Source organism: Microbacterium sp. Root53 (genome assembly GCF_001426925.1).
Classification (GTDB): Bacteria; Actinomycetota; Actinomycetes; order Actinomycetales; family Microbacteriaceae; genus Microbacterium.
Genome location: NZ_LMFR01000002.1, coordinates 57,672 through 103,799, shown reverse-complemented (window position 1 = coordinate 103,799; position 46,128 = coordinate 57,672). Strand labels below are relative to the sequence as shown.

Sequence of the window (46,128 nt, the reverse complement as noted above, 5' to 3'; positions counted from 1 at the left end):
GGAACTCGCGCGGATAGGGCTTGGGCATGATGACATCCTCCCAGCGGCACCCTCAGGCACCACAGATCAGGTGTCACCTATTCGTTCAGCAGACCCGAGGTTTCCTGCGAGGTCGCAGGTGACGTGGTGGGTTCCTCCGGTGGTCATGCCGGGGATGCGGAGGGTGCCGCCGGTCAGGTAGAAGATCGATGTGCCGGCGGTGAAGGTGATCGCGGTTCCTGTTGCGGATTCGATCTGTGCGCCGCCGAGGTTGACCCTTGGGGTGGCGTAGCTGCTGTCGAGGGTGACGCCGCCGACGTCGATGCGTCCGCCGTTTTGGACGGTGACGTTTCCTTCGATGGCGGTGTTGCCGTCGATGGTGGTGGGGCCTCCGAGGTGGGTGGTTCCCGTCACGTCGAGGTTCCCGGCGATGTTGGTGGGTCCGTTGAGGTTCACCGTGCCTGTGCTGGTGAGCGGGCCGGTGATCTCGACGGTTCCGGTGATCTGTGAAGTTCCTTCGACGGAGAGCGTGCCGACGATGGTGACGTTCCCACCGGCGTCGACGAGCAGTTGGCCGCCGATGATGCGCAGGCGCCCGTATGTGATTGATGCGCGCTCGAGCGGGTTGGTATGAAACATTCGCTCAAGCTTTCGCATTCGCTCGCGGAGGTCGGCAAGGGGGTCAAGAGGCATTGGTGCGCTCCTTCAGTGGTTCGGTGATGTCGTGTGCTCGGGGCCGGCGTCCGGTCTGCTCGAGCTGCTGGTAGTAGGCGGCGAGTTCGGCCGCGAACCTGTTCGGGTCGTTCCACGCATCCGAAAGCGCACGGAAGTTCTCCGGCATTGGTGCGGTGAGTTTCATGAATTCCCCTTCTTGAATCCGCGTTGCTTTCCCGCCCAAAACCCGGCGGTCACATGACGCGCGTAGTCGTCGCAAAGAGACACGATCGGGCAGGAGCCGCAGATGGCTCGTAGACGCGTTTTCTCGTCCTCCGTGAACGTGTCCTGGATGAACGCGTTATCGCCCGCACACGGGGCGCGTGTGGCTTGCAGGGCGGTGTCCAGCGCCTTCCACGCCTCCGCCTCCACGGCGCGCATCGTGAGGCTCATGCGTTCCCCGCTTCCGCGTAGTACGTGCCGACCTTCTGCAAGCGGGGGACGACGACGCAGTGGGGCTCGTGGAGCTCTTGACGGGCGAGAGCCCCGGTGGGTGTCGGGACGAGACGCACCCAAGGACGGCAGGTCGGGCACGACGCGGGCAGGACGTAGGCCGGTTCAGTCATCGGTACATCCATTCGTCGTTCTTGGCGATCTTCGGCTTCTCTCGGTGCGTGCAGTGGCGGCAGGTGCCGTCCGTGAGCCGAGCGTGGACGCCCAGGAAGCAGTCGAGCGTGGCGTTCGGGCCGTACTCGGCTCGGTAACGCTCGAGGTTGCGAGCGACAGCGGATCGCTTGAGCTTCCCGTCCTGGAACAGGGATGTGTCTGCCGCCTCTGCCGCTTTGCGATCGGCGCCGCAAGCTCGGCAGGGCTCGTTGTGATCCCAATGGGAATGCTTCTTGCAAGTACGGGGAGGGGTCGCGCTCGCGCGCTCCTCCTCTCCTTCCTCCTTAATTGCTTCCTCACTACTCCTTAGAGCGACGCTGAGCGTCACCTGTTCCGGACGCTCAGCGTCAGGTGTTCCGTTAGAAAACGTCACCTGTTCGGGACGCTCAGCGTCACCGGTATCACTCGACGCCTGACGCTCAGCGTCACCCGTTCCCGGTAGAACCTTCGCCGCAGTGAGGGCGGCTCCGTTCCCGTCCAAAAGCCGATAGCGCGCCGTCCGACCAGGAGCGCCCTTCACATCAACCGCGAGGAATCGCCCCTCGGTCAGCTTGCGCAGCGCGCGCATTACGGCACGATGTCCGCTCTCGTTCCTCGGCACGGCGAGCGCGAGCGCTAGTGAGTCCTGACCGCCGTAGAACACCGGCTGAGCGGCGCTGTCGAGCGCGGTAACGGCCATGTATGTGTATAGGCGCATCGGCGCGTGTTCCCGCATCCCGCGGGCGTCAGCGGCGACGAAGGCCGCTTTCACCAAGCCGGCGCCCATCACGGCAACACCGGCCACGTGAGTACCCCATGGCGAGTTGCCGATTCGGCAGGATGGATAGTGATCGAGCCGCCAGCCAGATCATTTTCCGGAGCCGTCCCGTTGCCCGCGGGGCGGTTTCTGTTTGCGGCGCTCAAGAGGCAACACCGCCGATCGCGGGGCGGAGGATCGTGACGATGCGATCCACCTGAGCGGGAGTCAGCGGGGGAGCACCCGCCACGACGGCGGAGATGTACTCCTCGAGCTTCGCGGCGGCGAAGTCGCGATCGATTGCGTCAACGTCGGGCTTGCCCCAACGGACGGCAGCCGCTTTGCGGCCTTGAAGCGAACGAGTTGAACCCTGGGCGGGCATGCGGGAACCTTTCGGTTCCGGCGCCCTGCTAAACCCGGATGCCTACGTAGGCGGGCAACTTCTGTCGTGCTCAATAATGCAGGATTCGGCACTCAGTTGGCAACCGACACGCCGAGAATCGTAGGTTTGTTCTGCTTTCCCGGACTCGCGCCCTCGCACGCCGCGAGTACGGTCCGCGCCGTGACCGTGCCGCGGAAGTGCTTGCAGTTCATCGACATACCTGCTTCGTCGCCCCATTCCGCGAGTTCTTCGATGTCGAATACGTGCGACGGCCACCAGCGGTCACCATCGAGAGTGTTCTTGGCGCGTGCTTCGGGGACAGACTGCGCCGCGTTTAGACCGGGGGAGTATTTGTAGTCGCGGACGGCGCACAGCGTGGAGCCCCCGACTCGGAACACCGTCGCAATCTGGCATCCGCGCTTGCACATGAAGCGGTGAAGCGTGACTTTCGACAGCAGTCCTGTACTCTCGAGGGTCTGGTGGGCGCGCTGTCGCGCCTCCGCGCGGTGCTGACTCGTGCGCAGCAAGTCTGCAAACCAGTCGTTGAGATCCACCGTCGATCATGCCCTTCTTTGATGCTGGGGTGGGGGCGGCACTCGTGAGCACCGCCCCCCCTGATTGGTTGGCTGTCAGGCCGCGTCTGCCTCCGGTCGCCGGTTGAGGATGTCGCCAGCTTCGGCGGCGGCTTCGCGGAGTGCGTTCGCCAGGTCGCGCGCTTCGTGCCGGAACAGGTGCAACGTGTGCCCCGGCATGTCGACTCGGACCATGACGCGGTGATCTCCCGTGTACTCCTCATCGACCTGCACGAGGATCGTCCCGCCCGCGAAACGGGCATCCACGGCGGTCACGGCCACATCTCCGGGATCGTGCGGAACGGGTCGAGGTCGAGCGCCTCGCACAGCGCGATGATCTCCTGCACGGCCAGGTCATCCGCGTTGACCAGGAGATCCTGCAACCGGCGCACGTCCGGGAGGGTGGACTGCCCGTCGTCGTTCGGGACGGTGGGGCCGGCCTTCTCGGCGAGGGTCGCGAGGTCCCATCCGCGATCGGCGGCGAGGCCGACGATCTTCTCCACGAAAACCCGGTTCGCTTCGCGGACGTTGAGCGATTCGGCGGCGCGGATCAGACGCCCAAGCTCTTCGCGCAGGATCTTCGCATCCCGCACCGGCATCGACAGGTCGACGTCGATCAGGGACACTTTCCACTTCTGGTCGCGCTCGTCGTAGTCGACCGCGTGCCAGGGCGTCTCCCGGATCGCGCTCGGCAGCAGGTACCGCGGCCAGCCCTCACCGTCCTCGTCCGTCGCGTAGTACGTGAACCCGCCCAGGGCCGCGTCGTCCGCAGGGTCGATCTCGACGCCGCTGGTAGACTGAACAATGGTCATTTTGGTTACTCTCCTTGATGATCTGCCCCGGCGAGCCGCTAACTCGTACGGGGCGCTTTTTCTTGCCCTCGGTCGAGGGAAGTCTCTTTACTTATGCCACGCGAATTCGATCGTCGACGCGATCTGCTCCCACCACGCGGCCAGCTTCTCCGGGTTCCGGTCAGACGGTCGACGGCCGCGCGGCTGCCGATGCACTCGCACCTCACACAGCGCATTGATGACAGCTCCCTTCGCGCGGGGGTCCTCGAGTGCCAGCCACGCCGCCCCGGGATCAGCGGAGCCGAGCAGCCCGCCCAACGCTGACGAAGACCCGATCTGCGCAAGCTTGGCCTCAACCTCGCGCAACTTCGCTGTCGCCCGATCCGTCGCCACCTTCACCTGTCGAGCACTCAGAAGCCCGTCTGCGAGGTCGTTCGCGAACCCATCGATGCGGGACCGCAGTCCGTTCGCTTCGTCCCGCAGAGCACGCACCTGAGCCCTGTCAACGTCGCTCGTCAACGCTGACGCAATCGCCGGGTCTGACAGGCGCCGGCTGATCACCCGCTCCACGATGTCGTCAATGTACTCAGCACGTCGGGACACATGGAACCCCTGCGGGCAGACGTAGATCCGGTACTGCTTGGGCTTCTCCGCACCCGCCGCCTTGTACGTGCTGTAACCCGTCCTGAGAGGTGTTCCGCACACACCACAGACGTAGCACCCAGCGCCGACATACAACCGCGCGTTTCCCCGCGCTCCGAACTCGCGCCGCGCAGGGTCAGTCAGGATCGCACCGACCGCGCGAAACAGATCCTCCGAAACAATCGGCTCCCAATCGCCCGGGCCGATGTACTCCCGAACACGCTTGCCGTCGCGCGTCCGCAATATCCACCGCTCAGCGATGTACCGCGGATTCAGAAGCACGTCACGCACCCCGACACGCGTCCACAACTTCCCACGCGTGTTCCGAACATCGTTCTCACCGAGCCACCGGGTCAAAGTGTGCAGACCCTCGCCCGCCGCGAACCGGGTGAAGAGGGTGCGCACAATCTCGGCTTCGTCCTCGCGGATCGTGCCGTCCAGGTTGTATCCGAACGCCCGACCCGTATGCGGGGAGCGCCCCAACTCGGCCCGTTGCTGGTTCGCAGCTCGCTGACGTGCTCCCTTGCGCTCCACCTCACCTCTAGCGACAGACGCCAGGATGCGCCCGACCAGTCGGCCCGAATCGGTTGTCAGGTCCACGTCTCCCGATACCGTCGCGATCTTCACCCCCGTGCGCTCGCTCAGCACGATCAGATCCTCAAGCTCCGACAGCTTGCGGGTCAGTCGATCGATATGCCAGGCCACGATCACATCGATCGTGCCGGCCTCCGCAGCGGCCACCATGGCGGCGAACTTCGGGCGTCGGCCGGTCGTGGCGCTGGTGTCGTTCTCCACCCAGATCCGCGCCGGATCGACTTCCCACCCACGGGACTTCGCCAGGTCCACACACGCCGCCCGCTGCCGCTCCACACCGAGTCCCTGCCCGGTGGAATCCTTGCTGATGCGCGCGTAGATCGCTGCGCGGATCGGGGCGTTCGTGGTGCTCATGCCGCTAACAGTAGTAGTTCACGACGGATCACGCAGTACGTGCTGCGCAGCCTTGTCTGACGCACCGCATCGAACGGCCCCCGGGAGCTCCCGGGGGCCGTTCGGCGTTCCCAGGAATCCCAGGGGACCGGCGTAGGCTCGGAGCATGAGTCTTCTCGACCGGATCCGCGGCCCGCGCGACCTGGACGGCCTCACCGAGGCGGAGCTGACGGACCTCGCCGCCGAGATCCGGGAGTTCCTCGTCGAGAACGTGGCGCGGACGGGCGGCCACCTGGGGCCGAATCTCGGCGTGGTGGAGCTGACGATCGCGCTGCACCGCGTGTTCGACTCGCCGGACGACCCGATCATCTTCGACACGGGACACCAGTCGTACGTGCACAAGCTCCTCACGGGCCGACAGGACTTCTCGGCCCTGCGAGCGCGCGGCGGGCTCGCCGGCTACCCGCAGCGCTCCGAGAGCGACCACGACGTGGTCGAGTCGTCGCACGCGTCCAGCTCGCTGAGCTGGGCCGACGGCATCTCCCGCGCGTTCCAGCGCACCGGCCGCAACGACCGCCACGTGGTCGCGGTGGTGGGCGACGGCGCCCTCACGGGCGGCATGACGTGGGAGGCGCTCAACAACATCACCGACGACAACGACCGCAACCTGGTGATCGTCGTGAACGACAACGGCCGCTCCTACGCGCCCACGATCGGCGGCATGGCGCGCCACCTCAACCGGGTGCGGACCGCCGAGACGTACCGCGACCTGTCGCTGCGCTCGTCGCGCATCGCCGGCCGCTTCGGCGCGGTCGGGCGCGCGCTGTACCGCGGCGTCCGCGGAGGGACGCACGGCTTCCTGTCGCGCTTCACAAACAACACGTCGCTGTACTCGAACCTGGACGTGAAGTACCTCGGTCCGGTGGACGGGCACGACCTGGGCGCCCTGATCGAGACGCTCGAGCTGGCGAAGTCGTACGGCGCTCCGGTGATCGTGCACGCCATCACGGAGAAGGGCCGCGGCTACCAGCCGGCGCTCGACGACGAGGCCGACCAGTTCCACGCCGTGGGGCGCATCGACCCGGTCACGGGCGGGCCGCTCGGCTCCTCGATCGCGGGATGGACCGACGCGTTCGCCGAGGAGCTGGTCGCGATCGGCGAGCAGCGTCCCGACGTCATCGCGATGACGGCCGCCATGCTCCGGCCGACGGGCCTCGCGCCGTTCGCCGAGCGGTTCCCCGACCGCGTGTACGACGTCGGCATCGCCGAGCAGCACGCGGTCGCGTCCGCCGCGGGTCTCGCCTACGGCGGGCTGCACCCGGTCGTCGCCCTGTACTCGACCTTCGTGAACCGCGCATTCGACCAGGTGCTGATGGATGTCGCCCTGCATCGCGCGGGCGTGACGTTCGTGCTCGACCGCGCGGGCGTGACGGGCCCGGACGGCCCGAGCCACCACGGCATGTGGGACCTCGCCCTGCTGCACATCGTGCCCCGCATCCGGATCGCGGCTCCGCGCGACGAGGCCCGCCTGCGCGAGGAGCTCCGCGAGGCCGTCGACGTGCGCGACGCGCCCACGGTCATCCGGTTCCCGAAGGGGGCGGTGGCCGAGGACATCCCCGCGCTCGAGCGTCTGGCGGACGGCGTGGACGTGCTGGCCCGGGGCGACTCCTCGGACGTGCTGATCGTGGGCATCGGCCCGTTCGCGCGCCTGGGCCTGGACGTCGCGGAGCGGCTGCGCGCGCAGGGCATCGGGGCGACGGTCGTCGACCCGCGCTGGGTCGTCCCCGTGCCCGGATCGATCGTCGACCTGGCCGCGCGCCACCGGCTCGTCATCACGCTCGAGGACGGCATCCGCGTGGGCGGCATCGGCACCCGTGTCCGCCAGGTGCTGCGTGAGGCCGGCGTCGACACCGCGGTGGACGAGCTGGGCCTCCCGGACGAGTTCCTTGACCACGCGACGCGCGAGCAGATCCTGGAGGACGCGGGCCTCACGCCCGCCAAGATCGCGCAGGACGTCGTCGCCCAGGTGCTCGGCACGCGCGTGCCGATGGCCCGCCGCGACGAGGGCCGCGGCCTGCCCGCGATCACGGGCGAGTTCGACCTGCACGCGCCCGGCCGCTAGGCACATCGGCCCGCGCGACGGCGCGAGTGTTACGCCGTGTTGGGAAGTGTTACCCCGGGTTTAGCGAGAGCGGCGGGGTCGCGCGCGAATCCATAGTGTCGGGCGCATGCAGACCATACTCGTCCTCGCATTCGTCGGACTCGCCGCCCAGCTCGTCGACGGGTCGCTCGGGATGGCCTACGGCGTGACGTCAACGAGCCTGCTGCTCGCGGCGGGGGTCGCCCCCGCGGCGGCCAGCGCCTCCGTGCACCTCGCCGAGATCGGCACGACGCTCGCCTCGGGCCTGTCGCACTGGCGCTTCGGCAACGTCGACTGGCGCGTGGTCCTCAAGATCGGCATCCCCGGCGCGATCGGCGCGTTCGCCGGCGCGACGTTCCTGTCGGCGCTGTCGGCCGACGTCGCGGCTCCCTACGCGAGCGCGCTGCTTCTCGGCCTGGGCCTGTACATCCTCGTCCGCTTCACGGTGCGCGGCCTGCCCCAGCGCCGGACGGACCGCCGCCTGCCCCTGGCGTTCCTCGCCCCGCTCGGCCTGTTCGGAGGCTTCCTCGACGCGTCGGGCGGCGGCGGGTGGGGGCCCGTCGGGACGCCGGCGCTGCTGTCGAGCGGGCGCCTGGAGCCCCGCAAGGTGATCGGCACGATCGACGCCAGCGAGTTCCTCGTGGCGGTGGCCGCGTCGGTCGGCTTCCTCATCGGCCTGGGCGGCGCCGGCATCGACTTCACGTGGTTCCTCGCGCTGCTGCTCGGCGGCGTCGCGGCTGCGCCGATCGCGGCCTGGCTCGTGCGGCATCTCCCTGCCCGCATCCTCGGCTCCGCCGTGGGCGGCGTGATCGTCCTCACCAACCTGCGCACGATCCTCACCTCGCTTGAGGCGGACGGCGCGACGTTCGCGCTGTGGATCGCCGTCGCGGGCGTCCTGTGGGCCGCCGCGGTCGCGTGGTCGGTGCGCGCGCACCTGGCCGCCCGCGCCGCGGCACGCGCCGAGGCGGGGGCCGTCGCGGAGGAGATCGACGACCTCGACGACCGGGTGCTGGTCGCGGACTGACCATCCGCGCCGACCGCGCACTGAGAAGGGGCGGGACCGGATGATCCGGTCCCGCCCCTCGTCCTGCCGGCAGGTGGTTCAGGCGTGCGCGTCGCCCTGCGGGGGCAGGGCCGCGACGATCGGGTGGTCCTTGGGGATCACGCCGACCTTGGCGGCGCCGCCGGGCGAGCCGATCTCGTCGANGGTTCAGGCGTGCGCGTCGCCCTGCGGGGGCAGGGCCGCGACGATCGGGTGGTCCTTGGGGATCACGCCGACCTTGGCGGCGCCGCCGGGCGAGCCGATCTCGTCGAAGAACTCCACGTTGGCCTTGTAGTAGTCCTGCCACTCGTCGGGCAGGTCGTCCTCGTAGTAGATCGCCTCGACGGGGCACACCGGCTCGCACGCACCGCAGTCGACGCACTCGTCCGGGTGGATGTAGAGGCTGCGCTCACCCTCGTAGATGCAGTCGACCGGGCACTCGTCGATGCACGCGCGGTCCTTGACGTCCACGCACGGGAGCGCGATGACGTACGTCACGAGACGGCGAGCGCGCCGGCGCGCGCGATCTCGACCTGATCCTCGCGCGGGACCAGCTTGACGCGCTGACGGGCGTGCCGGTGCGTCTCGCCGAGGTGCCGCTCGTGCGCGTCCAGCGCGCGCCAGCCGTCCCACGTGGTGAACTCCACCTCGCGCTCCTCGAGCAGCGCCACCAGGTCGCCCTCGGCGGGAGCCGGCAGGAGCCCGGCGCGCGCGTCGTCGACGAGGTGGCCGACGGTCTCCATGGCGTCCGACTTGGTGTGGCCGATCAGGCCGACGGGGCCGCGCTTGATCCAGCCCGTCGCGTACAGTCCCGGGCTCTCGAGCACGCGGCCGGCCTCGTTCGGGATCACGCCGCGGGCCTCGTCGAACGGCGCGCCCTCCACGCGGGTGCCGTAGTAGCCGACCGCGCGGTACACCGCCTGCAGCGGGTAGTCGACGAACTCGCCCGTGCCGACCACGGCGCCGTCCACGCTGCGCGTGCGCTCGAAGCGCACACCCTCGACCCGCTCGTCGCCGAGCACCTCGACCGGCGCGTGCCAGAAGTGCAGGTGCAGTCGGCGCGACGCCCCCGTGGGCTCCTTGCCGCGCCAGGACTGCAGGGTGCGCAGCATGACCTTCAGCTGGTTCGTCGGCGCGGCGGCGGGGTCGACGCCCTCGAAGTCCGCATCGTCCAGCACGATGTCGACGTCGGGGACCTCGCCGAGCTCGCGCAGCTCGATCGGCGTGAACTTGATGTCGGCCGGGCCGCGGCGTCCGAACACGTGCACGTCGGTCACGGCCGACGCCTCGAGGCCCTCGAGGACGTTGTCGGGGATCTCGGTCGTGACGAGGTCGCGCGCGTGCTTGGCGAGCATGCGCGCGACGTCGAGCGCGACGTTGCCGTTGCCGATCACGGCGACCTGCTGGGCGTCCAGCGGCCACGTGCGCGGCACATCCGGGTGCCCGTCGAACCAGGCGACGAAGTCGGCCGCGCCGTGCGAGCCGCGCTTGTCGATGCCGGGGATGTCGAGCGCCGCGTCGCGGATCGCGCCGGTCGCCAGGATGACGGCGTGGTAGCGCGCCTTGAGATCGTCGATCGTCACGTCGCGGCCCACCTCGACGTTGCCGAGGAAGCGGATCCGTCCGGAGTCGAGCATCTCGTGCAGCGAGTCGACGATGCCCTTGATGCGGGGGTGGTCGGGCGCGACGCCGTAGCGGATCAGTCCGTACGGCGCGGGCAGCGACTCGATGAGGTCGATCGTCACGCTGCCGCCGGCCGCCTCGACGGCGTCGGCGAGCAGGTTGCCGGCGTAGATGCCGGCCGGGCCCGCGCCGACGATCGCGACGCGCAGGTTCTCGAGGCTCATGTCAGGACCTTTCGATCGGGGAGGAGGTGCCGCACGTCGGCGGACAGGTCCTCGGGGGAGTAGGGGCTGAGGGTCACGACGTCGCCGACCACGACCACGGCGGGGTTGCGCACCTGGCGCAGGGCGGCCTGGGAGGCGATGGTCGCGAGGGTGCCGAACGTGACGCGCTGGCCGGGGCCGTAGCCGTCCTCGACGATCGCGACCGGGCAGTCGGCGCCGCGCTCACCGGATGCGATTACGTGCGCCGAGTGCGCGAGCGTGCCGACGCCCATCAGCAGGACGACCGTGTGGTCGCGGCCGCCGCCCACGACCTGCGTGAGCTGGTCGTGGCCCGTGACCACGGTGAACGCGGTCGCGAGGCCGCGGTGCGTCAGCGGGATGCTCGCGATGGCCGGCACGGCCACCGCGCTCGTCACGCCGGGCACCACCTCGACCACGAGACCCGCGGCGCGGCAGTGCAGCAGCTCCTCGCCGCCGCGGCCGAACACGAACGGATCGCCGCCCTTCAGGCGCACGACGTCGCGCCCGTCGCGGGCGAGATCGACCAGGAGCTGCGAGATCCTCTCCTGCGGCACGGGATGCAGGCCCGGGGTCTTGCCGACGTCGATCACCTCGGCGTCGATCCGGATGCCCTGCTCGCGCAGCTGATCGAGAACGGCGCGCGCGCCGAGGCGGTCGGCGACGATCACGTCCGCGGACTGCAGCGCCGCGAGGCCCCGCAGCGTGAGGAGGCCCGCGTCTCCCGGACCGGCGCCGACCAGGGTGACGCGACCCTCGCGCGCCTCATCCATCGACGGTGCCGGCCGCGATCGTGTGGCCGTCGGCCGGCCGGATCACGAGGAAGGAGCCCGACTCGCGCGACACGCGGTACGGCTCGACGGGGAGCGCCTCGGCGAGGCGGATGCGCGCCCGCCCGATCTCGTTGACGTGGAGCCGGTCCGCGGGGACGTGGGCGAGCGTGTCGAGGTCGCGGCGCTCGGTGATCTCGGCGACGATCCCGGGCACGGTGCTCGTGCCGTGCTTGACGAGCACCCGATCGCCCGTGGCGAGCGGCCGCTCGTCGAGCAGGAACAGCTGCGCCGAGATCTCCTTGGACGGCTCGGGCGCGGTGCCCTCCGCCACGATCGTGCTGCCGCGGGCGACGTCGACGTCGTCGGCGAGGCGGATGGCGACCGACTGCGGCGCGGCGGCCTCGGCGAGCGGGACACCGCCGAGCTCGACGGCGGCGACGGTGGTCGCGATCCCCGAGGGGAGCACCTGGACGCGGTCGCCCACCCGGATACGGCCCGACGCGATGCGACCGGCGGCCGCACGGTAATCGCGCAGCCGGTCGACGGCTCCGGGATCCGCGGCGACGAGCTCGGGCGACAGGGCGCCCTGCGGGCGCAGCACGATCTGGACGGGGAGGCGCAGCGGCTCCTCGTCGCGGTCGAGCTCGTCCGCGGAGGGCAGCGTCTCGAGCAGCTCCACGAGCGCGGGCCCGTCGTACCAGGGCGTGCGGCCCGAGCGATCCACGACGTTGTCGCCCTCGAGCGCCGAGACCGGCAGGACGTGGACGTCGGACAGGCCGAGCTCTCCCGCGACGGCGCGCACCTGCGCCTCGACCGGGCGGTACGCGGCCTCGGCGTAGTCGAGCAGGTCGATCTTGTTGACCGCCACGATCACGTGCGGCACGCGCAGCAGCGCGGTGACCGCGAGGTGCCGGCGCGTCTGCTCGAGCACGCCCTTGCGTCCGTCGATCAGCACGACGACCGCGTCCGCGGTCGTGGCGCCCGTGACCATGTTGCGCGTGTACTGCACATGGCCGGGGCAGTCCGCGAGCACGAAGCTGCGCTGCGCGGTGGCGAAGTAGCGGTACGCCACGTCGATCGTGATGCCCTGCTCGCGCTCGGCCCTCAGGCCGTCGGTGAGCAGCGCGAAGTCGATGCCGTCGGCGTGCGCGAAGCCGCGCCGGCGCGAGACGTGCGCGATCTGGTCCAGCTGGTCCGACAGGATCGCCTTGGAGTCGTGCAGCAGGCGCCCGACCAGGGTCGACTTGCCGTCGTCGACGGAGCCGGCGGTCGCGAAGCGGAACAGCGTCGCGGGGGCGAGAGTGGTCATCAGAAATACCCGTCCTTCTTGCGGTCCTCCATGGCGGCCTCGCTGATGCGGTCGTCCGCGCGCGTCGCGCCGCGCTCCGTGAGCGTGGACAGCGCCACCTCGGCGACGATGTCGGCGACGCCGGCGGCCGTGGACTCCACCGCGCCCGTGCAGCTCATGTCGCCGACCGTGCGGTAGCGCACGAGACGGGTCTCCACCTGCTCGCCCGCGCAGGGCGGCGACGCGGGGCCCTCGGCCATCCACATGCCGTCGCGGCGGAACACGCGGCGCTCGTGCGCGAAGTACAGCGGAGGCAGCGCGATGCCCTCGCGCTCGATGTACCGCCAGATGTCGAGCTCCGTCCAGTTCGACACCGGGAACACGCGGACGTGCTCGCCGGGGGCGTGCCGGCCGTTGTAGAGGCTCCAGAGCTCGGGGCGCTGGTTGCGCGGGTCCCACTGGCCGAACTCATTGCGCAGCGAGATGATGCGCTCCTTGGCGCGTGCCTTGTCCTCGTCGCGGCGTGCGCCGCCGAAGACCGCGTCGTGGCGGCCGGCGGCGATCGCGTCGAGCAGCGGCAGGGTCTGCAGCGTGTTGCGCGTGCCGTCGGGGCGCTCGGCGAGCCGGCCGTCGTCGATCCAGTCCTGCACGCGCGCGACCTCGAGCGTGAGGCCCAGCCGTGCCACGGTCTCGTCGCGGAAGCGGATCACCTCGGGGAAGTTGTGCCCGGTGTCGACGTGGAGGACGGGGAACGGCACGCGCCCGGGCAGGAAGGCCTTGGCGGCGAGGTGCAGCACGACGACCGAGTCCTTGCCCCCGGAGAACAGCAGCACCGGGTTCTCGAACTCCGCGACCACCTCGCGGATGATGTGGATCGCCTCGGACTCGAGGAGGTCGAGCGAGCTGAGGCGCGTGCGCTCGAGCGTCGCGGCGGGGGTGAGGGGCTGGAGCGTCATACGTGGAGTCCGCATTCTGTCTTGTCGAGGCCCGACCAGCGGCCGGCGCGGGGGTCCTCGCCCGGCGCGACCGGGCGCGTGCAGGGGCGGCATCCGATCGACGGGTAGCCGTGGGCGAGCAGCAGGTTCATGGGCACGTCGTGCGCGGCCGCGTACGCGGACAGGTCGTCCGCGCTCCAGGCCGCGACCGGGTTCACCTTGACCAGCCCGTTCTTCGCGTCCCACGTCACGAGCGGCGTGCGGGCGCGGGTCGGCGCCTCTTCGCGGCGCACGCCCGTGAACCAGATCTCGTAGCCGGCGAGGGCCGCGTTCAGCGGGGCGACCTTGCGCAGCGCGCAGCACGCCGCGGCGTCGCGCGCGAACAGATCCTTGCCGTGCGCCGCGTCCTGCTCGGCGACGCTCTGCTCCGGCAGCACGTCGACGACGCGCACGGGCAGCCGCCGCGCGACCTCGTCGCGCGTGGCGAGCGTCTCCACGAAGTGGTAGCCCGTGTCGAGGAACAGCACGTCCACGTCCGGGATGCGCTCGGCCACGAGGTGCGGCAGGGCGGCGTCCGCCATCGAGCAGGCGACCGCGACGGTCTCGGGCGCGAACGTGCGGGCGACCCAGTCGACGACCTGCTCGGGCGTCGCCTCGGCCGCCGTGAGACTGCCGAGCTCGGCCGCTCCGGCGGCGGCGATCGCCTCGAGCTCGGCGGCCGTGCGCCGGCGCGCGATGCGCGGGGCGAGGGTGACGCTCATCGCAGGGCCTCCTCGTCGGCGCGGTGCGCCCACTGCGCGAACGACTCGCCCACCTCGCGGTCCTGCGCGTAGCGCTTGGCGACGCGCTCGACGTAGTCCGCGATGCCGTCCGCGGCGACCTTGAGGCCTCGCACCGTGCGCCCGAGGCCCGGCTCCTCGCGATCGTACGAGGCGAGGCCGCCGCCCAGGTGCACCTGGTAGCCGGGCACCTGCTTGCCCTCGTCGTCGGTGATCAGCTGGCCCTTGAGGCCGATGTCGGCGGTCTGGATGCGGGCGCAGGAGTTGGGGCAGCCGTTCACGTGCACGCTCAGCGGGGCGTCGAGCTCGACGCCGGCGAGGCGCTCCTCGAGGTCCAGGACGGCGCGCCGAGCGTTCGCCTTGGTCTCGACGATCGCGAGCTTGCAGAACTCGATCCCGGTGCACGCGATCGTGCCGCGACGGATGAGGCTCGGGCGCGCGCTCAGGCCGATCGCGTCGAGCCCGCGGACGAGCGACTCGACGCGGTCCTCGGGCACGTCGAGCACGACGATCTTCTGATGCGGCGTGGTGCGCAGCCGGGTCGACCCGTGCTCCTCGATGAGGTCCGCCAGCCGCGCGAGCTCCGGTCCCGACACGCGGCCGACGATCGGGGTGGCGCCCACGTAGAAGAGGCCGTCCTTCTGCCGGTGGATGCCGACGTGGTCGCCGGGCGCGGTGGGGCGCGGCGCGGCGGGACCGTCGGCGAGGGCGTATCCGAGGTACTCGGTCTCGAGCACCTCGCGGAACCGCGCGGCGCCCCAGTCCGCCAGCAGGAACTTCAGTCGCGCCTTGTTGCGCAGCCGGCGGTACCCGTAGTCGCGGAAGATGCGGGCGACGCCGTGCCAGACGTCGGCGACCTGCTCGGGCGCGACCCAGGCGCCCAGCCGCTCCGCGAGCCGCGGCACCGCGGAGAGCCCGCCGCCGACCCAGACGTCGTAGCCGACGCCGAGCTCCGGGTGCCGCACCGCGACGAACGCGACGTCGTTGATCTCGTGCACGATGTCCTGGCTGGGGTGCCCCGTGACGGCGCTCTTGAACTTGCGCGGCAGATTCGCCAGCTCGGGATCGCCGATGTAGCGGCTCGTGATCTCGTCGATCTGCGGCGTGGGGTCGATCAGCTCGTCCGCGGCGATCCCCGCCACGGGGGAGCCGAGCACGACGCGGGGAACGTCGCCGCACGCCTCCGTCGTGTGCAGCCCGACGGCCTCGAGCCGCCGCCAGATCTCCGGCACGTCCTCGACCCGCACCCAGTGCAGCTGCACGTTCTGACGGTCGGTGAGGTCCGCGGTGCCGCGCGCGAAGTCGTTCGAGATGCCGGCGATCACCCGCAGCTGCTCCGTGGTCAGCTGACCGCCGTCGATCCGCACCCGCAGCATGAAGTACTCGTCCTCGAGCTCGTGCGGCTCGAGCGTGGCGGTGCGGCCTCCGTCGATCCCGGGCTTGCGCTGGGTGTACAGCCCCCACCACCGGAAGCGGCCGTGCAGATCGGTCGGATCGATCGACGCGAACCCGTCGCGCGCGTAGACGCGCTCGATGCGCTCGCGGACGTTGAGACCGCCGTCCGCCTGTTTGAACTCCTCGTTGGCGTTCAGCGGGGCGGTGCCGTCGATCCGCCACTGCCCGTTCGGCTTGCTGGACGGTCGCGGCGCCCGGATCCGCGCGCCGCGCACGGGGACGGGCGACGCCTCGGTGTCGCTCGATGTCATCGGACGCTCCTCCTGGTCGGGTTCGCGCCACAGCCTAGGAAGAACGTGTCCGCGCGCGAGCGCAGGAGACGCGCTGTTACGGACCGAGTCGCGATGTTACGACGCGCCGCGTGTCGCGTCGCGGCGCGCATGACATGCGGTCGGCGGGTCCGTATCATGACGAGGCGCCGGACCCGTGGGATCCGGCGCCTCGTCGGTCATCAGCGGTTCGCCGCGCCGCGCAGCGGCGGCGTGTGGAACGTCGCGCCGTTTGCGCGCTCGGACGCGCCCGAGCGGTCCAGGTAGGCCGAGGCGCCGCCGTCGATGAACGGCCAGCCGGCGCCGAGGATCAGGCAGAGGTCGATGTCCTCGACCTCGGGGACGACGCCCTCGTCGAGCATGAGCCGGATCTCGCTCGCGAGGCCGTCCTCGACGCGTCCCAGGATCTCCGCCTCGGCGGCGGGGCTCTTCCCGGTCACGAGCGTCTTCTGCGCCTGCTTGGTCCAGCCCGTCACGCGGCCGTTCCTGTCCTTCTCCACGACCTGGTCGAGCTCGGCGAGGCGATGGAGGTTCTCGGACGCGAAGAACCGGTCGGGGAAGTGGCGCACCATGGTGTCCTGGACGTGCGCCGCGACCTTCCAGCCGACCAGGTCGATCAGCTGGAACGGGGTCATCGGAAGCCCGAGCGGCGCGAACGCCTTCTCGACCGTGAGCAGCGGCGTGCCCTCGTCGACCGCGCGCGCGGCCTCGCCCATGACCTTCGCCAGCAGCCGGTTGACCACGAAGCCGGGTGCGTCGGCCGTGAGGACGGCGTTCTTGCGGAGGTTCTTCGCCACCACGAACGCGGTGGACAGCGCCACGTCGCTGGACTGCGGCGTCTTCACGATCTCGATCAGGGGCATGACCGCGACCGGGTTGAAGAAGTGGAAGCCCACGAGCCGCTCGGGGTTCGCGAGGACCGAGCCGATCTCCTCGACCGACAGCGACGACGTGTTGGTCGCCAGGATCGCCTCGGGGGAGACGATCGCCTCGATCTCGCGGAACACCTGCTGCTTGACGCCGGTCTCCTCGAACACCGCCTCGATCACGAAGTCGCAGTCGGCGTACTCGGCCTTGTCGATCGTGCCGCGCACGAGCGCGCGCAGCCGGTTCCCGGTGTCGGCGTCGATGCGCCCCTTGGCCTCGAGCGCGGCGATCTCGTCGCGGATGTACGCGAGGCCCTTGTCGACCCGAGCCTGGTCGATGTCCGTGATGAGCACGGGCACCTGCAGGCGCCGAGCGAAGAGCAGGGCGAACTGGCCGGCCATGAGGCCGGCGCCGATCACGCCGACCTTGGTGACCTTGCGCGCCAGCTCCTTGTCGGGTGCGCCGACCGGGCGCTTCGCCCGCTTCTGCACGAGATCGAACGCGTACATCGACGCCACGAACTGGTCGCCCGAGATCAGCTCGGCGAGAGCCTCGTCCTCGCGCTCGAAGCCCTCCTCGATCGAGCCGGAGCGCGCCTTGTCCATGAGCTCGAGCGCCAGGTACGGCGCGCGCGGCACCGTCCCGATCCGGCTCTCGAGCATGCCGCGGGCGACCTTGATCGCGATCGGCCACTTGGTGAGCCGCTCGATCCTGCCCGGAGCGTTCTTCCGCTCGACCTCGATCTCACCCGAGAGCACGCCGTCGGCCCAGCGCAGCGAGTCCTCCAGGTACGCGGCGGGCCCGAAGACCGCGTCGAACATCCCCAGCTCATAGGCCTGCTGGGGCTTGAGGGTCCGGTTCTGCTTGAGCGGGTTGGAGATGATCACCTCGAGCGCGTTCTCGATGCCGATCAGGTTCGGCAGCAGCGTGACGCCGCCCCATCCGGGCACCAGGCCGAGGAAGACCTCGGGCAGCGCGATCGCCGCCGCCGACGAGTCGACCGTGCGGTACGTCGAGTTCAGGGCGATCTCGACCGCGCCGCCGAGCGCGAGGCCGTTCACGAACGAGAACGACGGCACGCCCAGCTTCGACAGCCGGCCGAGGACGTGGTGCCCGAGCTGGGCGATCAGCCGCGCGACGTCCTTCGAGGGGAGGTCGCCGACCCCGGAGAGGTCGGCGCCCGCGGCGAAGATGTACGGCTTGCCGGTCACGGCCACCGCGTCGATCTCACCCGCGGCCGCGCGCTCCTTGAGCTCGTCGAGCCGTTCGCCGAGCTCGAGGAGGGTCGCGGGGCCCAGCGTGTTCGGGCGCGTGTGGTCCTTCCCGTTGTGCAGGGTGATGAGCGCGATGGTGCGGCCGCTCGGGAGCTTCACGTCGCTCACGAGCGAATGGGTGACGACCTCGTCGGCCGTGAGCTGCCGGAGGGGGGAGAAGTCGATGGTGGTGTAGTCGGTCACTGCAGGGCTCACTTCTGCTTCTTCTTCTTGCCGGTGTAGTGCGGGTTCTCCCAGATGACGGTGCCGCCCTGGCCCAGGCCGACGCACATCGCCGTCAGCCCGTAGTGGACCTCGGGGTGCTCCGCGAACTGCGCCGCGAGCTGGATCATGAGGCGCACGCCGGACGCCGCGAGGGGATGCCCGACGGCGATCGCGCCGCCCCAGGGGTTCACGCGCGGGTCGTCGTCGGCGATGCCGAAGTGGTCCAGGAGCGAGAGCACCTGGATGGCGAAGGCCTCGTTGAGCTCGAACAGGCCGATGTCGTCGATCGTGAGGCCGGCCTTGGCGAGCGCCTTCTCGGTCGAGGGGATCGGGCCGATGCCCATGATCTCGGGCTCGACGCCCGCGAACGCGAACGACACCAGCTTCATCTTCGGGGCGAGGCCGAACTCCTTCACGGCCGCGCCGCTCGCCAGCAGGCTCACGGTCGCGCCGTCCGTGAGCGGCGACGACGTACCGGCCGTGACGCGCCCGTGCGGGCGGAACGGCGTCTTGAGCGTCGCGAGCCCCTCCATCGTCGTCTCTGGGCGGCGGCCCTCGTCCTCGGTCGCCAGGCCCCACTGTCCGTCGGGGCCGATCACGGCGACCGGCACCAGGTCGGGCTGGATCTTCCCGGCCTCGTAGGCAGCCTGCAGCTTGTGCTGGCTGAGCATGCCGTAGCGGTCCGCCCGCTCCTTGGTCAGGTGCGGGAACCGGTCGTGGATGCGCTCGGCGGTGACACCCATGTTGAGCGCGCCGCTGTCGACGATGCGCTCCGCCACGAAGCGGGGGTTCGGGTCGGAGTTCGAGCCGATGGGGTGGCGCCCCATGTGCTCGACGCCGCCCGCGATGGCGACGTCGTACATGCCGACGCCGATCGACGCGGCCATGGTCGTCACGCTCGTCATGGCGCCCGCGCACATGCGCTCGACCGCCAGGCCGGGCACGGTCTGCGGAAGCCCCGCGAGGATCGCGGCGGTGCGCCCCAGCGTCAGGCCCTGGTCGCCCGTCTGCGAGGTCGCGGCGATCGCGACGTCGTCGATCCGGTCCTTCGGGATCTCCGCATTGCGCTCGATGAGACCCTTCATCGCCTTGACGACGAGGTCATCCGCACGCGTGTTCCAGTACATGCCTTTCTCGCCGGCGCGCCCGAACGGGGTCCGCGTGCCGTCGACGAAATAGACATCAGAGAGCTCGGCCACTCTGCCTCCCAGTGTTGATTGCTGTTCAGCCTAGGGAGCGGCCCGGTGCGCCTGGAACCGGTTGGCCAGGATCGACTAACGCGCTTCGACGGCGTCGTCGGGGGATTGAACGGCCCGCACAAACGCCTCCGCGATCAGCTCCGCGGTCTGCTCGATCTGCCACTCGCGGGCGCCGAGCGCGCGCAGCGCCCCGGCGATCGCGGCGGCATCGGCGGGCGCGGGCGGCTCCCACGCCACGCGGCGGAGCGTATCCGGCGTGAGCAGGTTCTCGGTGGGCATCGACAGCGCGGCGGCGCGCTCCTCGACCGCGGGACGCGCCTGCTTGAGGCGCGCGTCCGCCTCGGGATTGCGGTCGGCCCACGCCCGCGGCGGCGGCAGCGTGTCGCTCGGCACGCGCTCGACCGGGAGGTCTCCGCTCTCGCGCCCGGCGACGATCGCGTTCCACCAGCGGTCGAGCTGCGTCCGGCTCGCGCGGCCGTTGAACGCCTTGAGCGCGGCCAGCTCGCTCTTGGAGCCGGGCGCGGCCATCACCGCGGCGACCAGCGCGCGGTCCGGAACCAGGCGGCCGGGGGAGACGTCCTGCTGCTGCGCGTACTCCTCGCGGGCGAGCCAGAGCTGGCGCGCGATCGCGAGGTTGCGGCGCCCGCGCACCGTGTGCAGGCCGCTCAGCCGGCGCCACGGCTCCGCGCGGGGCGGCTTGGGCTCGCGGTGCAGCGTGGCGTCGAACTCCTGGGCCGCGAACTCGGTCTTGCGGGCCTCCGCGAGCGCCGCCACGAGCGCGTCGCGGACGTCGACGAGGTGCTCCACGTCGAGCGCCGCGTACTCGAGCCACGCCTGGGGGAGGGGGCGCGTCGACCAGTCGGCCGCCGAGTGCTCCTTCTTGAGCGAGATCCCGAGCGTGGCCTCCACGACCGCCGCGAGGCCCACGCGCTCCCAGCCGAGGAGGCGCGCCGCCAGCTCGGTGTCGAAGATCCGGGCCGGAACCAGGTCGAGCTCGCGCAGGGAGGGCAGATCCTGGCTGGCCGCGTGGAGCACCCACTCCTCGCCGCCGATCGCCTCCTGGAGCGGGGCCAGGTCGTCGAGCGCCGGCGGGTCGAACAGGAAGACGCCGGCGCCGCGACGGAACACCTGCACGAGGTAGGCCCGCTGCGAGTAGCGGAAGCCCGAGGCGCGCTCCACGTCCACGGCGACGGGACCCTCGCCGGCTGACAGCGCCCGGCTCGCGGCCGCGAGCTCCTCCGGGGTGTCGATGACGTCGTAGTGCGCGGCCTCAGCCATGCAGGTTCCTCCGCTCTCCGAGGACCGCGATGCCCTCCGACCCGGGCGGGAGACCCGCCAGCATGCAGACCAGCTCGGCCCACGCCTCCACGTGCGCGCCGAACGGGCCGTCGGGCGTCCACGACGCGCGCAGCTCGATCTGGGCGCCATCGCCCTCGTCGGCCAGCGAGCCGAAGCCCTTGGACAGGATCTTGGTGGCCGTGCCCGAGGCGGAGTGGTACTGCGCGTGACGGGAGTCCAGCGCGTCGACCAGCCACGACCAGGCGACGTCGGCGAGCAGGGGATCGGTGCCGATCTCGGGCTCCAGCGGAGCCTGCGCGAACGCCACGATGCGCCAGGCGCCACCCCAGGCGTCGGGTTCGGCCGGGTCGTGCAGCAGGATGAAGCGGCCGGTGCCGTACGGCGACTCGCCCTCGGCGGTCGGCCGGACGTCGCCCGCGAGCGCGAGGCTGAACGGCGCGACGCCCTGCGGCGACGGGATCTCGCGCACCACGAAGTCGCTGCGGAACGTCGACGCGCGCAGCTGCTCCTCGGCCGCGGCGAACGCCGCCGGGGCGCCTCCTTCTCCACTCACGACGTCAGATTAGAGTGGGAGGGTCATGAAGCACCTCAGGCGCGCCGCTTCCCCAGCCGCCGCATCGGCGCTCGTCTCGATGGTGGGCCTCGGAGTGCTGTTCACAGGCGTCGCGACGGCGCTGAGCGTGCGGATCGCCGACGTGGCGCGCAAGGTCGTGACCCCGGCTCCCCGCGTCGCCGACGTCGAGATCGTGGGCATCGACCGCGCGGCCCAGACCATCACGCTCTCGCACACTCCCGACACGGTGCTGCCGGGGCGGTACGGGGTGTTCACGAACGGCGCGGGCTACGTGAAGGTGGGGGCGGTCCTCGCGCTCGACGACCGCGGTGTGACGCGCAAGCTGCTCAGCCACATCGCGGCCGGGACCAAGGTCGGCCCGTACGCGTCGTTCAGCGGCTGGTACTTCGACGCGCCGGAGCAGCTGCACCTTCCGTACACCGAGGAGTGGGTCGACACCCCCGTCGGCCACGCGCCGGCGTGGCTGTTCTCCGCCGGACGCGGCGACGTGTGGGCCGTGATCGTCCACGGCCGAGGCACCACGCGTGCCGAGGGCCTGCGCGCCGTGCCGGTCTTCCACGCGGCGGGGATCTCGTCGCTCGTCGTCTCGTACCGCAACGACGGCGAGGCGCCGCCGAGCCGCACGGGCAAGTACGGACTCGGGGCGCGGGAGTGGCGCGACGTGGACGCCGCGATCGGCTGGGCGCGCGAGCACGGCGCACGGCGCATCGTGCTCATGGGGTGGTCGATGGGCGGCGCGATCGCGCTGCAGACCTCGGTCAACTCCGCGCACCGCGACGTGCTCGAGGGGCTCATCCTCGAGTCGCCGGTCGTGGACTGGCGTCTGGTGCTCCGCTACCACGCCCGGGAGCTGGGCGTGCCGCCGTTCGCCGCGACCGCCGCCATCGGCACGCTGTCCACGCCGCTCACGGCCCGCGTCGTCCGTGCCGGTCGCGGGATCCCGTTCGACGAGCTCGACATGGTCGCGCGCGCGGGCGAGCTGGACGTGCCGATCCTGCTCATGCACAGCGACGACGACGGCTACGTGCCGTCCGACGCCTCGCACGCGCTCGCTGCGGCGCGCCCCGACCTTGTCACGATGGAGACGTTCGAGGTCGCGCGGCACACGAAGCTCTGGAACTACGACGAGCGACGCTGGACCACCGCGATCCGCGACTGGCTGGCCGCGCGCGGACTCGGCACCACCCGCTGAGCGCCGGCCGGATCGACGCGCTCAGCGCGCGTCGAGGCGTGCCTGGACCTGCCGCTTGGCTCGCATCAGCATCCCGGTCATGCCCGCGATGCGCAGCGGCGAGACCGCGCGCGTGAGCCCGAGGGACTGTGGATAGTCACCCGGCACGGCGAGCACCTCCTGGGCCGTGAGCCCGCTGATGCCCTGCGCCAGGATGCTCGCGAACCCGCGGGTCGTGGGCGCCTCGGCGGGGGCCAGGGCGTGCATGGTCACGGTGTCGTCCTGCGCGACCTCCACCACGATGTACACGGGCGACTGACATTCCGCCACGCGCTCCGTGAGCTCCGGATGGTCGCGGTACTCCTCGGGCGCCTCCGGGAGCTCGCGCGAGAACTCCAGCAGAAGCTGAAGTCGCTCGGGCTCGTCCAGCTCGAGGAACTCGTCGCGGATCTCGGCGAGCGGCGCGGGGAGAGACTCGGGCATCATCTCCCCATCCTCCCATCGGCGCGCGCGGCGGGGTCAGCCCGCGGGCGCCTCCCCGGGCTCGGCGCCCGTCACGATCGGCACGCGCACGGCCGAGCCCCACTCGGTCCATGAGCCGTCGTAGTTGCGGACCTTCTCGAAACCCAGGAGGTGCTTCAGCACGAACCACGTGTGGCTCGAGCGCTCGCCGATGCGGCAGTAGGCGACGATGTCGTCGCCGTCGCGCAGCCCGACCTCGTCGCGGTACAGCGCCTCGAGCTCCGCGCGGGGCTTGAAGCCGCCGTCCTCGCCGACCGCGCGGGCCCACGGCACGTTGCGGGCCGTCGGGATGTGGCCGGCGCGCAGAGCGCCCTCCTCGGGGTAGGCCGGGGCCGTGGTGCGCGCGCCCGTGTACTCCTCGGGGGACCGGACGTCGATCAGCGGGCTCCCGAGGTGGACCAGGACGTCCTCCTTGTACGCGCGCAGCACGGAGTCGTCGCGCTCGACCACCGGGTACTCGGTCGCGGGTCGCGCGGCCGGCTCGGTCGTCAGGGGACGGCCCTCGGCGATCCAGCGGTCGCGCCCGCCGTCCATCAGCCGCACGTCCTCGTGGCCGAACAGCGAGAAGACCCACAGGGCGTACGCGGCCCACCAGTTGCTCTTGTCCCCGTAGATCACGACCGTGTCGTCGCGGGAGATCCCCTTGGCGCTCAGCAGCCGGGCGAAGCCCTCGCCGTCGACGTAATCGCGCACGACGGGGTCGTTCAGCTCGGTGTGCCAGTCGATCTTCACGGCGCCGGGGATGTGGCCGGTCTCGTACAGCAGCACGTCCTCGTCCGACTCGACGACGACCAGGCCCGGCGCGCCCAGGTGCTCCGCGACCCACGCGGTCGAGACCAGGCGGCCGGGCTCGGCGTAGTCGGCGAAGGCGGGGGAGGGGTCGAACTCGACGCTCACGTGTGCTCCTGGGATGTCGGTGGTGCGATGCCGGGCGGTGGGAGGCCGGATGGGCCGCGGGGCGACGCGCGATTAGGCTGTTCACGCCCCTGTTCCGAGGGTAGGCGCCCCCGCGCGGGCGCGCATCGGGGCCCCGGCAGCGCGCGTAACGATCGGAAATCCATGACCTCCACCGCGACCGGCATCGTTCACCTCACCGAGCGTCAGCCGCAGCTCAGCGGCGAGGAGATGCTGGCGAGCCTCGTGCCGCCGCCGCAGTTCGACGACGCGACTTTCGACACGTACCGCGCGGATCCGTCGTATCCGTCCCAGCAGGAGGCGAAGGAGCTGCTCACGACCTTCGCGGTGGGCGCCCCGCCCGCCAAGCGGGGTGGGCTGTTCTCGCGCCGGCCGAAGACGCCCGAGATGAAGCCGGGCGTGTACCTCGACGGCGGGTTCGGCGTCGGCAAGACGCACCTGCTCGCGTCGATCTACCACGCGGTGCCCGCCCGCCGGAAGTACTTCGGCTCGTTCATCGAGTACACCGCCCTCGTGGGGGCCCTCGGGTACCGGCAGACCGTGGACCTCCTGCAGGGCTCCGCGCTGCTGTGCATCGACGAGTTCGAGCTGGACGACCCGGGCGACACCATGGTCATGACGCGGCTGCTCGGCGAGCTCGTGAAGGGCGGCACGCGCCTCGCGGCCACGAGCAACACTCCGCCGAACGCGCTCGGGGAGGGGCGCTTCGCCGCGCAGGACTTCCTGCGCGAGATCCACGCGATGGCCGACAGCTTCCAGACCATCCGCATCGACGGCGTGGACTTCCGCCAGCGTTCGCTGTCCGGGCACGCGCCCGTCCTGGACGAGGCGGCGTACGAGGCGGCGCTGGCAGCCTTCGGCACGGCCAGCGACGACGGGTTCGACGCCCTCATCTCCCATCTCGCGCGCGTGCACCCTTCGCGGTACATCCGCCTGATCGACGGGGTCGACGCCATCGGGCTGCGCGACGTGCGCCAGCTCACGGACCAGTCGGAGGCGCTGCGCTTCGTGGCGTTCGTCGACCGCGTCTACGACGCCGAGCTGCCGGTCCGCGCGACCGGCCTGTCGCTCGACCAGGTGTTCGGCGACGACATGCTCGCAGGCGGCTACCGGAAGAAGTACCTGCGGGCGATCTCCCGCCTCGTCGCCTCGACGCACGCCTGACGCGCCGACCGTCCTCCTTCGAACGCCCCACGCGCGGCTCACGGCCGCACGTGGGGCGTTTCGCGACGCATCTGGGTGGATTCGCGCTGTCAGGAAACGCGATGTTTACCTGACGCATCGCGGCGTAACACCCAGGAAACACGCTGAGCACCCACCGGGAAACGGGTGCTCGGGAGACTTGGCGCACCCGAATGGCGGATCCGCACGCGGTCAGACCGGACGGACCTGCAATCCAACACATGAGAGGTAGTGATGGAACTCACCCCGTCAAGCATCTGGATCGTCGCCAGTGCGGCGCTCGTGCTGTTCATGACCCCGGGCCTTGCGTTCTTCTACGGCGGACTCGTCAAGGCCAAGAGCGTCATCAGCATGATCATGATGAGCTTCGGATCGATCGCCCTCATCGGCGTGCTGTGGATCCTCTACGGCTACATGATCTACACCGGCGCGGGCGGTGACGGCGAGTACTTCGAGGGCGCCGCCGTGCTGATCCCCGGCTTCGCCGGCAACCCGTTCGCCGGCTTCGGCCTGACCGCCCCCGGCATCGACCTGATCGACGTGGCGTTCGGTTCGACGTTCGCGATCATCACCGTGGCCCTGATCTCGGGCGCGATCGCCGACCGTGCGAAGTTCGGCGCGTGGCTGGTCTTCGCCGGCGTCTGGGCGACGCTGTCGTACTTCCCCGTCGCCGGCTGGGTGTGGGGCGGCGGCTGGATCCAGTCCTGGACCATCGGCGACTACGCGGTCATCGACCTCGCGGGCGGCACCGCGGTGCACATCAACGCGGGTGCCGCGGCCCTTGCCCTCGCTCTCGTGCTCGGCAAGCGCATCGGCTTCCAGAAGGGCATCCACCAGCCCCACAACGTCCCGTTCGTGGTGCTGGGCGCCTCGATCCTGTGGTTCGGATGGTTCGGCTTCAACACCGGCCTCTCCGGCGACCAGGAGGGCCTGGGCCTGAGCTTCCTCAACACGATCGGCGCTCCGGCTGCCGCCGTGCTGGGCTGGCTGATCGTCGAGAAGCTCAAGGACGGCAAGGCCACCTCGGTCGGCGCCGCCTCGGGCGCCGTCGCGGGTCTTGTCGCCATCACGCCGGCGGCCGGCAACCTGACGCCGGGCTGGGCCCTGGTCCTCGGCGCGATCGCGGGTGCCGTGGCCGCCCTGGCCATCGAGCTGAAGTGGAAGCTCGGCTACGACGACTCGCTGGACGTGGTAGGCATCCACCTCGTCGCGGGCCTCATCGGCACGATCTTCCTCGGCTTCGCCGCCACGGACGCGGGCCTGTTCTACACGGGAGACTTCTCGCAGCTGGTCCTGCAGACCGTCAGCGCGGTCGCTGTGGCGCTGTACTCCTTCGTCATCGCCTTCGCGGTCGGCTTCGCGATCGAGAAGACGATCGGCTTCCGCGTGAAGAACGAGGACGAGCTCGCCGGTGTCGACACCGTCGTGCACGGCGAGACGGGCTACACGCTCGCAAACTGACCCCACCACCGGTGCCCCCAGCACCGGGAGACCCCACCGAGCGGAGGGCGTCGCGGCTTCGGCCGCGGCGCCCTCCGTGTGTTGCGGCGCCACGCGAGGATCGGCCCCCGGCCCGGCCGATAGGCTCGGGCCATGGCACGACAGAGCTTCCTCGGCACGCTCGCGAAGCTGGCGCTCGGCGCGCTGGAGACGGCGACCCGCCGGCCGAGGCGGGGGCGCGACGACGGCCTCCGCGGCCCGCGGCCCGGATCGCGCGGCGAGTCGGGCGGCCTCGGCGACGCGCGTGCGGACGCGGCCCCGAGCGGCATCCAGACCGTGGAGCTGCGACCGGAGGACGTCCCCCGACTGCGGCTGTCCTACGCGCCCCAGCACGACGGCGAGGCCGACGCCGGCGAGGTGGTGTGGACCTGGGTGCCGTACGCCGAGAACGACGGCCGGGGCAAGGACCGCCCGGTCCTGCTGATCGCCCGCCACGGCGCCGATCGCCACTACGCGGTCAAGCTCACCAGCAAGTCGAAGGACGGGGATCGCGAGTTCCTGCCGCTCGGCTCGGGACCCTGGGATCCGGCCGGCCGGGAGTCCTGGGTCGATCTCGACCAGCTGTACAGCGTGCACGCCGACGGCATGCGCCGCGAGGCGGCGGCTCTCGATCTCGACCGCTTCACGCGCGTCGCGGCCGCGCTGCAGCGGCGCTACGGATGGGGCGCGGGGAGCTGACGCGCGGCGCGCGCCACGCCCGGTGCGGGCGCGGTTCGGACGCGCAGGCAGGATCGGGTAGTATGACTTCTCGGCCCGCAAGGCCGAGGAACTGAACAGCACGGGCGATTGGCGCAGTTGGTAGCGCGCTTCCTTCACACGGAAGAGGTCATCAGTTCGAGTCTGGTATCGCCCACCGCAGAGAGCCCCCGGCACGCCGGGGGCTCTCGCCGTCTCCGGCGACGGTCAGGCCTCGGGATCCTCCGTGGGGTCGCCGGGTCGCACCGGGGCGTCGTCGGCGATGTCGATGCGCTTCACTCCGTCGTGCTCGGAGACCTCGATGCGGGGCCGCGCGTCGTCCTCGGTCGCGCCCGGGGCGGAGGTCAGCTGGTCGTGGCGCTTCTCTTCCGGGGTCATGTCGTCCGTGGTTCCCATGGGCTCGAGGCTAGGCGTGGCCGCCGCCGCGGGGGAGCGGCTTGACACGGCGCCCCTGCCGTCGGCGGGCAGCCGCCGGACACGCCCGGACACCGGTGCTGGTTTGGCTCTGCCGCCGTCGTCGGCTAGTGTGTAACAAGTGCCCGGTGCGAATCGGGGGCGATGCGGATGTAGCGCAGTTGGTAGCGCATCACCTTGCCAAGGTGAGGGTCGCGAGTTCGAGTCTCGTCATCCGCTCGAGTGCCTGGATCTCCCCGGAGATCCAGGCATGCGGGTTTCGATCCCCCGCGGTGGCGTGGCCGAGAGGCGAGGCACCGGCCTGCAAAGCCGTTTACACGGGTTCGAATCCCGTCGCCACCTCGTCATAATTGAATACAGCTCTTGATGAGCGCGATTGGCGCAGCGGTAGCGCGCTTCCCTGACACGGAAGAGGTCACTGGTTCGATCCCAGTATCGCGCACGAGCGGATCCCGTATCCGGCTCATGCGGATGTAGCGCAGTTGGTAGCGCATCACCTTGCCAAGGTGAGGGTCGCGAGTTCGAGTCTCGTCATCCGCTCCACTCCGAAGCCCGGCGGCCCTCAGGCCCCGGGCTTCTCCGCATCCGGGGATGGTTGACTGAGGGCATGACGGATGAGATGCCGGCCGACGTCGCCGAGTTCGCCGACCGCCTGTTCGACATGGCGCGCACGGGTCAGTCCGCGCGGCTGCTCGATCGCATCGACTCCGGGGTGCCGGTCGATCTCGCGGACGCGCAGGGATCGACGCTGCTCATGCTCGCCGCGTACCACGGGCACGCCGAGCTGGTCGCGGCGCTCGCGGAGCGCGGCGCCGACGTGGACCGCGTGAGCGGCCGGGGGCAGACCCCGCTCGCCGGCGCGGTGTTCAAGCAGCACGACGACGTCATCCGCACGCTCCTGAAGGCGGGTGCCGACCCGGATGCCGGCAACCCGTCCGCCCGCGCCACCGCGCAGATGTTCGGGCGCACCCTGCCCGAGGTCTGAGGCCGCGTCGGCGGGGGAGCGCGCGACGGCGAACTAGGATTGACGGGTGACCACCGGATTCGATCTGCACCCCGAGAAGAACGTCGTCGCGATCCGCGTCGACGGTGAGCTGAAGGACCTCGCGACCGAGGTCACGGAGACGCAGACGGTCGAGCCGGTGACCATCGACAGCCCCGACGGGCTGAACATCCTGCGCCACTCGACCGCGCACGTGCTCGCGCAGGCCGTGCAGAAGCTGCGCCCCGGCGCGAAGCTCGGCATCGGCCCGTTCATCACCGACGGCTTCTACTACGACTTCGGCGTGGACGAGCCCTTCACGCCCGATGACCTGAAGGCGATCAAGAAGGAGATGCAGCGCATCGTCCGCGACGCGCAGCGCTTCCGCCGCCGCGCGGTCAGCGACGACGAGGCGCGCGCCGAGCTCGCCGACGAGCCGTTCAAGCTCGAGCTGATCGGGCTGAAGGGCGGCAAGAAGGAGGCCGCCGAGGGCGCCGGCGTCGAGGTCGGCGAGGGCGAGCTGACGATCTACGACAACATCGACGGCCGCACGGGCGAGACCGTCTGGAAGGACCTCTGCCGCGGGCCCCACGTGCCCTCCACGCGGATGGTCGGCAACGGCTGGGACATCCTGCGCGTCGCCGGCGCCTACTGGCGCGGAAGCGAGAAGAACCCGCAGCTGCAGCGCATCTACGGCACGGCGTGGCCGTCGAAGGACGAGCTGCGCGCCTACCAGGAGCGTCTCGAGGAGGCCGCGCGCCGCGACCACCGCAAGCTCGGCAAGGAGCTCGACCTGTTCTCGTTCCCCGACGAGATCGGCTCCGGCCTGTCGGTGTGGCACCCCAAGGGCGGCATCGTCCGCGGCGAGATGGAGCAGCACGCACGCCGCCGCCACATGGCCGAGGGCTACAGCTACGTCTACACGCCGCACATCACGAAGAAGGACCTCTTCGTGACCTCGAACCACCTCGTGACCTACGCCGAGGGGATCTGGCCGCCGATCCGGATGGACGAGGAGCGCGACGAGCAGGGCAACGTCACCAAGCAGGGCGTCGACTACTACCTGAAGCCGATGAACTGCCCGATGCACATCCTGATCTACAAGGAGCGCGCCCGCAGCTACCGTGACCTGCCGCTGCGCCTGGCCGAGAACGGCACGGTGTACCGCAACGAGCTGTCCGGCGCGCTGCACGGGCTGACCCGCGTGCGCGGCTTCACGCAGGACGACGCGCACCTGTTCGTCACGCCCGAGCAGCTCGAGGCCGAGACCACGAAGGTCCTCGAGTTCGTGCTGTCGCTCCTGAAGGACTTCGGCCTCGACGACTTCCGCCTCGAGCTGTCGATGCGCGACGACGAGAAGGGCAAGTGGATCGGCGAGGAGGAGGTCTGGGCCACGGCGACCGACGCCCTGCGCCGCGTCGCGCTGAAGACGGGGCTCCACCTCGTGGAGGAGCCCGGCGAGGCCGCGTTCTACGGCCCCAAGATCGACCTCAAGGTGACCGACGCGATCGGGCGCTCGTGGCAGCTGTCGACCGTGCAGCTCGACTTCAACCTGCCCGAGCGCTTCGACCTCGAGTTCACCGACCGCGACGGATCCAAGCAGCGCCCCATCATGATCCACCGGGCCCTGTTCGGATCCATCGAGCGGTTCTTCGCGATCCTGCTCGAGCACTACGCGGGCGACTTCCCGCTCTGGCTCGCGCCCGTCCAGGTCATGGGCGTCCCCGTCGCGGGCGAGTACGCGGAGTACCTCGACGAGGCCGTGGCCCGGCTGCGCGCCGCCGGCGTACGCGCCGAGGTCGACCACTCGGACGACCGCATGCAGAAGAAGATCCGCACGCACACGACCTCCAAGGTGCCGCTGCTGCTGATCGCGGGCGAGCAGGACCGCGCCGCCGGCACGGTGTCGTTCCGCTTCCGCGACGGCTCGCAGCGCAACGGCGTGCCGCTCGACGAGGCGGTCGCGCTCGTGACCGGGGCGATCGCGCAGCACGCGCTCATCCAGACGGCAGAGGACCTGGTGTGACCGCGGAGGCGGGCGCCGAGGGGCACGTCCACGTGGACGGCCGCCTCGAGCACGCCTCCGACTTCAGCGGGGTGCCGGATCAGTTCCAGCGCCTGTGGACCCCGCATCGGATGGTGTACATCGCCGCCGGCGCGGACGTGAACCGCGGGTCGGGCTGCCCGTTCTGCGCGGCGCCCGGTAAGGACGACGAGGCCGGCCTGATCGTCCACCGCGGCCGCACGGCGTTCGTCCTGCTGAACCTGTTCCCGTACAACTCGGGCCACCTGCTCGTGTGCCCGTATCGCCACATCGGCATGTACGACGAGGCCACGCCGGAGGAGGTCGCCGAGATCGGCGAGCTGACGCAGACGGCCATGCGGGTGCTCAAGGAGGTCTCGCGCTGCGACGGCTTCAACATCGGCATGAACCAGGGTCACGTGGCGGGTGCGGGCGTCGAGGAGCACCTGCACCAGCACATCGTGCCCCGCTGGGCGAGCGACGCGAACTTCTTCCCGATCATCGCCCGCACCAAGGCCCTGCCGCAGCTGCTCGGCGATGTCCGTCGCACCCTGTTTGACGCCTGGCCGGTTTCCTGACTTCCTTGCTCGCGACGCTGGATGACGTGCGAGCGTAGCGAGCGTGGAGCGAAGCGACCCTGCGGGCGCGAAGCGCACGCCTCCGACGGAGCGGAGCGACGGCGTGTCGCTCGCCGAGCGGCATCCGCGAAGCGGGTGCCCGAGAGCGTGCGACGCGCGAGCGAAGCGAGCTAAAAGGAAGCTGTTCTTGATGCCGCCAGGTCTGATGCGAGGGTCTTCATCTCGTCGTCCGTGAGGTCGTGGACCGTGACGCGCAGGTGCTGCGACGGGGGAGCGTCCTCGCGGAGCTGGAACTCGTCACCCGTGCGGGCGAGCCAGCCGCGGCGCATGAGCTGCTCGGCGACGTCGCGCGCGGGCGCGCCCACCGGAATCCAGAGGCTCAGGCCGTCGCCCGCGCTCGCCTGGATCCCCTGCGCGGCGAGCAGCCGCGTGAACGTCTCGTTCCGCTCCGCGTAATGCGCGCCCGCGCGGTCGATCTGCGCCAGCACGTCCGGATCCGACAGCATGGCGTGCGACAGTCGCTGGAGCAGGTGGCTCACCCACGTCGTGCCGGGGCTCAGGCGCATGGCGAGCCGGCCGGCGGTCTTCGGGTCCGAGGCCGTCACGGCCAGGCACATGTCGGGCCCGATGAACTTCGACACCGAGCGCACGAGCGCCCAGCGACGGTGGCCCGGCCCCACGATCGAATGGAAGGGGCGGCGAGAGAGCAGCGAGAAGTAGTCGTCCTCGATCACGAGCACGTACGGATGATCCGCCAGCACGTCGCGCAGCTCGGCGGCGCGCCCGGCGGTGACCGCGGCCCCGGTGGGGTTCTGGGCGCGGGGCGTGCAGACCACGGCGCGCACGCCGTCCTCGAGCGCGGCGCGCAGGCCGTCCGGCGTCATGCCCTCGGCGTCGACCGGCACGGGCACCGCCCGGTAGCCGCCCAGGCGGACCGTGTGGATGCTCGCGAGAAAGCACGGATCCTCGAGCGCGACGGCGTCGTCGCGCATCAGCGCCTGGGCGAGCAGGCGCTCGATCGCGTCGACGGCGCCGCTTGTCACCGTGACGCGGAAGTCGTCCGACGGCGTGTCCGGCGCGAGCCAGCCGCGCGCCCACTCCTCGACGGCCTGGTCGATCACGGGCTCGCCGTACAGCACGGGACGTCCCGCGGCGGCCTGCAGCGCGCGCGAGAGATCCGGGATGAGCGCCGGATCAGGGTTGCCGGTGGCCACGTCCCGCAGCGCCGAGCCGGGGGAGTAGCCCTCCTGCGCCACGCGGGCGCCGCCCGCGACGCGCGTGCCGGCGCGGCCCTGCGACACCACGAGCCCGGACCGGGCGAGCAGCCGGTACGCGGCGACGGCGGTGTTCCGGTTGACGCCCAGTCGCTCCGCGAGCGCCCGCACCGGGGGCAGCGCGTCGCCCGGGGCGAGGGCGCCGCGCTCGACGAGCTCGCGCACGCTCGCGCCGATCTCGGCGGCCGTACCGCCGTGGATCTCGTCCGTGCCGGTGGGGGATGTCATCCCGTCGAGTCTATGGTCTGGATCGTGGTATTTTTTGGCCTAGATCAAACCCACCCTGCGCGACCCTGACGCGCGTCCCCACCCCAGGAGATCCCATGTCGAACCCCACGGCGTCGAACCCGACCACGGGCACCGGCCGCGTCAAGCGCGGCCTCGCGGAGATGCTGAAGGGCGGCGTCATCATGGACGTCGTCACGCCCGAGCAGGCCCGCATCGCCGAGGACGCCGGCGCCGTCGCCGTCATGGCGCTCGAGCGCGTGCCCGCCGACATCCGGGCCCAGGGCGGTGTCTCCCGCATGAGCGACCCCGACATGATCGACGGCATCATCGAGGCCGTCTCGATCCCGGTCATGGCGAAGGCCCGCATCGGCCACTTCGTCGAGGCCCAGGTGCTGCAGCAGCTCGGCGTCGACTACATCGACGAGTCCGAGGTGCTCTCGCCGGCCGACTACGTGAACCACATCGACAAGTGGCCCTTCACGGTGCCGTTCGTATGCGGCGCGACCAACCTGGGCGAGGCGCTGCGCCGCATCACGGAGGGCGCCGCCATGATCCGCTCGAAGGGCGAGGCGGGCACGGGCGACGTGTCCGAGGCGACCAAGCACATCCGGACCATCACGGGCGAGATCAACCGCCTGCGGTCGCTCACGAAGGACGAGCTGTACGTGGCCGCCAAGGAGCTGCAGGCGCCCTACGAGCTGGTCGCCGAGGTGGCCGAGACGGGCAAGCTGCCGGTCGTGCTGTTCACCGCGGGCGGCGTGGCCACCCCGGCCGACGCGGCCATGATGATGCAGCTCGGCGCGGACGGCGTGTTCGTCGGCTCGGGCATCTTCAAGTCGGGCGACCCGGCCAAGCGCGCCGCGGCGATCGTCAAGGCCACGACGTTCCACGACGACCCGTCCGTGATCGCCGAGGTGTCCCGCGGCCTGGGCGAGGCCATGGTCGGCATCAACGTCGCCGACCTGCCCGCGCCGCACCGCCTGGCCGAGCGCGGCTGGTGACGATGGCGGCCCCGCGCGTGGGCGTGCTCGCCCTGCAGGGCGACGTCCGCGAGCACGCCCGGGTGCTGGAGGAGCTCGGCGCGCGGGTGACCCTCGTGCGCCGGCCGTCGGAGCTCGCCGAGGTCGACGGCCTCGTGCTGCCAGGCGGCGAGTCGAGCGTGATCGACAAGCTCGCGCGCGCATTCGACCTGCAGCAGCCCATCCGCGACGCGATCGCCCGCGGCCTGCCGGTCTACGGGACGTGCGCCGGGCTGATCCTGCTGGCCGACCGGATCCACGGCGCGATCGAAGGTCAGGAGACCTTCGGCGGTCTCGACGTCACGGTCCGCCGCAACGCGTTCGGCGGTCAGGTGGAGTCGTTCGAGACCGACCTCGACGTGCCCGTGCTGGGGGAGCCGCCGGTGCGCGCGGCGTTCATCCGAGCCCCCGTCGTCGAGGAGCTCGGCGCCGCGTCTGCGCTCGCTGCGCTGCCCGACGGGCGCGTGGTCGCGGTGGAGCAGGGCGCGCTGCTCGGCACCTCGTTCCATCCCGAGGCGACGGGGGAGCTCCGGTTCCACCGCCGGTTCCTCGACAAGGTCGCCGCGGCGGCCTGACGTCCCACTCGCATGTCTCACTTCGGGCCGGAATCCCAGGCGGATTCCGGCCCGAAGTGAGACACGGATCAGCGCACCTGGCGCGCCTCGAACTCCAGGCGCGGGTTCGCGTAGTGCTCCTGCGCCTCGACGAGCTGCAGCTCGCGCTCGCCCGACGCCAGGGTCTGCTCCAGCAGCCCGAAAACGCTGGACGCGGTGCGCGCGAGGGCCTCGGCCGCCGATCCCGTCGCCCGGTAGTGCGCGGTGAACAGCGCGGCGGTGACATCACCGGAGCCGTTCGCCTTGAATGGCAGGTGCGGCGTCTGGACGATCCAGGCACCCGCGTCGTCGGCCGCGAGCATCTCGATCGTGCCGTCCTCGCGGTCCGGGCGCTCGACGCTCGTGACGAGGACGGTGCGCGGGCCCATGTCGCGGGCCAGGTCCACGGAGGCGAGCGTCGACTCCAGATCGAGCGGGGTCGTGCCCGTCAGGTAGCCCAGCTCGAACTGGTTCGGCGTGATCAGGTCGGCCACCGGCACGACCTTGTCGCGCAGCAGATCCGGGATCGCCGGGGCGACGAAGCAGCCGGACTTCGCGTTGCCCATCACCGGGTCGCACGCGTAGATCGCATCCGGGTTCGCGGCCTTGACGCGGGCGACCGCGTCGACGATCACGTCCGCGATGCCCTCGCCGCCCTGGTAGCCCGACAGCACGGCGTCGATGCGCGGGAAGGCGCCGCGCTCCTCGATGCCCGTGATGACCTCGCGCACGTCGTCCGGCGCGATGAGCGGACCGCGCCAGGCGCCGTAGCCGGTGTGGTTCGAGAAGTTCACGGTGTAGACCGGCAGGACCTCGACGCCGATGCGCTGCAGCGGGAACACCGCGGCCGAGTTGCCCACGTGGCCGTACGCGACCGCCGACTGGATCGAGAGGATCTTCATCCCTCGATCCTCGCACCGCCGCGCGAGGGTCGCGACCGCGAGCCGGCCGACGGGTTCTCGTAGAATGTCCCGAGGCCCTCGGGCCACGTCAGCAGAGCGGGAGAGATATGTCCGGGCATTCCAAGTGGGCCACGACCAAGCACAAGAAGGCGGTCATCGACGCCAGGCGCGCGAAGTCGTGGGCGAAGCTCATCAAGAACATCGAGGTCGCGGCGAAGCTCGGCGGCCCCGACCTGGCGGGCAACCCGACGCTGTTCGACGCGGTGCTGAAGGCGAAGAAGACCTCGGTCCCGAAGGACAACATCGACCGCGCGATCAAGCGCGGCGCCGGCATCGGCGGCGAGTCGGTCGACTACACGACGATCATGTACGAGTGCTACGCCCCGGGCGGCGTCGCGATGCTGATCGAGTGTCTGACCGACAACAAGAACCGCGCGGCCGCCGAGGTCCGCACGGCCGTCACCCGCAACGGCGGCAACATGGCCGATCCGGGCAGCGTGTCGTTCAACTTCGAGCGCAAGGGCGTCATCGTCGCCTCGAGCGAGGGGACGACCGAGGACGACGTCATGCTCGCCGCACTCGAGGCCGGCGCGCTCGAGGTCGAGCCGCACCCGTCCGGCTTCGAGATCGTGACCGAGGCGAGCGACATGGTCGCCGTCCGCACGGCGCTGCAGGACGCCGGGATCGAGTACGAGTCGGCCGACGCCGAGTTCGTCGCGAACGTCAAGGTCCCGGTCGACGCCGAGACCGCCCGCAAGGTCTTCAAGCTGATCGACGCGCTCGAGGACAGCGACGACGTGCAGAACGTCTTCACCAACATCGACCTCTCGCCCGAGGTGCAGGCCGAGCTGGAGCAGGACGATGAGTAACCACGCCTTCTGACGCCGCCCCATCCGGATCCCGGGTGGGGCGGCGTCGTCTGCACCGGCGGTTCCGAAAACCGGATGGGTGGTGCTCGTGAGGTGGGTGAGGTCCCATCCGTCGCTGTCGTCGCATACGTCCGGCGTTCGGAACGCTACGGTGGGCGCGTGGGCGAGGGCGAGGCGCTGGGCGGAGGCAACATCGCGCCCGTCGTACGCGTCGGGGACACGGTGCGCCGCGAGACCGGTCCGTGGACGCCCGCGGTCCATGCGCTCCTGATCAGCTGCGAGGAAGCGGGCGTGGACGGCACCCCGCGCGTGCGGGGAATCGACGAGCACGGTCGCGAGATCCTGTCGTTCCTGCCGGGGGAGGTGCTCGCCGGATCCGACGTCCAGTGGAGCCGGGACGCGCTCCGGGATGCGGCGCGGCTCCTGCGCCGGATCCACGACGCGGGCGCACCGCTCACCAGACGGTCCCTGACCTGGCGGGCTCCCGTGCACCGTCCTGCCGAGGTCGTCTGTCGCAACGACTTCGCGCCCTACAACCTCATCGTGCGCGACGGGCGCCTGGTCGGCGCGATCGACTTCGACTTCGCGTCGCCGGGGCCGCGGATCTGGGACGTCGCGTATCTCGCGTACCGCATCGCGCCGTACGCCGAGGATGCCGAGAGGTTCGATCCCGGGCGGCACGGCTCGCCGGATGAACGCGTCGCATTGCTCGTGGAGGCGTACGGCGGCCCGTGGTCGGTCGCGGACCTCCGGGCCGCGATCTCGCCCCGGCTCGACGAGCTGGCGGCGTGGACCGACGAGCACGCGCGCGCCACCGGCCGCGACGACCTCAGGGGCCACGCGGCGATGTACCGTCGCGACGCGGATCGACTGCGCGCCTGATCATCCGTGCCCGGTTCCGAAAACCGGATGGGTGTTGCTGGTGAGGAGGGTGGGGTCGCAGCCGCCGCCGTGGCCTCATCCGTCCGGTCTTCGGAACTGCGCGGCGCTTCGCGCGGGTCGCGTCGGATGCCGCGCCTACGCTGGGCGGGTGAGCTCGCTGCGTGTGCTGGGCATCGACCCCGGCCTGACCCGCTGCGGCGTCGGCGTCGTCGACGTGGCGCGCGACCGCAGCGCGTCGCTCGTGCACGTCGATGTCGTGCGCACGTCGCCCGACATGCCCATCGCCGAGCGGCTCGCGGCCATCGCCCGCGGCATCCGGGCAGTGCTCGACGCGCACCGGCCCGACGTCGTCGCGGTCGAGCGCGTGTTCGCGCAACACAACCTGCACTCGGTGACCGGCACGGCCCAGGCCAGCGGCGTCGCGCTCATGCTCGCGGCCGAGCGGGGCATCCCCGCCGCGACCCACACGCCGAGCGAGGTGAAGGCCGCCGTGACCGGCTACGGATCGGCCGACAAGCGGCAGGTGCAGACCATGATCGCGCGCGTGCTGCGGCTGGATGCGCTGCCGCAGCCGGCGGATGCGGCGGACGCGCTCGCGCTTGCGCTGTGTCACGCGTGGGGCGGGGGTGCGTCGGCCCAGGCCCACGCCGCGGACACCTCGCTGACCCCGGCGCAGCGCGCGTGGGCCGACGCCGAGAAGCGCTCGCGACGCGCGCGTGTCGCTCGAACATAGGTGCGAAGCCGCACGTAGGCTGGTCGCATGATCTCCTCCCTTCGCGGCACGGTCCTGCACGCCGGCGCCGACAGCGTCATCGTCGAGGTCGGGGGAGTCGGGTTCTCGGTCGCCGTGCCGCCGGATGTCGCGCGCACCGCGCGGGTCGGCGAGACCCTCGCGCTGCACACCAGCCTGATCGTGCGCGAGGACTCGCTGTCGCTCTTCGGCTTCGCGAGCCGCGACGAGCTCGAGGTCTTCGGCGCGATGCTGAGCGTGTCGGGCGTCGGACCGAAGTCCGCGCTCGGCGTGCTGTCCGCGCTCACGGTCGACCAGATCGCGGCGGCGGTCGCGGAGGACGACGATCGCCCATTCCGCAAGGTGTCGGGGATCGGACCGAAGACCGCCAAGCTGATCGTCGTGCAGCTGCAGGGCAAGCTCGCCCCGCCGGCACCGAGCGCGGCGCCGGCGGTGGTGCCGGACGACGTCGTCACGCGTGTCGTGACGGCGGTCGCGGGGCTCGGCTGGCCCGAGCGCGTGGCCGGCGACGCGGTCGCGCAGGCCGCCGAGGCGGCGTCGGAGGCCGACCGCGCTTCTGTCCAGGCCCTGCTGCGCCTGACGCTGGCCCTGCTGGGCCCCGCGAAGCAGGGAGCGGCCCGTGGCTGACGGCGACCTCGACGTGACGACGCCGGCCCCGATCGACGAGACCGAGCTCGCGATCGAGGGCGCGCTGCGCCCCGGGTCGCTGGCCGAGTTCGTGGGCCAGCAGAAGGTCCGCGGTCAGCTGCAGCTGCTGCTGGACGCGGCGCGCATCCAGCAGCGCCCCGCGGACCACATCCTGCTCGCGGGACCGCCCGGGCTCGGCAAGACCACGCTCGCGATGATCGTCGCGCACGAGAGCGACCGGCCGCTGCGGCTCTCGAGCGGCCCGGCGATCCAGCACGCGGGCGACCTCGCGGCGCTGCTGTCGAGCCTCACGCCGGGCGAGGTCCTCTTCATCGACGAGATCCACCGGATGGCGCGCTCCGCCGAGGAGATGCTCTACCTCGCGATGGAGGACTTCCGGATCGACATCATGGTCGGCAAGGGCGCCGGCGCGACCAGCATCCCGCTGGATCTCGCGCCGTTCACGCTGGTCGGCGCCACGACGCGCTCGGGCATGCTCCCGAACCCGCTCCGCGACCGCTTCGGCTTCACGGCCCACCTCGAGTACTACGAGCCGGCCGAGCTGGAGCGCGTGATCGGCCGCTCGGCGGCGGTGCTGGGGGTCGAGCTCAAGGAGCGGCAGCGCGCCGAGATCGCCCGCCGCTCGCGCGGCACGCCTCGCATCGCGAACCGGCTGCTGCGCCGCGTGCGCGACTACGCGCTGGTCCACACGGGCGGGTCGACGCCGCGCATCGACGAGGTGCGCGCCGCGCTGGACCTCTACGACGTCGACGAGATCGGCCTCGACCGGCTCGACCGCGCCGTGCTCGACGCTCTCGTGAAGCGCTTCCGCGGCGGACCCGTCGGCCTCTCGACCCTCGCGGTCGCCGTCGGCGAGGAGCCCGACACGGTCGAGAGCGTGGTCGAGCCGTACCTCGTGCGCATCGGCTTCATGGGCCGCACGCCGCGCGGCCGTGTCGCCACCCCGGAGGCGTACGCACACCTCGGCGTGCCGCACCCGGACGGGGCGCTGAAATTCGATGACCTATAATCGCTGAAGGTCTGGCGGGCTCCCGCCGAATCCCCCTCCTCGCGCCGAAGACGGTGCGTGCGCTGACGTGAAAGGCACACCCCGCCCCATGGATCCGAACCTCCTTCTTCTCGTCGTTCTGGCCGTGCTGCTGATCTGGATGTTCTTCAGCTCGCGCCGCCGCCAGCAGAAGATGCGCGAGGAGCAGGAGCGCAAGGCGCAGCTCATGGTCCCGGGTGCCCGCGTCATGACCCGTTCCGGCCTGTTCGGCACGCTCGTCGAGTACGACAAGGACGACCTGTCCAAGCCCGCGCGCGTCGAGATCGCGCCCGGCGTCGTCGCCGAGCTGCACACCCAGGCGCTCGACCTCGCGCCGGAGGCCACGGCCGACGCGGTCGTCGACGCCACGGACGCCGAGGCGGCCGACGAGCCGCTGATCGACACGACCCCGGACGCGACGCCGGAGCAGAAGCCCGCCGCCGACCGTCCCGACGCGGACGAGCTCCCGGGCGACGACAAGAGGGCCTGACCTCCCGCGCTCCCGTCCGCCCCCGCTGCAGAAAGCTGACACGCCAGTGGCGACATCCTCTCCTGCGCGCCGTGCCTGGCGCGTCCTGACCGGTCTGCTGGTCATCACCGCGGTGCTGTTCGGGGCGAACGCCCTGGGCGCCCACGTCCTCAAGGGCGGCACCTGGGTGCCCGAGCTGGCGCTCGACCTCCAGGGCGGCACGCAGATCGTGCTGGAGGCGCAGACCGAGGACGCCGATCCGACGGCCGAGCAGCTCGCGCAGGCGGTGGCGATCATGCGCCAGCGCGTCGACGCCTCGGGCGTCGGCGAGTCCGAGATCTCGACCCAGGGCGCGTCGAACATCGTCGTCCAGATCCCCGGCGTCGCCGACGAGGCGACGCGCGAGCGCATCCAGGCCAGCGCCCAGCTCGAGCTGCGCGCCGTGATCTACGCCTCGGGCCCGACCAACACCTTCGTGGGCGAGGACGGCGAGGAGACGCCGTATCCGACCCCGGACCCGTCGCTGAACGCGACGCCGACCGGTGAGCCGTCGAACGGGTCGGACGCCGCGTGGGTGAGCGACCGCCTGTGGGCGGAGTTCCTGGCGTACAGCTGCGCCGACCCCGCCAACGACCCGTCGTCGGCGCCCGCGGACCAGCCGCTCATCACGTGCGACACGGCCGGGACAGCGAAGTACATCCTGGGACCGGTCGAGATGACCGGCGACTCGATCGTGGACGCCACCAACGGCGTCGACCCGCAGAACGGCCAGTGGAACGTGCAGCTCACGTTCGACGACGAGGGCGCGCAGACGTTCGGCGAGATCAGCCAGCGCCTCTACGGGATCGGGCAGCAGAACCCGAGCGACCCGCGCAGCCAGTTCGCGTTCGTGCTCGACGGCTCGATCATCTCGGCCCCGCAGATGAACGCGGTGATCACCAACGGCCAGCCCAGCATCTCGGGCGGCGGGATCGATCAGGACACGTCCAAGGTGCTCGCCGACCAGCTCAAGTTCGGCGCGCTGCCGCTGAGCTTCGAGGTCGTCAGCTCCGACACCATCTCGGCGACGCTCGGCTCGCAGCAGCTGCAGAGCGGCCTGATCGCGGGCCTGATCGGCCTGGCGCTCGTGGGCCTGTTCGTTGTGCTGGTCAGCTACCGCGCCCTCGGCTTCGTGATCATCGCGTCGCTCATCGTGATGGCGGTGCTCACGTACATCCTGCTGTGCCTGCTGTCGTGGCGCCTCGGCTACCGCCTGTCGCTCGCGGGCGTGGCGGGTCTGATCGTCACGATCGGCTTCACGGCGGACTCGTTCATCGTCTACTTTGAGCGCATCCGCGACGAGCTGCGCGACGGCAAGGCGGTGACGGTCGCGGTCGAGGACGGCTGGGCGCGCGCGAAGCGGACGATCTACATCTCGAAGTCGATCAACGTGCTGGCGGCCGTCGTGCTGTACATCCTCGCCGACGCGACCGTGAAGGGCTTCGCGTTCACGCTGGGCCTGACGACCGTGCTCGACATCCTGATCTTCGTGATGTTCACGCACCCCGTGATGCAGCTGCTCGTGCGCACGCGCTTCTTCGGCGAGGGCCACCCGCTGTCGGGCCTCGACCCCAGCGCGCTCGGCGCGGTGTACCGCGGCCGCGCCCGCTTCCGCGAGCCGGTCGCGACCGGCGCGCGCGCCAAGCGCTCGCGCGGCGAGGCCGAGCGCCGCCAGACCATCGCCGAGCGCAAGGCCGCCGAGCTCGCGGCCGCGACCGCCGCATCGGACAAGCGCGCCGCCGGCGCCGAGGAGGACAACGCCTGATGCGCGCCATCACCCAGTTCGGCAACGACCTCTACACCGGCAAGGTGTCCTTCCCGTTCGTCGGGCGCCGACGCACGTGGTTCGTCCTCGCGATCGTGCTCGTGGTGCTGTCGGCCCTGGCGCCGTTCGTGCGCGGCGTCGAGTTCTCCGTGGAGTTCACGGGCGGATCGCAGTTCCTCGTGTCGGCGCCCCAGTCGCGCGACCAGGCGATCGCCACCGAGACCATCGACGAGGTCGTGCCCGGCACGACCACCAAGGTCACGACGGTCGGCGGCCGCGACATCCGCGTTCAGACGTCGCAGCTCACGGACGACGAGACGCAGCAGGTCACGACGGCCCTCGCCGAGGCCTACGACGTCGCGCCCGAGGAGGTCAACGCCTCCTTCATCGGCCCCAGCTGGGGCGCGGACGTCACGCGGCAGTCGCTCTGGGGTCTCGCGATCTTCCTGGCGCTGACCTTCCTGATCCTGGCGATCTACTTCCGCACGTGGAAGATGTCCGCCGCCGCGATCGTGGGCCTGGTCGACGTGCTGATCATCACGATCGGCATCTACTCGCTGTGCGGCTTCGAGATCTCGCCCGCCGCGGTCATCGGCTTCCTGACGATCCTCGCGTACTCGCTCTACGACACCACGGTCGTGTTCGACAAGATCCGCGAGAACACGGCGGACGACGGCGAGGCGACGGGACGCACGTTCGGCGAGTCCGTGAACCTCGCGGTCAACCAGACGCTGGTGCGCTCGATCAACACGTCGGTCGTGGCCGCGCTGCCGGTCGCGGCGATCCTGTTCATCGGATCGTTCTGGCTGGGCGCCGAGACGCTGTCGGACATCTCGCTGTCGATCTTCGTCGGCATCATCGTCGCGACGTACTCCACGCTGTTCGTCGCGGCGCCGCTCTACTCGCTGTTCCGCGAGGGCGAGCCGGCGATCCGACGGGCGGACGAGCGGGTCCTCGCCGCGCGTGCGGGGGACTGAGCCGTCCGCGCCCGGGCGTAGGATGTTCGAATCCGCATCACCGGGTGGGAGGAGGCGCAGCATGGCCGATTCGGTGACGTCCCAGGCCCCGAGCCTGCGGCGCCTCGTGCCGCGCATCTTCTCGCGCGCGGCCCGTCACGCGGACCTCACGCGCCTCATCAACACCGTGCGGCTCAACCACCCGCGCGGCGACATGGCGATCGTCGAGCGGGCGTACGCGGTCGCCGACGAGAAGCATCGCGGCCAGAAGCGCCAGAGCGGCGAGCCGTACATCACGCATCCGCTCGCGGTCGCGCAGATCCTCGCCGAGCTCGGGCTGGGCCCGCGCGCGATCGCCGCGGCGCTGCTGCACGACACGGTCGAGGACACGGGCTACCCGCTCGAGGAGCTGCGGGCCGAGTTCGGCGACGAGGTCGCGCTGCTGGTCGACGGCGTCACGAAGCTCGACAAGGTCAAGTACGGCGAGAGCGCGCAGGCCGAGACGGTCCGCAAGATGATCGTCGCGATGTCCAAGGACATCCGCGTGCTCGTGATCAAGCTCGCCGACCGGCTGCACAACGCGCGCACGTGGGGGTTCGTGCCTCCCGAGAAGGCCAAGAAGAAGGCCACCGAGACGCTCGAGATCTACGCGCCGCTCGCGCACCGCCTCGGCATCCAGACCATCAAGTCGGAGCTCGAGGACCTCTCGTTCGCGGTGCTGCACCCGAAGATCTACAACGAGATCGACAGCCTCGTGAAGCAGCGCACGCCGCAGCGCGAGCAGTACGTGCAGAACGTCATCGACGACGTGAACCGCGACCTGCACGAGCTGCGCATCCGCGGCACGGTCGTCGGCCGCCCGAAGCAGCTGTACTCCGTCTATCAGAAGATGGTCGTCCGCGGTCGCGAGTTCGACGACATCTACGACCTGATCGGCATCCGCGTGATCGTCGGCACCGTGCGCGACTGCTACGCGGTGCTCGGCTCGATCCACGCGCGCTGGCGCCCGCTGCCGGGCCGTTTCAAGGACTACATCGCGACGCCGAAGTTCAACCTCTACCGGTCGCTGCATACGACCGTGATCGGCCCGGGGGGCCGCACGGTCGAGATCCAGATCCGCACGCAGGAGATGCATCAGCAGGCGGAGTTCGGCGTCGCCGCGCACTGGAAGTACAAGGAGCGCATGGCGGGGGGCAAGGTCGACCCCAAGGCGCTCGACACGGACATGGCGTGGCTCGCGCGGATCTCGGACTGGGAGTCGGAGACCAAGGACCCGGGCGAGTTCCTCGACTCGCTGCGGTTCGAGATCGGCGCCAAGGACGTCTACGTCTTCACACCCAAGGGCAAGGTCATCGGACTGCCCGCGGGCGCGACCCCGGTCGACTTCGCGTACGCCGTGCACACCGAGATCGGCCACCGCACGATGGGCGCCAAGGTCAACGGCCGCCTCGTGCCGCTCGAGTCGACGCTGAACTCGGGCGACGTGGTCGAGGTGTTCACCTCGAAGAACCCCGATGCGAGCCCCAGCCAGGACTGGCTCACGTTCGTCAAGAGCACGCGTGCGCGCAACAAGATCCGCGGCTGGTTCACGAAGGAGCGCCGCGACGAGGCGATCGAGCAGGGCAAGGATGCGATCGCGCGCGCGATGCGCCGCCACCACCTGCCGCTGCAGCGCCTGAAGGACTCGCTCCAGGACGTGGCCGACCTCATGCACTACGAGGACGTCTCCGCGCTCTACGCCGCGGTGGGCGAGGGCCACGTCTCGACGCAGTCGGTGCTTGAGAAGGTCGCGTCCCTCGTGCAGACCAGCGAGGAGTCGTCGACCGAGCAGGTCGAGCTTCCGCCGACCGTCAGCCAGCGCCGCCCGCGCGGCGGCGACTCGGGCGTGCTGGTGCGCGGCGCCGACGACATCCTGGTCAAGCTCGCGAAGTGCTGCACGCCCGTCCCGGGCGACCAGATTGTCGGCTTCATCACGCGCGGCAGCGGCGTCTCGGTGCACCGCGCGGACTGCACGAACGTGGCGTCCCTCCGCTCCGACCCCGCCCGCATGATCGACGTGACCTGGGCGCCGACGACCAAGAGCGTGTTCCTGGTGCAGATCCAGGTCGAGGCGCTGGATCGCGCCGGCCTGCTGTCGGACGTCACGCGCGTGCTCACGGAGCACCACGTGAACATCCTGTCGGCGACCGTGTCGACCACGAAGGAGCGCCTGGCGCTGAGCCGCTTCGTGTTCGAGATGGGCGACGCCGTGCACCTGGACCGCGTGCTCAACGCGGTGCGGCGCATCGACGCCGTGTACGACGTCTACCGCGTCACGTCGTCCTAGCGGGTCCGCCCCGCAGCGACCGCAGGATCTCCGCGGCCGGGCGCCGGCCGCCGAAGCGGCGGTGCGCGTCGATCCAGGCGAGCGCCTGCTCGATCAGCGGCGGCGTCGCGAGTCGCCGCGCCGCGGCGGCCGAGTCCGGATCGTCGAACTCGCGCACGAGGTCGACCAGCGTGCGGGCGGGGTCGGAGACCCGCACCCCGCCGAGCAGCACCGTGTCCTCGACCGCGATGGGGGTGTCGCGGAACCGGATCCGCCGGTCCACGGGTCGCGCGACGCCGCGCGCGGCCGTGCGCTGCACGTGGTGCACGCGAGGCGGCACGCCGGATGCGCCGTGGACCCACGCGGCCGTCAGCCCGATCGCGACGAGGCTCCCGCCGAGGATGCCGCGGAGCGTGGCGGCGCGCAGGGCCGGCGTCTCGAGCGCATCGGCGGGCACGTAGGCGTCGCCGACGGCGACCAGCTCGCCGTCCAGCCGCGCGGCGGACAGCTCGGCGGGGGAGAGGCCGTCGTGGTCGAAGCGGGCGTACGTCATGGCGGCAGTGTGCCGCGAAACGCGAGGGGCGCGCCGCCGCGGTGTGGATAACCGCGGGCGGCGCGCCCCTGTGACCCTCGCGGGCTCAGCCGCCGATGGCCTTGAGCCAGGCGCGGCGGGCGTCGAGCGCCTCGCGCGCGGCCGACTCGGCCTTCTTGTCGCCCTTCGCCTGCGCGTCGGCGAGCTCGGTCTCGAGCTTGGCGATGGCCTCCTCGAGCTGGCGGGTCGCCTCGTTGGCGCGCGCCTTGGTCTCGGGGTTGTTGCGCTTCCAGTCGACCTCCTCGCGGGCGCGGAGGTCGTTCTCGATGCGGCGCAGCTGGTCGTCGAGCGCGCGCTCGGTGTCGCGCGGGAAGATCCGGCCGACCTCGTCCCAGCGGCGCTGGATGCTCGTGAGCAGCTGGCGCGCCTTGGTCAGGTCCGCGGTGTCGGCGACCGCCTTCGCCTCCTCGAGGAGGGTCTTGCGCGCCTCGATGCGCGGGGCGGACTCCGCCTGCTCGGCGGCGTCGCGCTCGGCGCGGGCCGAGTACAGGGCGTCGCCCGCGGCCTTGAACCG

47 protein-coding genes and 5 tRNA genes (1 of these 52 cut by a window edge) are annotated in these 46,128 nt (G+C 71.1%); 25 read left to right on the top strand and 27 right to left on the bottom strand.

The window, feature by feature from the left end; all coding sequences use genetic code 11:
* Positions 1–66: 66 nt before the first annotated feature.
* The 9 genes from ASD19_RS02310 to ASD19_RS02285 all read right to left on the bottom strand — a co-directional run bounded on the left by ASD19_RS02310 (position 67) and on the right by ASD19_RS02285 (position 5,370).
* Positions 67–672 carry a hypothetical protein gene (locus tag ASD19_RS02310; RefSeq protein ID WP_055988424.1) on the bottom strand — a complete coding sequence of 202 codons (606 nt, stop codon included), beginning with the start codon at positions 670–672 and terminating at the stop codon, positions 67–69.
* A complete protein-coding gene (locus ASD19_RS14235; RefSeq protein WP_156377076.1) occupies positions 662–838 on the bottom strand; it encodes a hypothetical protein in 177 nt (58 codons plus the stop codon). The genes ASD19_RS02310 and ASD19_RS14235 overlap by 11 nt, the downstream gene beginning before the upstream one ends.
* Complete coding sequence (locus ASD19_RS02305; RefSeq protein WP_055988422.1) at positions 835–1,086, bottom strand: WhiB family transcriptional regulator; 252 nt, start codon at positions 1,084–1,086, stop codon at positions 835–837. Before ASD19_RS02305 ends, ASD19_RS14235 begins: the two co-directional genes overlap by 4 nt.
* A gap of 169 nt (positions 1,087–1,255) precedes the next feature.
* Positions 1,256–2,083, bottom strand: a complete 828-nt coding sequence (locus ASD19_RS14230; protein ID WP_156377075.1) for a hypothetical protein — start codon at positions 2,081–2,083, stop codon at positions 1,256–1,258.
* Positions 2,084–2,198: 115 nt separating this feature from the next.
* Positions 2,199–2,417: a hypothetical protein gene (locus ASD19_RS14225; protein ID WP_156377074.1), complete on the bottom strand. Its 219-nt coding sequence runs from the start codon at positions 2,415–2,417 to the stop codon at positions 2,199–2,201.
* 92 nt (positions 2,418–2,509) lie between these two features.
* On the bottom strand, positions 2,510–2,971 hold the full coding sequence (locus ASD19_RS02300) for a hypothetical protein (protein ID WP_055988420.1): 462 nt from the start codon (positions 2,969–2,971) through the stop codon (positions 2,510–2,512).
* Positions 2,972–3,046: 75 nt separating this feature from the next.
* Complete coding sequence (locus ASD19_RS02295) at positions 3,047–3,265, bottom strand: hypothetical protein (protein ID WP_156377073.1); 219 nt, start codon at positions 3,263–3,265, stop codon at positions 3,047–3,049.
* Positions 3,262–3,801 carry a hypothetical protein gene (locus ASD19_RS02290; RefSeq protein WP_055988417.1) on the bottom strand — a complete coding sequence of 180 codons (540 nt, stop codon included), beginning with the start codon at positions 3,799–3,801 and terminating at the stop codon, positions 3,262–3,264. The genes ASD19_RS02295 and ASD19_RS02290 overlap by 4 nt, the downstream gene beginning before the upstream one ends.
* Positions 3,802–3,888: 87 nt before the next feature.
* The gene (locus ASD19_RS02285; RefSeq protein ID WP_082542913.1) at positions 3,889–5,370 is read right to left on the bottom strand and encodes a recombinase family protein; all 1,482 of its coding nucleotides are present in this window, start codon (positions 5,368–5,370) and stop codon (positions 3,889–3,891) included.
* Positions 5,371–5,515: 145 nt separating this feature from the next.
* Between ASD19_RS02285 and dxs the strand changes: the two genes are divergently transcribed.
* Together dxs and ASD19_RS02275 are read left to right on the top strand one after the other, a co-directional pair.
* Complete coding sequence (dxs, locus tag ASD19_RS02280) at positions 5,516–7,471, top strand: 1-deoxy-D-xylulose-5-phosphate synthase (protein ID WP_055988413.1); 1,956 nt, start codon at positions 5,516–5,518, stop codon at positions 7,469–7,471.
* A gap of 106 nt (positions 7,472–7,577) precedes the next feature.
* Positions 7,578–8,513 carry a sulfite exporter TauE/SafE family protein gene (locus tag ASD19_RS02275; RefSeq protein ID WP_055988410.1) on the top strand — a complete coding sequence of 312 codons (936 nt, stop codon included), beginning with the start codon at positions 7,578–7,580 and terminating at the stop codon, positions 8,511–8,513.
* Between the two features lie 186 nt (positions 8,514–8,699).
* Here ASD19_RS02275 and fdxA read toward each other — a convergent pair whose 3' ends face one another.
* From fdxA to ASD19_RS02220, 11 genes are all read right to left on the bottom strand, one after another.
* Entirely contained in the window at positions 8,700–9,029 is a 330-nt protein-coding gene (gene fdxA, locus ASD19_RS02270; RefSeq protein WP_055988408.1) for a ferredoxin, read from the bottom strand.
* On the bottom strand, positions 9,026–10,378 hold the full coding sequence (locus tag ASD19_RS02265; protein ID WP_055988405.1) for an FAD-dependent oxidoreductase: 1,353 nt from the start codon (positions 10,376–10,378) through the stop codon (positions 9,026–9,028). The genes fdxA and ASD19_RS02265 overlap by 4 nt, the downstream gene beginning before the upstream one ends.
* Positions 10,375–11,169, bottom strand: coding sequence for a uroporphyrinogen-III C-methyltransferase (gene cobA / locus ASD19_RS02260; RefSeq protein ID WP_055988403.1), 795 nt, complete (start codon positions 11,167–11,169; stop codon positions 10,375–10,377). The genes ASD19_RS02265 and cobA overlap by 4 nt, the downstream gene beginning before the upstream one ends.
* Positions 11,162–12,478 (bottom strand): sulfate adenylyltransferase subunit 1, encoded by a 1,317-nt coding sequence (locus ASD19_RS02255; RefSeq protein ID WP_055988401.1) that lies wholly within the window; start codon positions 12,476–12,478, stop codon positions 11,162–11,164. Before ASD19_RS02255 ends, cobA begins: the two co-directional genes overlap by 8 nt.
* Complete coding sequence (gene cysD, locus ASD19_RS02250) at positions 12,478–13,413, bottom strand: sulfate adenylyltransferase subunit CysD (protein WP_055988399.1); 936 nt, start codon at positions 13,411–13,413, stop codon at positions 12,478–12,480. The genes ASD19_RS02255 and cysD overlap by 1 nt, the downstream gene beginning before the upstream one ends.
* Positions 13,410–14,153 (bottom strand): phosphoadenylyl-sulfate reductase, encoded by a 744-nt coding sequence (locus ASD19_RS02245; protein WP_055988397.1) that lies wholly within the window; start codon positions 14,151–14,153, stop codon positions 13,410–13,412. Before ASD19_RS02245 ends, cysD begins: the two co-directional genes overlap by 4 nt.
* Positions 14,150–15,877 (bottom strand): nitrite/sulfite reductase, encoded by a 1,728-nt coding sequence (locus ASD19_RS02240; RefSeq protein WP_055988395.1) that lies wholly within the window; start codon positions 15,875–15,877, stop codon positions 14,150–14,152. The genes ASD19_RS02245 and ASD19_RS02240 overlap by 4 nt, the downstream gene beginning before the upstream one ends.
* A 200-nt stretch (positions 15,878–16,077) precedes the next feature.
* Entirely contained in the window at positions 16,078–18,219 is a 2,142-nt protein-coding gene (locus ASD19_RS02235; protein ID WP_055988394.1) for a 3-hydroxyacyl-CoA dehydrogenase NAD-binding domain-containing protein, read from the bottom strand.
* 8 nt (positions 18,220–18,227) lie between these two features.
* A complete protein-coding gene (locus tag ASD19_RS02230) occupies positions 18,228–19,439 on the bottom strand; it encodes a thiolase family protein (protein ID WP_055988391.1) in 1,212 nt (403 codons plus the stop codon).
* Positions 19,440–19,514: 75 nt separating this feature from the next.
* Positions 19,515–20,717, bottom strand: coding sequence for an HRDC domain-containing protein (locus tag ASD19_RS02225; protein ID WP_055988390.1), 1,203 nt, complete (start codon positions 20,715–20,717; stop codon positions 19,515–19,517).
* Positions 20,710–21,291 carry a DUF3000 domain-containing protein gene (locus ASD19_RS02220; RefSeq protein WP_055988387.1) on the bottom strand — a complete coding sequence of 194 codons (582 nt, stop codon included), beginning with the start codon at positions 21,289–21,291 and terminating at the stop codon, positions 20,710–20,712. The genes ASD19_RS02225 and ASD19_RS02220 overlap by 8 nt, the downstream gene beginning before the upstream one ends.
* A gap of 25 nt (positions 21,292–21,316) precedes the next feature.
* Between ASD19_RS02220 and ASD19_RS02215 the strand changes: the two genes are divergently transcribed.
* Positions 21,317–22,504: an alpha/beta hydrolase family protein gene (locus ASD19_RS02215; RefSeq protein WP_055988385.1), complete on the top strand. Its 1,188-nt coding sequence runs from the start codon at positions 21,317–21,319 to the stop codon at positions 22,502–22,504.
* Between the two features lie 21 nt (positions 22,505–22,525).
* Here ASD19_RS02215 and ASD19_RS02210 read toward each other — a convergent pair whose 3' ends face one another.
* Together ASD19_RS02210 and ASD19_RS02205 are read right to left on the bottom strand one after the other, a co-directional pair.
* Complete coding sequence (locus ASD19_RS02210) at positions 22,526–22,969, bottom strand: SufE family protein (RefSeq protein ID WP_134745038.1); 444 nt, start codon at positions 22,967–22,969, stop codon at positions 22,526–22,528.
* 33 nt (positions 22,970–23,002) lie between these two features.
* Positions 23,003–23,902 (bottom strand): sulfurtransferase, encoded by a 900-nt coding sequence (locus tag ASD19_RS02205; RefSeq protein ID WP_055988383.1) that lies wholly within the window; start codon positions 23,900–23,902, stop codon positions 23,003–23,005.
* Positions 23,903–24,064: 162 nt separating this feature from the next.
* On the opposite strand from ASD19_RS02205, the gene zapE reads away from it, so the two are divergent.
* The 4 genes from zapE (at position 24,065) to ASD19_RS02185 (ending at position 27,455) form a co-directional block, all read left to right on the top strand.
* Positions 24,065–25,084: a cell division protein ZapE gene (gene zapE / locus ASD19_RS02200; protein WP_055988381.1), complete on the top strand. Its 1,020-nt coding sequence runs from the start codon at positions 24,065–24,067 to the stop codon at positions 25,082–25,084.
* Between the two features lie 252 nt (positions 25,085–25,336).
* Complete coding sequence (locus tag ASD19_RS02195; protein ID WP_055988379.1) at positions 25,337–26,563, top strand: ammonium transporter; 1,227 nt, start codon at positions 25,337–25,339, stop codon at positions 26,561–26,563.
* Between the two features lie 132 nt (positions 26,564–26,695).
* Positions 26,696–27,280 carry a type II toxin-antitoxin system PemK/MazF family toxin gene (locus ASD19_RS02190; RefSeq protein WP_055988377.1) on the top strand — a complete coding sequence of 195 codons (585 nt, stop codon included), beginning with the start codon at positions 26,696–26,698 and terminating at the stop codon, positions 27,278–27,280.
* 102 nt (positions 27,281–27,382) lie between these two features.
* A tRNA-Val gene (locus tag ASD19_RS02185) sits at positions 27,383–27,455 on the top strand.
* 50 nt (positions 27,456–27,505) lie between these two features.
* Here the strand turns inward: ASD19_RS02185 and ASD19_RS02180 are convergent.
* The gene (locus tag ASD19_RS02180) at positions 27,506–27,694 is read right to left on the bottom strand and encodes a hypothetical protein (protein WP_055988375.1); all 189 of its coding nucleotides are present in this window, start codon (positions 27,692–27,694) and stop codon (positions 27,506–27,508) included.
* 164 nt (positions 27,695–27,858) lie between these two features.
* Here ASD19_RS02180 and ASD19_RS02175 point away from each other — a divergent pair.
* The 7 genes from ASD19_RS02175 (at position 27,859) to ASD19_RS02145 (ending at position 31,295) form a co-directional block, all read left to right on the top strand.
* Positions 27,859–27,931, top strand: a tRNA-Gly gene (locus tag ASD19_RS02175).
* 52 nt (positions 27,932–27,983) lie between these two features.
* Positions 27,984–28,054, top strand: a tRNA-Cys gene (locus ASD19_RS02170).
* A gap of 28 nt (positions 28,055–28,082) precedes the next feature.
* Positions 28,083–28,154 (top strand) — tRNA-Val (locus ASD19_RS02165).
* Positions 28,155–28,179: 25 nt separating this feature from the next.
* Positions 28,180–28,255, top strand: a tRNA-Gly gene (locus ASD19_RS02160).
* Positions 28,256–28,319: 64 nt separating this feature from the next.
* Entirely contained in the window at positions 28,320–28,697 is a 378-nt protein-coding gene (locus ASD19_RS02155) for an ankyrin repeat domain-containing protein (protein ID WP_055988373.1), read from the top strand.
* 46 nt (positions 28,698–28,743) lie between these two features.
* On the top strand, positions 28,744–30,720 hold the full coding sequence (thrS, locus tag ASD19_RS02150; protein ID WP_055988371.1) for a threonine--tRNA ligase: 1,977 nt from the start codon (positions 28,744–28,746) through the stop codon (positions 30,718–30,720).
* Positions 30,717–31,295, top strand: a complete 579-nt coding sequence (locus tag ASD19_RS02145) for an HIT family protein (RefSeq protein WP_055988369.1) — start codon at positions 30,717–30,719, stop codon at positions 31,293–31,295. The genes thrS and ASD19_RS02145 overlap by 4 nt, the downstream gene beginning before the upstream one ends.
* Positions 31,296–31,465: 170 nt before the next feature.
* On the opposite strand, the gene ASD19_RS02140 is transcribed toward ASD19_RS02145, so the two are convergent.
* On the bottom strand, positions 31,466–32,797 hold the full coding sequence (locus ASD19_RS02140; RefSeq protein ID WP_055988367.1) for an aminotransferase class I/II-fold pyridoxal phosphate-dependent enzyme: 1,332 nt from the start codon (positions 32,795–32,797) through the stop codon (positions 31,466–31,468).
* A 95-nt stretch (positions 32,798–32,892) separates the two neighbouring features.
* Between ASD19_RS02140 and pdxS the strand changes: the two genes are divergently transcribed.
* Positions 32,893–33,798, top strand: a complete 906-nt coding sequence (pdxS, locus tag ASD19_RS02135; RefSeq protein ID WP_055988365.1) for a pyridoxal 5'-phosphate synthase lyase subunit PdxS — start codon at positions 32,893–32,895, stop codon at positions 33,796–33,798.
* A 2-nt stretch (positions 33,799–33,800) separates the two neighbouring features.
* Positions 33,801–34,391, top strand: a complete 591-nt coding sequence (pdxT, locus tag ASD19_RS02130; protein WP_055988363.1) for a pyridoxal 5'-phosphate synthase glutaminase subunit PdxT — start codon at positions 33,801–33,803, stop codon at positions 34,389–34,391.
* A 68-nt stretch (positions 34,392–34,459) separates the two neighbouring features.
* On the opposite strand, the gene pdxY is transcribed toward pdxT, so the two are convergent.
* Positions 34,460–35,311, bottom strand: coding sequence for a pyridoxal kinase PdxY (gene pdxY, locus ASD19_RS02125; protein ID WP_055988361.1), 852 nt, complete (start codon positions 35,309–35,311; stop codon positions 34,460–34,462).
* 107 nt (positions 35,312–35,418) lie between these two features.
* On the opposite strand from pdxY, the gene ASD19_RS02120 reads away from it, so the two are divergent.
* The 9 genes from ASD19_RS02120 to ASD19_RS02080 all read left to right on the top strand — a co-directional run bounded on the left by ASD19_RS02120 (position 35,419) and on the right by ASD19_RS02080 (position 45,043).
* Positions 35,419–36,180: a YebC/PmpR family DNA-binding transcriptional regulator gene (locus tag ASD19_RS02120; protein ID WP_055988359.1), complete on the top strand. Its 762-nt coding sequence runs from the start codon at positions 35,419–35,421 to the stop codon at positions 36,178–36,180.
* A gap of 159 nt (positions 36,181–36,339) precedes the next feature.
* A complete protein-coding gene (locus tag ASD19_RS02115; RefSeq protein WP_055988357.1) occupies positions 36,340–37,062 on the top strand; it encodes a phosphotransferase in 723 nt (240 codons plus the stop codon).
* A 148-nt stretch (positions 37,063–37,210) separates the two neighbouring features.
* Positions 37,211–37,795, top strand: a complete 585-nt coding sequence (gene ruvC / locus ASD19_RS02110) for a crossover junction endodeoxyribonuclease RuvC (protein WP_055988355.1) — start codon at positions 37,211–37,213, stop codon at positions 37,793–37,795.
* 27 nt (positions 37,796–37,822) lie between these two features.
* Positions 37,823–38,440, top strand: a complete 618-nt coding sequence (gene ruvA, locus ASD19_RS02105; RefSeq protein WP_055988354.1) for a Holliday junction branch migration protein RuvA — start codon at positions 37,823–37,825, stop codon at positions 38,438–38,440.
* Complete coding sequence (gene ruvB / locus ASD19_RS02100) at positions 38,433–39,470, top strand: Holliday junction branch migration DNA helicase RuvB (RefSeq protein ID WP_055988352.1); 1,038 nt, start codon at positions 38,433–38,435, stop codon at positions 39,468–39,470. Before ruvA ends, ruvB begins: the two co-directional genes overlap by 8 nt.
* 88 nt (positions 39,471–39,558) lie before the next feature.
* On the top strand, positions 39,559–39,978 hold the full coding sequence (locus ASD19_RS02095) for a preprotein translocase subunit YajC (protein WP_055988350.1): 420 nt from the start codon (positions 39,559–39,561) through the stop codon (positions 39,976–39,978).
* A 46-nt stretch (positions 39,979–40,024) separates the two neighbouring features.
* On the top strand, positions 40,025–41,761 hold the full coding sequence (gene secD, locus ASD19_RS02090) for a protein translocase subunit SecD (RefSeq protein WP_055988348.1): 1,737 nt from the start codon (positions 40,025–40,027) through the stop codon (positions 41,759–41,761).
* Positions 41,761–42,738, top strand: a complete 978-nt coding sequence (secF, locus tag ASD19_RS02085; RefSeq protein ID WP_055988346.1) for a protein translocase subunit SecF — start codon at positions 41,761–41,763, stop codon at positions 42,736–42,738. Before secD ends, secF begins: the two co-directional genes overlap by 1 nt.
* 61 nt (positions 42,739–42,799) lie before the next feature.
* Positions 42,800–45,043, top strand: a complete 2,244-nt coding sequence (locus ASD19_RS02080) for a RelA/SpoT family protein (RefSeq protein WP_055988344.1) — start codon at positions 42,800–42,802, stop codon at positions 45,041–45,043.
* Here the strand turns inward: ASD19_RS02080 and ASD19_RS02075 are convergent.
* Entirely contained in the window at positions 45,030–45,575 is a 546-nt protein-coding gene (locus tag ASD19_RS02075) for a type IV toxin-antitoxin system AbiEi family antitoxin (RefSeq protein ID WP_055988343.1), read from the bottom strand. The two genes, ASD19_RS02080 and ASD19_RS02075, sit on opposite strands and share 14 nt — an antisense overlap.
* A gap of 85 nt (positions 45,576–45,660) precedes the next feature.
* On the bottom strand, positions 45,661–46,128 hold the end of the coding sequence (locus tag ASD19_RS02070) for a DUF349 domain-containing protein (protein ID WP_082542911.1). It continues 1,104 nt past the right edge of the window; 468 of the gene's 1,572 nt are visible here — the last part of the coding sequence; its start codon lies off the right edge, out of view — the gene reads right to left on this strand; it ends in the stop codon at positions 45,661–45,663.

Bases quoted from the DNA above. Each gene is read 5' to 3' on its own strand.
- ASD19_RS02310 (WP_055988424.1), bottom strand. From the start codon at position 672: ATGCCTCTTGACCCCCTTGCCGACCTCCGCGAGCGAATGCGAAAGCTT.
- ASD19_RS14235 (WP_156377076.1), bottom strand. From the start codon at position 838: ATGAAACTCACCGCACCAATGCCGGAGAACTTCCGTGCGCTTTCGGAT.
- ASD19_RS02305 (WP_055988422.1), bottom strand. From the start codon at position 1,086: ATGAGCCTCACGATGCGCGCCGTGGAGGCGGAGGCGTGGAAGGCGCTG.
- ASD19_RS14225 (WP_156377074.1), bottom strand. From the start codon at position 2,417: ATGCCCGCCCAGGGTTCAACTCGTTCGCTTCAAGGCCGCAAAGCGGCT.
- ASD19_RS02290 (WP_055988417.1), bottom strand. From the start codon at position 3,801: ATGACCATTGTTCAGTCTACCAGCGGCGTCGAGATCGACCCTGCGGAC.
- ASD19_RS02285 (WP_082542913.1), bottom strand. From the start codon at position 5,370: ATGAGCACCACGAACGCCCCGATCCGCGCAGCGATCTACGCGCGCATC.
- dxs (WP_055988413.1), top strand. From the start codon at position 5,516: ATGAGTCTTCTCGACCGGATCCGCGGCCCGCGCGACCTGGACGGCCTC.
- ASD19_RS02275 (WP_055988410.1), top strand. From the start codon at position 7,578: ATGCAGACCATACTCGTCCTCGCATTCGTCGGACTCGCCGCCCAGCTC.
- ASD19_RS02265 (WP_055988405.1), bottom strand. From the start codon at position 10,378: ATGAGCCTCGAGAACCTGCGCGTCGCGATCGTCGGCGCGGGCCCGGCC.
- cobA (WP_055988403.1), bottom strand. From the start codon at position 11,169: ATGGATGAGGCGCGCGAGGGTCGCGTCACCCTGGTCGGCGCCGGTCCG.
- ASD19_RS02255 (WP_055988401.1), bottom strand. From the start codon at position 12,478: ATGACCACTCTCGCCCCCGCGACGCTGTTCCGCTTCGCGACCGCCGGC.
- cysD (WP_055988399.1), bottom strand. From the start codon at position 13,413: ATGACGCTCCAGCCCCTCACCCCCGCCGCGACGCTCGAGCGCACGCGC.
- ASD19_RS02245 (WP_055988397.1), bottom strand. From the start codon at position 14,153: ATGAGCGTCACCCTCGCCCCGCGCATCGCGCGCCGGCGCACGGCCGCC.
- ASD19_RS02240 (WP_055988395.1), bottom strand. From the start codon at position 15,877: ATGACATCGAGCGACACCGAGGCGTCGCCCGTCCCCGTGCGCGGCGCG.
- ASD19_RS02225 (WP_055988390.1), bottom strand. From the start codon at position 20,717: ATGGCTGAGGCCGCGCACTACGACGTCATCGACACCCCGGAGGAGCTC.
- ASD19_RS02215 (WP_055988385.1), top strand. From the start codon at position 21,317: ATGAAGCACCTCAGGCGCGCCGCTTCCCCAGCCGCCGCATCGGCGCTC.
- ASD19_RS02210 (WP_134745038.1), bottom strand. From the start codon at position 22,969: ATGATGCCCGAGTCTCTCCCCGCGCCGCTCGCCGAGATCCGCGACGAG.
- zapE (WP_055988381.1), top strand. From the start codon at position 24,065: ATGACCTCCACCGCGACCGGCATCGTTCACCTCACCGAGCGTCAGCCG.
- ASD19_RS02195 (WP_055988379.1), top strand. From the start codon at position 25,337: ATGGAACTCACCCCGTCAAGCATCTGGATCGTCGCCAGTGCGGCGCTC.
- ASD19_RS02190 (WP_055988377.1), top strand. From the start codon at position 26,696: ATGGCACGACAGAGCTTCCTCGGCACGCTCGCGAAGCTGGCGCTCGGC.
- ASD19_RS02180 (WP_055988375.1), bottom strand. From the start codon at position 27,694: ATGGGAACCACGGACGACATGACCCCGGAAGAGAAGCGCCACGACCAG.
- ASD19_RS02155 (WP_055988373.1), top strand. From the start codon at position 28,320: ATGACGGATGAGATGCCGGCCGACGTCGCCGAGTTCGCCGACCGCCTG.
- ASD19_RS02140 (WP_055988367.1), bottom strand. From the start codon at position 32,797: ATGACATCCCCCACCGGCACGGACGAGATCCACGGCGGTACGGCCGCC.
- pdxS (WP_055988365.1), top strand. From the start codon at position 32,893: ATGTCGAACCCCACGGCGTCGAACCCGACCACGGGCACCGGCCGCGTC.
- pdxT (WP_055988363.1), top strand. From the start codon at position 33,801: ATGGCGGCCCCGCGCGTGGGCGTGCTCGCCCTGCAGGGCGACGTCCGC.
- pdxY (WP_055988361.1), bottom strand. From the start codon at position 35,311: ATGAAGATCCTCTCGATCCAGTCGGCGGTCGCGTACGGCCACGTGGGC.
- ASD19_RS02120 (WP_055988359.1), top strand. From the start codon at position 35,419: ATGTCCGGGCATTCCAAGTGGGCCACGACCAAGCACAAGAAGGCGGTC.
- ruvA (WP_055988354.1), top strand. From the start codon at position 37,823: ATGATCTCCTCCCTTCGCGGCACGGTCCTGCACGCCGGCGCCGACAGC.
- ASD19_RS02095 (WP_055988350.1), top strand. From the start codon at position 39,559: ATGGATCCGAACCTCCTTCTTCTCGTCGTTCTGGCCGTGCTGCTGATC.
- secF (WP_055988346.1), top strand. From the start codon at position 41,761: ATGCGCGCCATCACCCAGTTCGGCAACGACCTCTACACCGGCAAGGTG.
- ASD19_RS02080 (WP_055988344.1), top strand. From the start codon at position 42,800: ATGGCCGATTCGGTGACGTCCCAGGCCCCGAGCCTGCGGCGCCTCGTG.
- ASD19_RS02075 (WP_055988343.1), bottom strand. From the start codon at position 45,575: ATGACGTACGCCCGCTTCGACCACGACGGCCTCTCCCCCGCCGAGCTG.